The organism is Photorhabdus sp. CRCIA-P01, assembly GCF_003545805.1.
GTDB classification, from domain to species: Bacteria; Pseudomonadota; Gammaproteobacteria; order Enterobacterales; family Enterobacteriaceae; genus Photorhabdus; species Photorhabdus antumapuensis.
The window spans coordinates 1-57671 of the sequence record NZ_NMQR01000012.1 but is presented as its reverse complement, the minus strand read 5'-3'; the positions used below and the strand labels follow the sequence as shown (position 1 = coordinate 57671).

Below are 57671 nucleotides of genomic sequence, written 5' to 3'. Positions count from 1 at the left end.
CAAACATTAAATTTCGACCAACTCATATTGACCGATATTCAATGTCCTGTTTCACCCGTTAATGATCCCCGCGTTCAGTGTCTGGCGCTGGATTTAGCTCAATCAGGCGCTGCGGAAAAACTGATCGATGAAAACAGTACAGTATTATTCCATCTCGCCGCCATTGTCAGTAGTCACGCTGAAAGCGATTTTGATCTCGGCTTGCAAGTTAACTTTGATGTTACTCGCAACTTATTAAATGTTGCACGGGCTAAAAATCCAAAATTGAAATTTATTTTCACCAGTTCCTTGGCCGTATTTGGCGGAGAATTACCAGCAACCATTACAGATCAATGTGCAGTTAATCCTCAATCATCCTATGGCGCACAGAAAGCCATGTGTGAATTGATGATTAACGACTACTCCCGCAAAGGATATGTCGATGGCCGAGTACTTCGCCTACCGACAATCAGTATCCGCCCGGGTAAACCAAACAAAGCAGCATCCTCTTTTGCCAGTGGCATCATCCGTGAACCTCTGCACGGAGAAAACAGTATCTGCCCAGTTTCTCGCGATCTGGCTTTATGGCTTTCCAGCCCTGAAACCGTGATCCGCAACTTTATACATGCAGTTCAAATTCCGGCGGAAAAATTTGGTCTTTCCCGCACAGTTAATTTACCGGGTATGAGTGTCACGGTTCAGGACATGATTGATGCACTGGCAGAGGTTGCCGGGCAAAAAGCGGTGGATCTCATCCGTTTCGAACCTGACGAGAACATTAATCGTATTGTTGCCAGTTGGCCGGGTCACTTCGATATCAGCCGTGGCTTATCACTGGGTTTCCATGCTGATAATACTTTCAGTGATGCAATCCGTGCTTTTATCACCAATAACCTATCCCGAACAGGAGGCTAATTATGGAACTCTACATTCCGGTCATTGGTCTGGGGGTAGCCGTGTTTACGTTGATCTTTCTGGTGCTACGTACCCGTGTTCATGCTTTATTAGCAATGCTCATTGCAGCGGCGATCGCCGGGCTCTCTGGTGGTTTAACCGCAGCAAATACCATTGATGTCATGACTAAAGGTTTTGGCTCCACACTAGGCAGTATTGGGATTGTTATCGGTCTAGGGGTCATGATGGGACGGGTGCTGGAAGTTTCCGGGGCTGCGGAACAGATAGCCTACAGTTTTATCAAATGGTTAGGTAAAAAACGCGAAGAGTGGGCATTAGCGATCACCGGTTATATCGTCAGTATTCCGATTTTCGTCGACTCTGCCTTTGTTATCCTCTATCCACTGGCAAAAGCACTCGCTAAAAAGGGAAAACGTCATCTTCTAACGCTTGGCGTAGCACTGGCCGGCGGATTGGTAGTTACCCACCACACGGTTCCGCCAACACCGGGGCCACTGGGGGTTGCCGGTATTTTTGGTGTAGATGTTGGTGCCATGATGTTAACCGGTATGGTTCTGGCGGTACCTTGCGTTATTGGCATTGTATTTTATGCCAAATGGTTAGCCGTAAAATATCCTGAATTTCAACCCACTGATGAAGCAGAAGAAGCTCAAGATCTACAAGCCATCCACCAACGCTACCTGGAGGAGAAGGAGAACAAATCACTACCGAGCCTATTTTTCTCCCTGTTACCGATTATTGTCCCTATCGTTTTGATCTTCATTAAAGCGATTAATGGGCTGCTATTAAACAATGAAACCTTTACTGGACAAGAAGACAACTTCTATTTCCAGACATTTGATTTCCTTGGCGCACCCGTTATTGCCTTAGCCATCAGTGTATTATTAGCAGTTTATACCTTGATGCCAAAAGCCAATAAACATGAAGTGATTGACCGTCTGGAAGAAGGTTTACAGGCTGCCGGTATTATTTTATTGGTAACAGGAGCAGGCGGTGCGTTAGGAGCGGTATTGCGTGAAAGTGGTACTGGCGCCATTCTGGCGCAATATATAGCCAATCTACCACTAACACCGGTGCTGATTCCATTTATCATCGCAACACTGGTTCGTTTAATTCAAGGTTCCGGCACTGTGGCAATGATTACCGCTGCTTCTATTTCCGCACCAATTATTAGTCAAATTCCGGGGATCAACATGCTGGTTGCCGCACAGGCAGCAACGATGGGCTCGTTATTCTTCGGTTATTTTAATGACAGCCTATTCTGGGTCGTTAACCGCATGATGGGAATCAAAGATGCCAAACAACAGATGATCGTTTGGTCAATCCCAACCACTATTGCATGGGCGATTGGCTTATGTGGTGTCATTATCCTGGATTTGGTGTTATAGACACGAAATCATTAGCAAAATTATTATTTAGCCTCCTTAAAATAGGAGGCTAAATGAATATATTGATCATGCCATGACCTTTTATACCCTTCATCTTTCAAACTGCTGCTTTGTTGGCTGCTTTCACTCACCCCAGTCACATCGTTATCCATGCTCCTGGGGATTCGTTCACTTGCCGCCGCGCTGCGGCTCGAAATCTATTAGGTATATAATATATAAAATAATACAATTCATTCTGGTTCACCACATTTTCCATCATAATTATCAAGTTTAGATTTTAATGTTTCAATATTTTCATAAAAATTATTAATATCGTATTCGGTTAAATAAATATCCACACTTTCATCTCTCTTCATTCTATCTAACTTAATATTAGATACATCTTTATGTATATCAAGCATCTCTGAAATTAACGTTTTCTTTTCATTTTCAGATAATAGGTTAAACTCACGACTGAATAATTTTTTTAATTTATTAAAACTAACGGGATCTTTTCCTCTGGAATTTAACCAATCTGCTATTTTAAGGGGAGGCAATGCCCCTTCTCCCAAATCTGATTGATAAATATATCCCATTGTTTCCTGATCATTGGATGGGATATCAATTAAAAACATATGCCCAAGTCGACGATCATTAACCAATGTAATATAATTTTTTGCACCATTGAGTTGATCAACTCTTTCAGCAAATTCATTACCATCTATTTTTCCTGCCTGGGCCGTTTTTACTGGATCAACAGCATGTTCCCCCTCAGTCATTAATTTAAATATATTTTGGGCAGATAAACCGCAAACTGGCTCAATCGGATCATAAGGATTTACCCCAACGATTTCTTGATAGATTTCAATACCACCTAATTCAGAAACAATTTCATCAATCGCTTTAAATATAGCTGCCAAATCTCGATCAATGATTTTATCTTGCCAATTATCATTCCAAAGTAATTTATTCCCTTTAGGATCATTATGTAGTGCGATAATATCATTTATCAATTTTATGGCATTTATATTATTTTTTTTAAATTTTGATGTATCCTTTGATCTCGATAAGCCAGAAGAAAGACCTATTTCCAGATGATTACCGGTTTCTATATTTCCACATGCTCTATCTTTTTCGGTACGAGCTTCAATTTTTTTTGCAAAGTTGCTGATTGGCATAATATTATTACCTAAGAGTCATAAGTAAATAATATATAGATTAAAATATCACAAACAACAAGATGATTTTATATAAAACCATCAATAAAAATATCGTTATCTCTCTAACTTATCGTTTTATTATGAGTAATTAATTAGATGATGGTTTTTTCACTCCAATTAATGCATCAGAATTTTCTTTAACCACAATAATACCGATACCATTTATCTTAACAACCGCTTTATGACTGTTTACCCAGGTTGAGATAATCTCTTTTATTTTAGAAAAATAATCTAAAAAAGTAACACCAGAAACCTCAAGAATAATTTTTTCATTTTCTTGATTGTCATTATTGTTTGTAACAGAGGTGTCCAGCCTCATTACTAACTTCACTTTAGTAAGTGCAAAACGTACATCGTCCGTACCACCTAAATCAATACATAATTTTTCTAATAATGCCTGACATATTTGTGAGCTAGCCAGATTCAGTTTTTGATCCACAGAATGGAAAATCTCCATAACTGGCTCTACTGTATTTTTAATATCTTGAAGTTCTACCGGTGCAGTAATCGAATATAATAAAGAAAGACGTGGGCGATTACCAAGCGCCTGCCAAAAATTACCTAAGCTATTTAAATTTTCCTGTGGTGGAATTACCCGAGTATAGGCACCAGGGATTTTAGGTAATTGCCGGTTATTAATCAATGCATTCAAAACAGATGTCATTATTCTTGCCTCTTGATTGTCAGGCTGGCTATCCGGGCTACAGCCATCAACTGATGGTTTATTCGAATGCCAATAAGTAATTAAATAATTATAATTAATATTTACCCATCCCGGTAACAATAAATTAGTTACAGGATTATAACGCTTTGGTTCAGCAGAGCGTAATTGCAAATCTTCATGTACGTCATAAAGAAATACACTTATTGTCGGCTTCGATGGAATTGAGTATATTTCTGGTAAATCAAAACGAATATCAATGTTATTTAAATATCGAGATAAAATGTCTTTTAATGCGTTATTAACTTCGACAATAGCATTATTAGGTTCAATGATATGTTTCATATCGACTCCAAATTTGGTAAATATTTAAAAAATCAGTCTGCCACTCTTATTTAATTCGAGAATAACTGCCCGTTCTATATGTTTATTCTCAATTTTTTCACTACTATTGTCTGAGGCTAATATTGATGCCAATAAGGCAATATTTCTGATATTAGCCCCAGTCAAATCAGCCCGCTTAGCAAAACTAGGCCACTGTTTTTTACTATTACCGTGCAGAGCAGCAAATAATGCATGATAACGACTATCAAAATGGGGCAATAAACCGAGCAATAAGGCGTCACGCTCAAATTCCGTGAGCTCAAAACGCTCAACTAATAGAGACAGTGCATCAAAGGTAAAGTGTTCTCCGGTTTTCGGATAGCCAACAATATTACCCTGCTCAAATAACCAATGAGGAAAGCCCTGCGGTTGTGCCAAATATTCTTCTACCTTATCCTCCGTAAGTAAAAAACTCTCCGGTAATGAATCGTACCTTTCTCTCTTTTGATAATAATAGCGCTGCAATAGCAAATCGATACGTTCCAGATGGGGATAAATCCAGTGTAATTCAGCCACCACATAGTGGCTATTTTTAAGTAAACAGTTCATATAAACCTTTTAAGTATTTTGCCAGTCAACTTGTAAAGAAAGATTTAGCCAGGGAAATTTGATGATATTTAACGGCCACGGCCAATCGGCTAATAACAGATCAAATGGCTGATGTTGTAGTGTAATTTTGATTTCCTGTTCATCTATCCGCAATTCACCCGGTCGTTGTAAGAGTAGTTAGCGAACATCATTACGGCTCAGTTTTTTCCAGCCCGGAAGTTGAACGATAATCGCATCCAACCATCGTTCTATTATCAGATGTTCTTCTGGCTCAATAGGGATTAATTGCGTTTCTTCATCAATCATTAACCCACACAAAACTTTATTGAGTGTTTTTCTTTCCACCTGCTCCTCTTCATTCCCCCAAATAAGATAATCCAGAAAATCAACCGCTCTAAATTGAGCTTGGTGATGAATAAATTTTTTCTCCTCAAGTAGATCTAAATGGTTAAATAAAACAGGTAACATCGGCCACAGAATTAATACTCCAGCATTACTCACCTGATATGGAGAAAATAAATCCGATTCAGAATGTGGTCTGTTAATATCCCGAAGTGGACTACAATTATTGTCTTTAACGTGCAAATTATCTAGTGTCAAATTATTTGTCATAAAACGTTGTGACAGTTTATTATACTGCTCAGCAGAGAGATGTTTCTTACACAGTTTTGGAATCAATTCTATTTGCCAAATGAGCTTCAACCATTCATTTACTAAATCATTTTCAACTACAATATTTTGTCGGAATAAAGTAATAATAGGCACAATATCAAGCATACTGCTATCAAGTTCAGCCATGATATATGATATCACTTTCATATCGGGTTTAGGTATTTCCTGAGTATTATATCGCTGTATATATCCCAAGGCATTTAATACCAATTGCCAAGAGGAAGCTACCTTTCCTTGATGATGATATTTATACCCTATGGATTTCAAGATGCATCGCGACGGCAAGGGAACGAATCCCCGGGAGCATAGATAACTATGTGACCGGGGTGAGAGAGTGCAGCCAACAAAGAAGCAACTTGAAAGATAACGGGTATATCTATATTCTCCGATAATTTGCGATTAATCTCAGTTAACAAATCAGGTTGGCTGATAGTTAAAAGACGCTGCAAACCGTGTTCAGATAAACAACTTTTTGCTAATAATAATGTTAAATTGCTCTCCATTCGCATGAATTGATTAATTAAAGATTTGATATTAACATCAATACTCCTATTTTTCGCCATTATCTTTGCAGGATTTAATTTAATATCTTTTTGATATAAATACTGGATAAATTTCTCGATATCAGATAGATAATGACTATGTAATAAAGAGGGCTTGCCCGTGTTTTTAGATATTATTGAATTTTCCGTAAGAGTTTTTTCCTTATTATTTTCTTGATATTGACTCAAAGCTTTATTTAGAGCGGAATTAAGCCTAATAGGAAACAATACATTAAAGTTACGGAAATTAATTTCACCAAGATTCAGCGTTAATTTCTCCAAATAGATATCCTGACTAATCGCATATTTATTAAAGTATAAATTAAGTAATTTATTCATACTGACTTGATTAAGCAAAGAACCATGTAATATTTTTTTAGCTATCTGTTGATTATTAGCTTCAATAGTAATATTGATCCGATTTAATCTGTTTCTCTCTAAGACCATATTAATTTTCCTTTATAGTTAACTACTGCAATAGGCACGAAGATTTTATGTATACCCAACCATTAGGTACAGATCCACTACTATAAAATGGCACGATTGTTCCTGCGGGAATAATTAAATCAGCGAGTGCTGATGCAATTGCTTCGATATTAACACCTACACCACTGGAATCAACTTTAATACCATTGCTCGCTTTAACTTTTACGCCATTCTCACTCAAACTTAAACCACTTGTGCCGCTCCAGGCATTATTGCTATTTCCTCCCTCCAATTTTAAATAAAGGCCAGCATTATCAGTTACTACAATACCACCACCTTTCCAACATTTAACAGCCATACCCTCTGAATCAACGGAAATACTGCCATTATTCTTAGCCTTAACTTCTACTCCCTTTCCACTAACAGAAATACCATCACCAGCTTTAACTGAAACACCACTGCCATCAACAGTAATACCATTAGCGGCCTTGACAGATACATTATCTTTATTTACAACAATACCATTACCTTGACCAACACATATTCCATTGTCTTTATTAACCAGACCACTACCAAGGTCTACAGATAAAATATTTTTTCCAGTATTAATGGAGAAAAATCTTTACTGGCGATAGTGCCCATTTTTAAATTAAGCGTACCATTACCATCTAGTTCTAATCCTTTTCCTGGTCCATTTTGTTGCGGTGCTTGCCCGGTTGATTTTCGGCCAATATCAGCAATATCAATCAAGTGTTCATAATCAATTTGCAATAGAATGCTGCCTGCTTTAAAGCGTTTTTTTAAATCATCCGCTGAGGGACTTTCTGCTTTATTATTGGTATTTTCTGGATTAATCTCTGAATTTGACAAATCGTTCTTCTTTTCCATTTTTATCACCTTATATATTAATCTATTCTATTGCGAATATCTTAAAATTACGACCACATAATAATTAAATATAATAAATTTAATAGCACAACAAGTGTCTATTATTGTAATACAACATTAATCCTACTTTTACTTATAGATAAATTAATCTTTGGCTTTATCATTCCCTTTATTACGATTAATATCCTCCTGAATTTTCGGTACATATAGCAATTGGTTACTCTCAATAAATTCATAATGCCATCCTGTTTCAGATTCACCAATAACCTCAGCGCTCTGCTTTTCAGTAGCAATTCGCATATTTCCCGTACCCGTTAATGCAGAAGGTAGGCGTCCTAAAGTTAACATTTCTAAAATATGGTATGCTTCATCCCCTAAAGCAGCGCCATTATTTTGCCAACGCTTATAGGTGCTGGCAAAATTCCTAAAATTATCCGGTGGCAACCAATGAATAATCATGGAAACATGAGCAGGAAATTCAGCTAAAATCTCAGTTTTTACCCACGATTCCAGTTTATGAGGATCAACCTTGTTATTTTCAATTAACTGACGATTAATAACTACACTAACGACAAATGAAAAACGATCAGTATGCGCGTATTCTGCACCAGAGAAATACCAACGATAACGCCATGCATTTTCCTTTTTCGGAAAAGGTTTGGTGTCTTTATCCCGTTCAATTAATATCTTACCCTTAATCCGATCAAATTCTTTTACCGAAGCTCTCAGCATATAATCAGATGGAGAATTCACATTAGCTGATATTTTTTTGACTTGTTCATAAGGGGTAATTTTATATTTTAGCGTGATTTCGTCCCCTTCTTTGATCATAGCCGGAAAGGGGCTTTGGGGGCTGGACATGATCCAGCTTTCATCTTTGTCATCTATTTTATCTGTCTCTTCAGCATAAACTAGTTGATAATCCATATCTTCCAACCACACCGGGCTATTTTGCCAGACTAGTTTTTTGTCGGTAAATGCCTGTCGTACTCTGTCCAAATTGTATTCCAGAGCGACACTGTTACGGGTGTCAAGATAAAATGATTGTTCTGTAATTTCAGTGATCACTTGGCCGCGCAATGTGAATCCGTTCTCACCTTTAATCATTAAGTTAATCATCTGACCATGTAATAACCGCCCTGCCGCACTTTGCTGAGTAATAATTAAGTGATGGCTTTTAGCATCAGGATGATTTTTAATTTCCAGGTTATCAGGTATTTGTGCACTGTTGAATGCCTCGTCAGGTTTCACTGGCAACAACCGACGATGCTCAATTAAATAGAAAGGCAGATCAGCCAAATCAGGCGGTTCACTAAAGCATTTTCTTCCCAAACCTAACCGGGCGGCAATCCGTTTTTGCAGCGCCGATACTTTATCAATCCGAATATTATTACGATGATAGGTCAACTCTGGTTGTTGAGCCAAATAACCGCGCTGAGTGGATAGAAAATCCCGTCGATTGAGAATAAGTGGTCTAGCGGCTCGATGAGCACCAAAATAGCCTAACAGATACTCAAGAATAGCCAGCTCTTTTGCATAGTTTCGTTCATGGATGCCATCATCGTTATCAATTTGTTCATCATCAGTCAGTTTCCCAATTAAGTCAGACATTATCTCCTGATGAACATTCTGACTCACTGTATTAACTTTGAAAGGCCATTGTGCACCATATACCGCATTTCCCCGTTGTTTAAACGCCAATAGTTTTGGCAATAAGGCAAGCTCCGCGCAGCCATTAGCTAGCATCTGTTCAAAAGGCAGCAAAAATTGGTGTAACTGTACTTATTGTAAGGTATGTTTATTAGTCTGCAATCCATAGCAAGCGGGTAATTTATTGCTTAACGGGTAATAATCCAACACTTTACGATGCTTGCCCCAGTTTAATAATTTTGGTTGTGTATTAATCAGCGGTTCTGTAATGAGCTTCTTCTTTATCTCTTCGCTAGAAATTACAACTTTCACTCCACCTTTGGCGATAAGAATCAATGGACTGTCTGGTGAGGTAATCAATTTCAAGGGATCTTCACCCCATAATCTGGGATAATATCCTTTCGCAATTTGCCAAGACCAATTATCGCCCGGTAGTGGAGAAATAATTTTCTTATTATCTTTATCTAATTCCAGTCGGGTAATACCTTGAACTCCCTTGATAGCCAATAATTGGTTAACCAAATGGCTTAAACTTAACACTATGGTACCGTTGTAATCTTTGGTCGGCGGTAATTCAGGTATCCAACCGTGATGCAAATAGGGCCCATCAAAAATTTCTTCATTACTGTAACCCATTTCTTTCATTGCCTGAGTGGTATAACGTAGCGGCTTTTCCAGTACCGTTTGTTCCGCCGTCATATAAATTTGGGCAACTATGTCAGCGATATCTTTAACGTCATTATCAAGCTGAATATCAATCTTCAATGGCAAATCAACAGGCTTCCAGTAAGGTAATACCGGGATCACTTTCATGCATATCACTCCAATATTGACCAGACTGTTGTTCAATAACAGCCTTAGCCTGAGCAAGTAAGGTATCAAAGGCAATATCGTCTTTAACGACGGGAAACAGAGCATCCTGATGACTCATTTATTAACTCCTTAGTTGAGGAATGTTTATCTGGCCAGACTAAAATCAGCACTTCATTATCGTTAGCTTCGATATTTGCACCCACGACACCCGTAACTCGGTTAGCTGTTGTTATGCTTAAATTAGTGACGCGTTCTACCAAAGGGGATTGTTGGATGGTGGCTAATAAGAGGTAGTAGTCAATGTGGTTACCCATTGTCACGCCAATAGCCGGATTCTCTCCCCACGGCATATATGTTCGGCTTAATTGCTGTTGTAGCTGATGATGACCGTAGTCAGAATTGACGCCGGAGATAAAGATCACTTGATAGTCCACATTAACATCAACATAAGTAGGATTGTTGATTTCAATGGTTGCCCAAGGGCTACTTAATTGACTTAACCATTCGACCATCTCAGCCAATCGCGCCGGGTTCAATTCTGGACGTAATGCATCATCGTTATCCTTGTAACGGTTGTCCGGGATCACTATCAGTTGTTGCTTTTCCGGCGCGGGAATGGTGGTTAATTTACCGCCTGAATGGTGTCTGACATCAAATAAGCTGACAAAATTATCTTTTAATAAGGTGACCATGTTCCCCCAACTCAACACTCGGTTACGATGGGACAGCCGGACAGGAACTCGTTTCAGGAATGCTTGTTCGGTTTCTTTCGGGCGACCATTCCAAGATGCCCAAGGTTGAGCTACTTCACTGATTACAACGGATGAGTTCACCGGCTGTTTAATGCTGTTGGCTGCTAATCCATTTAGTAAGTGATCCGATTCAATGGTTTCCGCGTTAATGAGAGTAGCGGTTATAGCGTTATATAACAGTCCTTTAATTTTTGGATAATTAGGTGGTTTTTCACCAGATATCTTTGGTGCCATCTTAGCTTTTAGCCAGTATTTATCTGTTGGCATTAGAGAGGCTTGATTTGAAGCATTTTGTGGTAATAAAGTTCGCAAGGTTCCCTGATCGAACAAGTTGCGGGTTTGGTCGTGAACCCGTTGGGTTAATGACTGCCATGTATTGTCTTTATTAAGATAAAACCAGGATATGGAGAATTATTCAAAGCCGTCTAACTGCCAGTACAGAGATAAAGTTTGCCCCGGTAATACATCGGTAAAGCCTAAATAGAATGTATTATTGGCTAATAACGATATATTTGCTTGGTCCCAAGTTTGGTTGGCGGATTGAATACTGACATCATTGGGTGTTGCGCTAAAAAGCCGAATACCGTTTTCGGGTAATTTAATGTTATCTGAGTCGCTTAATATTATTGCCGATTTCCAATTACTATTATCTTTCCGATACCAACGTAGGTCGGTTAGTTTCCCTTGGTTCGCTAATAGATCAGCATCTGATGCATACTGTAACGGGTTTCCGGCGCTGTCCTGCCCGGCATCAAACAGGGTCCCTTTTGGGATAAGATATTCTGCATTATCTGTATTTAAGGTAATGCCTAAAGCAACGCTATCCGCTTGGGTGCTTTTTGGTTTCAGCCCCAATAATTCCCGGTAATAAAGATTACGGTGCCGTGCCGGAAAAGTGTTAAATAATACTTTGGTTGTTTCTAACAGTTTTAAAAAAGCCAACACAAAAGCTTGATGAGCGGGTAAATAGCCATTGGCTTTATTCGCATTTTGGTAAATATCCGCTAATTTCTCAGGAGTATTTTCCTGAATAAAGTAGAAGCTATCCCAGAATTGTTTTTTCTCTTGATTGAAAGGAATTTTTTTTGCGTATTCTTGTAGCCAATTTAAAATATCCAGCGTACTTCTTTCATTAAGTTTAAAATCTGTCTCTGGTACGATAGTGGCGAGTTTATTTTTTAATTCGGTGAGTCCCATATTATACCACCTGTGATTTGAATATATTACGGATAGCTTTGCGTTAGGTTTGTGAGGGTACATTAACACTGATGGCGGTTGTTTTATCTCGGTTATCAGCGATAAGGAAATAGCCAGCATTCAATAACGAAGGCGTCAAACTGTTATATATTTGATGTTGATAACCAGAGTCCTGTTCAGAACAGACGATCAGAGTAATTTCTAAAGCCTGCTCAATTAATTCGGGGATTAAGTCCAGAGTTTCAGTATTTCCCAAATCAGCAATTGGCAAGATATAACAAGGTCCACCGCCATTTTGAAAATAAAGTTTTAAAGTATCACTGCTTGTCGTGTAGTTAACTGCTGTCACCTCGTAAGTGTAATCAGCTTTTTTTTCTTCTTCATTTGTATCGCTATTAATCTCTCCATTTTCTTTGGTAGCTTTGTTTTCGGCTGATATATCATTTTCAACTTTCTTTGGTTTTTTAGCGGCAGGTGGAGGTGTTGATTTAATATCTATTGACGTAACACAACCCACATGAAACTGGTTAGTGAAATCCAACCAGCTACTAACTCGTGCCACTTGTGGCGTTATACTTGTTTTCCTAGGTGAGAAACGGCCAATAAAAACAGGAATTGCTGTATTCCCTTGGCTGATAGAAAGCGCCAGTGATGCATCTTCTTCAATATAGACGCCCGGATAAGTTGGTGTTATTGGCATATTACCTCCAATTATTGTGCGACGTTCTGCGTAAACTTCAAGATAATAAACTCGGCAGGACGAACCGCCGCCATACCCACTTTGACGATCATTTTGCCCTGTTTAATATCGTCATCAGTCATGGTGATACCTTTACCTATTTGAACAAAATAAGCTTGCTCGGCTTTATTTCCCGCCAATCCGCCTTGTTGCCAAAGAGAATAGAGATAATTATCAATAGCCCGACGCACAACTTCCCAAGTGGGTTGGCTATTAGGCTCAAAGACCGCAAAGCTCATGGCATTTTTAATATCTCGCTCGGCGCTGTTAAACAGGCGACGAACCGAGATATAACGCCAGTTATCACTGTCCTCAAGCGTGCGAGCTCCCCAAACCAATGTGCCGCTCTTAGGAAAATTACGGATCATATTCAGTGCTTTGCCTTGGTTATATTGTCCTTGCAGGTCATCAGTCACCGGATATTTAGGTTGTAATCCACCTTGAATAGCCACGTTAGCCGGAGCTTGCCAAACACCTCGGTTGTTATCAACACAGGCATAAATACCCGCCATCATTGCACTGGGTGGAATATCAACACTCGCTTTTCTCCCTTCATCAGCTTTTTCATTTCCCCATTCGGCGGTCAGCCAGGGATAGTAAACCGCGCCATAGGGGGTAGCGGTATAAGGTTGGAGTATTTTATCTGGATCTGGTTTTTCTATATCGGTGGTACCATCTTCTTTGGTAACTTTAGTCACTTCGGTAACATCAGCTTTTGGACCATCAAAAACGGCGAATAATCCTTTTCCTGGTTTACAAAGTGTCCCTACGGCAGTAGTGATATCTTCTCCGGCAGCAATCAGCAATGTGACATCATCTAGTTTTGGAACTTGATCTACCAGGTCTTTAGTTTTCACGAGATAGCCATATCCACCACCGTTAATAAAATAGGCTCGTAGTGAGATATCAAGCTTATCATCAGGATCAAATTGCCCACCTTTTCGTGTCAAATAGTCCAACCAACTACTAATACGGACATAATTTTCTGTGGATAAAAATTTATTAGTATTTGCAACCGCAAAAACAGGGACCGCCGTTGCACTGGAACGGACGGAGAGTGCCAATGAAGCATCTTCCTCAATATAGACACCCGGATAAGTTGTACTGATTGTCATAATATTCGCCTTTAAAAAACACTGTATTGACGTGCCAGACTATTCCTGACACCAAACAGTGTATTAATGGAATTCAACAGTAACCCGATCGGCTTTCAAACTTATTTCCTGCACCGCAACTTCATTACTGGTAGCATCAAAACTGGGTGCTGTTAGTTTTTCTGGGAAAGCATTAGCAATATTCCAGGTAATCAGCAAATTTGAACCTGTCTCATCAGTCAGGCTAATAGAAATATCTTTCTTTTCTATCTGATTAAGCGAAATAGAATTAATCCAATCGTACAATTTAGATTGCCCTTTAAATATACCGCGCTTCAAGGTAATTGTTGGTCTCTGACGCTGACCGGGCATTTGTAACCAATTACCAATTCCATCACGATATTCAATCGTGTCATAGCTAATATCTAATCCCGATACACTTTGAAAAGACATTTGCTCATCACCAACGGTCACGACAAAACGGTAAGTTGGAATGGGGTATTGAACAGCAATTTGATCGGCAGTTGTAGACATTGTTATTTCCTTAAGAGTTAAATTCATAACCGGGTTAAAACACACATCATTTTAGGTACGCTACCGCCCTTAGGTATCATGCCTAATGCCTTACGTGTGTATTCACCGTGCTTTAATATCCAAACCCTCATTCAAGGCAATGAGGCGACCTGACGACTGACTAACGTAAGTTAATACGTGATAAACATCACACCGTTGGAACTTGAAGCTATTCATTGAACAGTAATCACTCAGACACCGATAAATAAAAGTTAAAAATAAAAAATAATGATTTTAATCTCTATTTTCATTTATAATTCAATATGATAAAAAAACATCACCCAACCAATAGGGTTATTGCTTATGAACATCTATTTATCAATTTTTACAAAATTAATTTATAAGAAAAAAACAATACCTAAAAATAATTTATCTATATTTAAAAATTTTCATTTATTTCACAGATAATAGAGACAGAATTATCACAAATATAAATAAAACTAATAATTAATTATCATTAGTTTTATTTATTAATAAGAAAAATAAAAATAACCTAGATAACAAAATAAAATAAAAGATTTTAAATTATTTATTTTCTTGCATTACTTATTCATAAAATATATAAACTCTAATAGGCATAAGTGCCTAATTGAGCCCTCCTGGCTATATACCTAATAGATTTCGAGTTGCATCGCGACGGCAAGGGAGCGAATCCCCGGGAGCATAGATAACTATGTGACCGGGGTGAGTGAGTGCAGCCAACAAAGAGGCAGCTTGAAAGATAACGGGTATAAACACTAAACAGAGGCAAAGAATGCGTTATGTTGAAAATAACTAGAGATGTTTATTTAGACTGTGACTCAAACAAAATAATTCATGGTAAAAATATATTTATCATTACGGAAAAAGAGAAACGCCTGTTAGTTGCATTGTGGGAACATGCATCCCAGGGGAATACGTTAAACCGGGAACAACTGATCCCTCTGGTTTGGCCTGAACGCAAAAACGGAGTAGCAGAAACCAATTTACTGCAATTAATCTGTAAATTACGTCGCACATTACGCTATTGTGATCTAGGTGAAGCCATACACACAGTGTACCGACAAGGTTATCGTTTTATTCTGCCATTTCAAGATAACGCACAAGATAATAGTCAACCCCAAAATACCAAATTACCGATTCCCACCGATACACCTCCGAAGCCATTTTATTGGCGTTTCACCAGGATGATTGTTATGTTTATCACCGCAATCATCTGGATATCAACTCTCCTATATACAGCCCCTTTTTTGGCTAAGAAATAATGATGTTTTTATTTGCAAAACAGTTAAATCCCCGTCATTGGAGGTCCATTACATTAAACAGCATATATACCCTTCATCTTTACGGCTCATTTCAGCAAGTTATGGGCCGCTTTAATAAGAAAAGATCATGACTCATAACATTGAAATTATCTGTTTTTTCATCGGTGTAACTCCTTCGTCATTAAAGTGTGGCCTCGCAGGAAAACCACAAAACTATCTCTACACTTCATCCGATGAGCTTGAGCAATTAGGTCCTCTGCTAGAACGTCAAGATATTGCCGGTGTACAAATTGTTTATAGCTGGAAATAATTGGAAGGTGCACCGGGCATTCAAAAAATCCTATGTGGTGCAATATGTTAACTTCTGGCCATGTGAATGGGATAACGATCATCAATATATGTCTCGTTTTTTTAATTTCGCGTCGAAAAATAAGATCGGTATCGGCGGTCCCGATATCGTGCCGTATCAATCTGCTCAGATGAAAAACGCTTATCGCTTTTTCAACCGTTACAAAGGCAAACTGGATTTGGTGGCAATGGCAGTCCAAGAACCAACTCTGGCCTACACCAACCCAAAAACTAAAAAACCCTTCACTCAGGAAGAGTTTACTCATTTTGCCGAAAACCACTTGGGGGCTAACATTATTTTTTGGAGTACCACAACACCGTGGCTAAAGCAGTAAAGCAAAGGCCATGCACAATGGGTTGTGCCAAACACCAGACGAAAATGAATAATAATGTCAGGCTTGTAGTACAAGTTGCTCCAAAAGGCGAGGAACAGTCCATTTTTCCTCACCATTACCAAACATTTACTCGGAATATTCAAATAAGAATTTGAAATATAAATTTATCATTTAGGTACAGTGAAAAATCTTTATAATTATCTCCGCATAATAACAACGCGGAGCTTACCATAATCCTCTCCGCGTAGATGAACTTTAACTCATATCATTAACTGAATCGATAAAACGATTAAGAACACTTGAGTGTGATTTAGACTTATAAATATAACATTGATTTGCTGCACCAGGTTTTTCAATGGGAACAAAACTCAAAGCGTCTCCTCCTTCCAATTCATCAGGATGAGAATCTGTAATAAATATATAATCTCTGGAATAAATGAAATTCATGCAACATCCCATATTATCCATCTGACGCATATTTACTTTTCCACCACTTTGAATAACTTCTTCTTCCAAGTTTTTAATGAAACTACTTTTATAAAGTACAGGATCGCATAGCCAAGTATTACTCTTTAGCAATTGCATCACATCACCATTAGCAATATCTAATAACTCTTTTCGGCAGCAAATTCCCAATTCAGGCCCTTTTATTTTACTAATGAGGCTGAAACGGTCACTCAGTATCTTTTCTGAGCTCAAAATGAGCGTGTTGCCGTCATAATCCACTATTTCTTCAATGTTATCATAACTAAACCGGAATATATTTACCTGTGAGCTATTTCTGTCAGCTGCCTTATATAAATAAATAAGATGTTTGTTTTTCCCCCAATCGTAATAAATATTAACTATGTTACATATACTACCACTGATATGTTTTTTAGTTATTTCTTTTTCTTGTAAATAAAGATCTTTAAGATCGTTATATAATTCTAAACCATCTTTAGTCAAACTCATCCCAAATTTCTCCCTTTTGAAAAGGCGCTTCCCTAATGTTGCTTCGAAGTCTTTGATTGATTTAGCTACTGGAGGAGTTGTACGGTTCATCACTCTTGCCGCTTTACTTAAAGAACCATTTTCCACCACTGCCATGAATGCTTCTAATTTACGAGAAAAAAACATAATTCACCGTTCCTATATAACTTGTGGCTAAAATAATTTCTTTGAAATAGCCTTCACCAAATGACAGCTAAATCAAGTTTGATACTGTGAAGGCATAAATTTTGTACAAAAAAACAAATACTTCTCAAACATATACCACATAAAAAAAGCGTATGTTCAATACATAGGTGGCTCAATAAACTCTATTATTCATGTTTATCATGGTTCAAAAATTAATCTCAACCAATCAACCATTAGAAAATATAAACATTACTAACGAGCTCAATTTTCTATCAAAGATTAGGATAGGGTTCTACATTTTTCAGTAATCAATTTTTGTAACACTAGAGATAAAAACGGTCTAACCAAGGCTCTTTCTCACCACAAATTATTATATTTTTCACAGCAAATTATAATATTAGGGGATCCGTTACTATTTCGTGCTGACCATTGTCAATAGTTACTTTTTAAGATCCATCTGTTACTATTGTTCCTGTGTCTTTTTACTGGATGGCTGTAAAAGATGAAATTTATCTCTTTTAATATTAATGGACTACGTGCCCGCCCCCATCAGTTAGCTGCGATCATCGAGCAACATCAACCCGATGTTATCGGCCTACAGGAAACAAAAGTTCATGATGAAGTGTTTCCTTTAGAAGAGGTTGGGAAACTTGGCTATCATGTATTTTATTACGGCCAGAAAGCCCATTACGGCGTTGCACTGTTAACGCGCCAGGTGCCTCTTGCGGTGTATCGTGGGTTTCCAGGGGATGATGAAGATGCTCAACGCCGGGTTATCATGGCGGAAATGGAAACCCCACACGGGTCATTGACCGTTATTAATGGCTATTTCCCACAGGGAGAAAATCGTGAACATCCAGTGAAATTTCCGGCAAAAGAGAAATTTTATCAGGATCTGCAAAACTACCTGGAGCAAAACTTAACCCCTCAATCACACGTGATTATCATGGGTGATATGAATATCAGCCCGACAGATCTGGATATCGGAATTGGTGAGAACAACCAAAAACGCTGGTTAAAAGCAGGTAAATGTTCTTTTCTGCCTGAAGAGAGAGATTGGATGGATCGCCTGAAAAATTGGGGTTTGGTTGATACATTCCGGCATCTCAATCCTGAATGTAATGACCAATTTTCCTGGTTTGATTATCGATCCAAAGGGTTTGATGATAACCGAGGATTGCGGATTGATTTACTGCTTGCAAGTAAACCCTTGGCGGAGCGCTGTATCGCAACAGGTATTGATTACAAAATCCGTGAAATGGAAAAACCGTCAGATCATGCCCCAGTTTGGGCAGAATTTGAAATTTGATATTCTGTTAACACCGAATATACCTAATAGATTTCGAGTTGCAGCGCGGCGGCAAGTGAATGAATCCCCAGGAGCATAGCTAACGATGTGACTGGGGTGAGTGAAAGCAGCCAACAAAGCAGCAGCTTGAAAGATGAAGGGTATATCAATTGTTTTTTAAAATAACGCAATAATTGCTGCGCTCTATGGCGCAGCTATTTTGGTGTTTTTCGTTGCTTTCATTTTTTTCCCTTTTTTATCTTTCACTGGGAGTGGTGGTAAGTCACGAAAAGCGGTTAAATTACGGTCCTGTTTAGCCTGCCAAATTAATTGTTGCAATGTCTCCTCAAGTGGCACCATGAAATCTTGATAGCGGAACTGTTTTTCACTAATTTGCGTTAACCGAGACTCCCAATGGGCGGTCATATCCGGTAAAGCGGCCATATCAGGCAATACGTGAATCAACGCCCTACCCGCAGGTGTCGCATGAATATGACGCCCTTTTTTATAAAGAAACTCCCGTTTAAACAACAGTTCGATAATGCCAGCCCGCGTCGCTTCCGTTCCTAGCCCATCTGTTGCACGAAGAACTTTTTTCAGTTCCTTATCCTGTACAAAACGGGCAATTCCGGTCATGGCAGAAAGGATCGTCGCATCAGTAAATGGTTTCGGCGGTTGGGTTTGGCGCTCTACCACCTCTCCTCTTTCACACAATAATTCATCACCTTTAGCAACAACCGGTAATGGCGTTCCGTCATTCTCTTCATCACGCTCTTTATTTCCAAGCAACGTTCTCCAACCTGCCTCAGCAAGAAAACGGGCTTTAGCAATAAATTTTCCACCCGCAATTTCCAATTCAATAACACATTTACGGAATATGGCATCCGGGAAAAATTGCATCAAATATTGTCGGGCAATCAAACCATAAATATTAGCCTCGTTATCCGTCAAATTTATATGACTACTTCTAGCTGTAGGAATAATTGCATGGTGAGCATCAACTTTTTTATCGTCCCAACAACGATTCTTTCTATCTATTTCCAGTAACTTTTGTGGCAATAGATTTGTTGCATGAATAGATATCGCATTAAGCACTGAATGACGACCAGCAAAGTGTTCATCGGGCAAATAACGACAATCAGAACGGGGATAAGTAATTAACTTATGTGTTTCATACAATCGCTGACAAATATCCAATACTTGCTGCGCATTTAGGCCAAAACGTTTCGCGGCTTCAATTTGCAAAGAAGATAATGAAAATGGCAAAGGAGCGACTTCAGATTCCCGTTTATCCTGATAAGAGATCACATAGGCTGGTTGACCGGTTATTCTGGCAACAACATGTTCAGCCAGAAGCCGGTGGATCAATCGCCCTTCTTCATCCAAAAAATCGATACAAGATTCACTTGGTTGCCAGATAGCGATAAAACGTTCATCTTTCGGCGTCACAATATGCGCTTTCACCTCAAAAAAATCTTTGGGTACGAAATGCTCAATCTCTTCATCCCGGCGAACAACTAAACCCAAAATAGGGGTCTGAACCCGCCCGACAGATAATACCCCCTGATACCCCGCATTGCGGCCAAGCAAGGTATAAGCACGGGTCATATTAATGCCATAAAGCCAATCAGCCCTAGCTCTGGCGAGAGCTGAAACACATAGCGGAATAAAATCCCGGTTATCTCTTAACCGATCAACAGCTCTGGTCACCGCTTGCGGATTTAGATCACTTATCAAGCAACGACGAACATTTTTCCGCCTCACGGCATCCAGTTTCAAAAAATCCAGAACCTCATCCACTAACAGTTGCCCTTCCCGATCTGGGTCACCGGCATGCACTATTTCATCGGCTTTTTCCAACAACATCTGGATAATGTTGAGTTGTTTCTCAACAGAAGGTCGCGGTTTTAACTGCCATTTTTCAGGAATGATTGGAAGATCAACTAATGACCAACGAGCAAAACGACTGTCATAGGCATCAGGTTCCGCCTGTTCCAACAAGTGCCCAATACACCAGGTAACAAACTGGTTATCTCCACAAGCGATAAAGCCATCACCACGGCGATGCGGTTTTGGTAAAATATCGGCAATCGCCCTGGCTAGACTTGGTTTTTCTGCAATAAAAAGCCGCATGGATATTATTCATTAACCTCAATGAGTACTCTGCCTGACTGTTGCTCAGACAATTCACCAATCGCGGTCAGTTCGATGCCATGACATCGTGCAATCGCTTTCACTTCGTCCATGGCTTCTGGTAGAACAGCCAACAGCAGGCCACCGGATGTTTGCGGATCACATAACAGTTTGCGCTGACGTTCTGTCATTTCACCAATAAGATGACCGTAACTATCAAAGTTACGCCCAGTTCCCCCCGGAACACAACCCTTTTCAATGTAGGATTCCACTTCCGGCAGTTTAGGCACTTTTGCAAAATGGAGCGTTGCCTGAACCCCCGATCCTTGACAAATTTCACTTAAATGCCCTAAAAGACCAAACCCGGTTACATCGGTCATTGCTGTAACGCCAGCCACCTCGGCAAAATCCATCCCCAATTTATTTAAGCGGCACATGGTTTCTATCGCGACGCCCTGATGTTCAGGTAACAGCAAGCCTTTTTTCTCCGCCGTGGTCAATACACCGATTCCAAGTGGTTTTGTCAGAAATAGCTGGCTTCCCGCTTGCGCGGCACTGTTCTGTTTCACTCGGTCAATATTAACGATACCAGTTACAGCCAGACCAAAAATAGGTTCAGGTGCATCAATAGAGTGCCCTCCCGCCAGTACAATCCCAGCCTCTTTACATGCAGCCCGGCCACCTTCAATCACCTTACGGGCCATTTCCGGCGCCAATTTATCAATCGGCCATCCCAAAATAGCTATCGCCATAATAGGCTTACCGCCCATTGCATAAATATCGCTGATAGCATTTGTGGCAGCAATGCGCCCAAAATCAAATGGATCATCGACAATCGGCATGAAGAAATCTGTCGTACTGATAATGCCGGTACCATTGCCAATATCATAAACCGCAGCATCATCACGGGTTTCATTACCCACCAGTAAGTGAGGATCAAGAAATTTTTCCTGCTCACTATGCAGAATGGTTTCCAAAACTTTTGGTGAAATTTTACAACCGCACCCAGCACCGTGGCTGTATTGGGTAAGACGAACTTCTGTTGACATAATAGGCCCCGTTACAAATAGCTGACAAAATTGGTCATATCAGGCGCAGTAACCTTATTTGGCGCTTTTAGCGCAGGCGTTCCAAGGTAGAGAAAACCCACTATTTTGTCATGTTCATGACAACCCAAACCGGCACGCACGGTATGATCATCAGTCCATGAACCCGTACGCCAGATACCACCAAACCCTTGAGCCACAGCAGCCATTTGCATCGCATGTACAGCACAACCAGCCGAAACCACCTGTTCCCATTCAGGTATTTTGGAATTCTCAGCCACTTTTGCCATAACCGCGATGATTAATGGTGCACGATAAGGTGCATTTTTCGCTTTTTCTTCCGCCTCGGCACCCAGGTTACTATCAATGGCTGCTTGATGGAGTAATCGACTGAATCGCTCAATACCTTCATCCTGCATGACAGTAAAGTGCCACGGACGTAATGCGCCATGATCAGGTGCTCTCATTCCCGCCGCCAAAATATGCTGTAATGCTTCACCTTGAGGTGCCGGGGTGGTTAAACGTGATACTGAACGTCTGTTCAACAAAAGTTCTAGTGCATCCATTTTTTCTCTCCTGGGTAATGTATTTTGTTATAAGCTAGCATTTTCTGTTTATTTGTTAACAAATAAAAGCCCCAAAGCTATCTTTTCAGACAATATGCCACTATTTGAAGCTGACATTTACATGTCTGATCATTAGGATAGCTTCACTTGATCCTAGTTTTGGAGATGATATGCGTATTTTATGGAAGTTGATCGCAAGATTATTTAAATGGAGTTGGCGACTATTAAATTTTATTCGGGAAGTCATTTCAAACTTGATTTTTATCATGCTAATTCTGGTTGTGGTTGGCGGTTTTCTGATTTACCAACAGCCAAACAAAACGGCGGATAGTTATCAAGGAGCATTATATGTCAATCTCACCGGTATCATTGTGGATCAGGTCTCCAGCCGTACTCCATTGACTCAATTAGGCCGTGAGTTGTTTGGTACATCCAGCAATCAATTCCAGGAAAACTCCCTGTTTGATATTGTTGATAGCATTCGCCAAGCAAAAACCGATAACAAAATCACCGGGCTAGTGCTGAAACTTGATGATTTCATCGGCACCGACCAGCCCTCCATGCAGTATATCGGTAAGGCAATTAATGAGTTTAAAACTTCCGGTAAACCGGTTTATGCTATCAGTGATAGTTATAATCAGTCGCAATATTATCTGGCTACCTTTGCCGATAAAATCTATCTATCACCACAAGGAACGGTTGGCCTTTATGGCTATTCAACCAATAATTTGTATTATAAATCCCTGCTGGATTCACTGAAAGTCACCACGCATATTTTCCGCGTCGGCACATATAAATCAGCCGTTGAACCGGTTATGCGTGATGATATGTCCCCCGCTGCCCGCGAGGCTGATAGCCGTTGGGTCAACGGGCTGTGGCACAACTACCTCAATACTGTCGCTACCAACCGCAAGCTCTCTGTTCATCAAGTATTCCCTGGCGCTGATGAGATGATTGCTAACTTACGTGTTGTTGGCGGAGACAATGCGCAATATGCACTTAAATACAAACTGGTCGATTATGTGGCGCCGCGCAATGTCATTGAAAGTGACATGACAAAAACCTTTGGTTGGGACGAGAAAAACCGTCACTTCAATGCTATCAGCATTTATGATTATGCCCCGCAATTGGTGGAAGGCAGGTTATCATCCAAAGGCAATATCGCCGTTATTGTCGCACAAGGTGCAATCGTCGATGGGCAACAGACTCAAGGCATGGTTGGCGGTGACACAACCGCCGCTCAGATTCGTCAAGCTCGTCTGGATGATAATATCAAAGCCGTTATTCTGCGGGTAAACAGCCCTGGTGGCAGTGTGAGTGCTTCTGATGTTATCCGCACTGAACTGGCTGCGCTACGTGCAACGAATAAACCCGTGGTGGTTTCCATGGGGGGAATGGCGGCATCCGGTGGCTACTGGATCGCTACCCCGGCTAATTACATCATCGCAAACCAAAGTACGTTGACGGGTTCCATCGGTATCTTCGGTGTCATCACCACTTATGAAAACAGTCTGGAACATATTGGTATCCACACTGATGGCGTCTCCACGACACCACTCGCGGGCATTTCTGTTACTAAAGGACTCAGTAAAGAGTTCTCGGCACTGATGCAGCTTAATATTGAGAATGGCTATAACAACTTTATTGACCTTGTTGCTGCTTCACGCCATAAAACACGTGAAGAAATCGATGAAATTGCTCAGGGGCATGTGTGGATTGGTAACGATGCGAAAACCAATGGATTGGTCGACCAATTAGGGGATTTTGATGATGCGGTCACCAAAGCGGCTGAATTGGCAAAATTGGATAACCCAGCGCTTGACTGGATGCAACCTGAAATGTCATTCAGTGAGTTGCTGATGAGCCAGTTGACAACAACCGCGCAAGCTATCGTACCGGAAGCGGTTCAAGCCTGGCTCCCCGCGCCATTGGTGCAAGTAGCTCAGGAAGTAAAACAACAGAGTGAGTTCTATCGCCATCTGAATGATCCACAAAATCGTTATGCATTCTGTTTAAATTGCGGAGATATTCGCTAAACAACCGATAACAATCCATGATGCTAGTAATAGCTCGATTAATTTAGCCTGACAGATTGCCCTGTCAGGCTTTTTTTATTTTGTAATACTCCTATACCCTATGGATTTCAAGATGTATCGCGACGGCAAGGGAGCGAATCCCCGGGAGCATAGCGAACTATGTGACCGGGGTGAGCGAATGCAGCCAACAAAGAGGCAACTTGAAAGATAACGGGTATATAATCCTGCTGATCTTTTTATGAGGTACAATCATGCAGAAGAAATCTATTTATGTCGTCTATACTGGCGGAACCATTGGGATGCAACACTCATCTCAGGGATACATTCCCGTTTCCGGGCATTTACAACACCAACTAACAAAGATGCCCGAATTCCATCGACCGGAAATGCCGACATTCACCATCCGAGAACATCAACCATTGATCGATTCTTCTGATATGACCCCAGAAGACTGGCAATTTATCGCTGATGATATCCGAGAAAACTACCATGATTATGATGGGTTCGTGATCCTGCATGGTACGGATACAATGGCATTCACGGCATCCGCCCTCTCCTTTATGTTTGAGAATCTAGGTAAGCCAGTCATTGTCACTGGGTCACAAATCCCGCTGGAAGCACTGCGCTCCGATGGGCAGACAAACTTGTTGAATGCGCTTTATCTTGCCGCTAATTACCCCGTTAACGAGGTCAGCCTGTTTTTCAATAATAAACTGTTTCGTGGGAACCGGACCGTCAAAGCCCATGCCGACGGTTTCGATGCTTTTGCCTCACCAAACTGTTCTCCATTAATGGAGGCCGGTATTAACATCAAAACCTTCAATGCATGTTCTGCTCCTACCAATCACGGTGAGTTTATTACTCATCGGATTACCCCTCAGCCCATTGGCGTAATCACCATTTATCCCGGCCTTTCCAGTCAGGTTGTGAATAATATTTTAATGCAACCGGTTAAGGCTCTCATCCTGCGCTCGTATGGCGTCGGAAACGCGCCTCAACACCCTGAATTATTGAAAGAGCTAAGACAGGCAACAGAAAGAGGGATCGTGGTTGTTAATTTGACGCAATGCATTTCTGGCCGAGTAAATATGGAAGGTTATGCAACGGGCCATGCTCTGGCCGAAGCGGGGGTGATAAGCGGCTACGATATGACTTTTGAAGCAACTTTAACCAAGTTGCACTATTTACTCAGTCAACCCTATAGCAATGAAAAAATTCGTTATTTAATGCAACAAAATTTACGTGGTGAATTAAGTTATATTGATAAATAATCAAGGAAAGAGATGAAAACAGCCCTATTACTTATTGATCTACAGAACGACTTCTGTACCGGCGGCGCTTTAGCCGTAGAAGAGAGTGAACAAGTCATTGTTGCGGCAAATCAAGCAATTGCTATTTGTCTGAAACACAATATCAGCACTATTGCCAGCCAAGACTGGCATCCTGCTGAACATATGAGCTTCGCCGTAAATTCCGGCCAGAAGATCGGTGATATCGGTCTATTAAACGGTATTCCACAAGTATGGTGGCCGGTACACTGCGTTCAAAGTCAGCCTGGCGCTGATTTCCATCCACAGCTAAACAAGCAGGCAATTCTCGAAATTTTCCACAAAGGTGAAAATCCACAGATCGACAGCTACAGTGCGTTCTTCGACAACGGCCATCAGAATAAAACCCGGCTTGATGACTGGTTGCAAGCACAGCAAATTCAACGTCTGTTTATTATTGGTATCGCCACTGACTATTGTGTGAAATTTACCGCGCTGGATGCGCTGGCATTAGGTTATGAAACCTGGATCATTACTGACGGTTGTCGAGGGGTTAACCTTAGTCCAAATGATAGCCAATCAGCATTCAAAGAGCTAAAAGAGCAAGGCGCTATATTGATAGAACTTGATCAACTCGAAGAAGCTCTCCTCTGATTATTATCAATCCAAGGCCAGGCTGAGTTTTACACACTCAGCCTTTTCATCACCTATTCGCCAAAGATTATGGTTTGAATGTTGCCACCATTTCAGATTGAAAGATCGCTTTCAGTTCTTGTTTACTCTTCATCACCAACTGACCATCAGTACCAATCGTCATATGTTGCGGATCATGATTATGCCTTGATTGCCATAGCATAATCATTTGCAAACTATACTCTTTCTGCTCTGCCGTTAGAGGTACACCATCCTGCCATTTACCCAGTTCTACTGCCTGAACCAGGCGTTGATATATTTCTGGTGTCATTACAGATAACAGATCATCCAGTTCCATTGATATTTCCTCATTATTTTCCAGAATTAGCTGAAACGATTTTTAGCGTAAACTAAGATTATGCCCGCAATAATAAAAACAATTAACCTGCTGTTTTTTCGCCTGTATTTTCATCAGTAAAGCTTAATGCAGCCGAGTTGATACAAAAACGCTCTCCTGTTGGTTGCGGGCCATCAGGGAACACATGCCCCAAATGAGCGTTACAATGACCGCAACGAACCTCAATACGATGCATATTGTGACTATCATCATCAAGATACTGCACTGCATCATGAGTGGCAGGCTGGTAAAAACTCGGCCAGCCACAACCAGAATCAAATTTAGTGTCGGACATAAATAACGGCTGCTCGCAGCACAAACAATGATACACGCCACTTTTCTTATTCTGTAGCAATTTCCCTGAGAATGGCGGCTCTGTCCCGGCATTCTGGGTTACATGATGCTGAATATCAGTAAGTTCTTTATAAAGGGAAATTTCAGGGTTCTTAGCCATAACGACCACCTTAATAATAAGACTCATGTTCTCAATAAAATTGATTAATAATAACAAAAAATTAACATTACATCAGTGGAATTTATTTTAAGCGGTTAACTGAATCTGTTTATCCTGCTATTTGTGATGTGACTCGCATATCTAACCAATTAACTTTCAATATCTGTCTGCACCTTGATAATGGTGGGCGGCTCGATGGCCAGTACCCTATAGCAAGCGTCTAAATGATGAACTCAAAGCTAATGTTTTTCGGCTATTGACACGATTCCGCTTGACGGCTGGCAAGGTTTTGGTAACTTTAGTAATAATTTTTAATTCACTAAAAAATAGCTGGTGGAACACTATGACTATCAAAGTAGGTATCAACGGTTTTGGTCGTATTGGCCGTATTGTTTTCCGTGCTGCACAAGAACGTTCAGACATCGAAATCGTTGCAATCAACGATTTGCTCGACGCCGAATACATGGCTTACATGCTGAAATACGATTCAACTCACGGTCGCTTCAACGGCACTGTTGAAGTAAAAGACGGCCACCTGATTGTTAACGGCAAAGTTATCCGCGTTACAGCAGAAAGAGATCCAGCTAATCTAAAATGGAACGAAGTAGGTGTTGATGTTGTTGCAGAAGCAACAGGTATCTTCCTGACTGACGAAACTGCACGTAAGCACATTGCCGCTGGTGCGAAAAAAGTTGTTCTGACCGGCCCGTCCAAAGATGACACGCCTATGTTTGTTATGGGGGTTAATCACCAAACTTATGCAGGCCAGGAGATCGTCTCCAATGCTTCCTGTACCACTAACTGTCTGGCACCGCTGGCTAAAGTTATCAATGATAAATTCGGCATTGTTGAAGGGCTGATGACCACTGTTCACGCAACAACGGCAACTCAGAAAACCGTTGACGGTCCTTCCGCGAAAGATTGGCGTGGTGGTCGTGGCGCTGCTCAGAATATTATCCCATCATCTACCGGCGCAGCTAAAGCTGTTGGTAAAGTTATCCCTGAACTCAATGGTAAGCTGACTGGCATGGCTTTCCGCGTTCCTACTCCTAACGTATCGGTTGTTGACCTGACTGTACGTCTGGAAAAATCAGCCACTTATCAACAAATCTGTGATGCAATCAAAGACGCGGCGGAAGGTGAACTGAAAGGCGTTCTGGGTTACACCGAAGATGACGTCGTATCTAACGATTTCAATGGCGAAAAACTGACTTCTGTGTTTGACGCAAAAGCAGGTATCGCTCTGAACGACAACTTTGTGAAACTGGTTTCCTGGTATGACAACGAAACGGGTTACTCTAACAAAGTTCTGGATCTGATTGCTCATATTTCCAAATAACCGAGTCATTACCTTGTCTGAAAAGAGCTGCCTTCCCCGGCAGCTCTTTTGTTTCAATCTGTGTACAACATGCGTTATTCTTGGGCGATTGCCATTATCCCAGCTTTGGTTTTACAAGGTTATACGCATGAACGATAAAATTTTTACGTTGCCGATTGCCGAACAGATTTCTCCTGCTATTAGTCAACGAAATATAGATGGCTTTCCACTGATAGTCGTCTCTCATCCTAAAGTTCGTGGTGCCATCAGCCTGCAAGGGGCGCATCTCATCGTCTGGCAACCCAGTGGTGAAGAGCCGGGGTTATGGCTAAGCAAGAAAACCGCATTTGGAGCAGGTACCGCTATCCGCGGTGGTATACCTATTTGTTGGCCTTGGTTTGGTTCCGCCGGAGCACCAAGTCACGGCTTTGCCAGAATTCTGCCCTGGGAATTTAGCGCACATAATGAACATGAAAATGGCGTCATATTAACTTTCACGCTGAAAGACAATGAATATACCCATAAATTGTGGCCTTATGATTTTACCTTGATTGCCCGTTTCAAACTGTGTGAAACCTGTGAAGTGGAGCTGGAAACCTATGGTGATTATCAAGCAACTTGTGCCCTGCACACTTATCTGAATATAGGCGATATTAATCAGGTTTCAATTAGCGGTTTAGGTAAACATTTTATTGATACGGTTGCTGACAAAGAGCAACACACCACGGTAGAGCATCTTATGTTCAATGGCCGCACTGATCGCATTTATACCCGTTATCTTTCAAGTTGCCTCTTTGTTGGCTGCACTCACTCACCCCGGTCACATAGTTCGCTATGCTCCCGGGGATTCGCTCCCTTGCCGTCGCGATGCATCTTGAAATCCATAAGGTATATACCGAGCCGGAAAATTTTAATTTGATAAGGGATAAATCGCTGAAACGGACTATTGAAATTCACCATTACCATCACAGTGATGTTGTATGCTGGAATCCAGGTGTTCAATCGTCAAACAGTATGAAAGATATGGACAATGAAGATTATAAAAATATGGTTTGTGTAGAAACAGCTCGCATCAATAAGCCACTAATCTCTAAAGATGACAGTCCAGCCCATATTTCGGTTTTAATCCGTTGCCGGAAAGACTACCCGTAAATATCTCACTCATTCACATTAAAAAGACTGAATACTATCCCATGAATTCAGTCTCTATCCAATATTATTGCCATGAGTAATTAAAAACTATATGTAACACCTGTCCAAACAATACTTGAATATGACTTATTAACCATCGGACTATCTTTAATTTCACTCGGTAAACGCTCAACACGCCCCATCATAAATACAGCCCATTCCTGGTTAAATTTATAATTAGCAGATAATTCCAGATAGGGAGTCCAACTATCATCTGGCGTGTGTTTTTCTAATCCGCTACGGCGAGATTCACTATCTTTAATGCCATATTCATAACGATTTTGTTTTTTACTATTCCAAACCACACCTAATCCTGGTTGTAATGACCAATCATCACTTTTAAATTCATATAAATAAGCCAGGTCAATCGTTATGCCTTTACTTTTACTCAACGTATCCGCAGCAAAAGAGCTACGCAACGTTCCCCAATCTTCAATATGACGATAACTAAGACCGCCCATCATGGTATCATGGCGACGATCCAGCTTTTTCATCTGCTTATCTTCATTATCTTTTGGGCGGAAATTTTGCGGATAGTAATAAACATCTAAAGATAGCTGATCTTTTGGTTCATTCCACAAATAATACCCAGCGGCTAAAGTATGAAAATAGAAATTGTCACTTTCATAATTAACCATTGGAACAAACAACACTTTATCTTTATTCTTTACCCCTTTATAAGGTGATGCCTCAGCCAAAACAGAGGCACCAATTGACCACTGCCCCGCATAAGCTAAAGATGAAGAAAGACAAAGAGTGACGACTGTGGCTAAAATTTTAGCTTTGTTGATCATGATTAACTATTTCCTTTAAAACAATTATGCGATTAGCTATATCAAGTGTAAAAGATCGTTTCCCTCATTTCCAAGTAATAATGTCCTATGTTTCTCAAAGAGCACAATATGTTTATACCCTTTATCTTTCAAGCTGCTGCTTTGTTGGCTGCTTTCACTCACCCCAGTCACATCGTTATCTATGCTCCTAGGGATTCGTTCACTTGCCGCCACGCTGCAACTCGAAATCTATTAGGTATAGTGCCCACCCAATTTTTCTGACGAAAATAAACAAATTATAGAAAACAAAGATATATTAATTTAGCGAAAACGGTAACTTACTTCCTGCAATAATACCAGAAACTCACTACTATTTAACACGCTATCGGGTATTTAACGGCATTCTGGTATTTAACGACATTATAGATACCGGGACCCGATCCGCCAATGCGCACAATAATTCATAGCCAATTGTTCCAGAGCTCTCCGCCACATCATCCACCGGCAAATTTTGCCCCCATAATTCAACAGGAGCGCCAATTTGGGCCTGAGGACACGGCGTTAAATCCACCGACAACATGTCCATTGATACTGTACCTAATACTTGGGTCCTGACGCCATCGACCATAATCGGTGTTCCCGTCATTGCACGACGGGGATAACCATCGGCATAGCCACAGGCGACGGTACCGACTCGCATAGGGCCTGACGCTGTATATTTACTGCCATAACCAATTTTGTCTCCTGCCTTGAGATTCTGAATAGCAATAATCTCACTTTGCAGACTCATCACTGCTTTCAACCCAATATCGGCAATATCTTTCCATTTTCCACTCGGTGAGGCACCATAAAGCACAATACCGGGACGTACCCAATCTCTATGAGTTTGTGGATACCACAAAGAAGCGGCTGAATTAGCCAGACATTGAGAAATATCCAATCCCTGACTGACCGAATTAATAACGTTAAGTTGTTCAGTAACGCCGATCTCCTTATTATCCGCATTCGCAAAATGTGACATTAACGTTATTTGCCCAATTTGCCGGATACCTCTTGCTAATGATAAAACCGCGCTATATTGATCCACGGGAAATCCCAATCGATTCATACCGCTATTGAGTTTGAGATAAATATCGATGGGTTTACTCAAATTGGCCGCTTCTATTGCTTCAAGTTGCCAATGGCTATGCACTACCGTTGTCAACTGATATTCATCAATTATTGGCAAATCTTCGGGTTTGAAAAACCCTTCCAATAACAAGATTGATCCCTGCCACCCCTGCTCCCGCAATAAAATCGCTTCATGAAAATCAAGTAAAGCAAATCCATCAGCCTGATCGAGATACCGCCATATACAATGCAGACCATGCCCATAAGCATTTGCTTTAACAACAGCCCAGATTTTACTATTACCGACCTTATTACGAATAATCGCCAGATTATTTCCCAATGCATCAAGATGGATCGTTGCCGAAATCGGACGTGGCATATTCTATTAGCCTCTCAGTTCAATGTGTAATTGATGGCTAAATGGCACCAATGTTGTTTTCAATATTGTATTAAAACCATTAACATAACGAAATACTGATAAATCATCGGATGCAATGGCGGGCTTTTTACCTGAAATAATATCAGCCAGTAACTGACTGGAACCACATGCCATTGTCCATCCCAATGTCCCATGCCCTGTATTTAAGTAGAGATTGTGATATTCAGTCGGGCCAACAATTGGGGTACCATCTGGCGTCATCGGACGTAATCCTGTCCAAAAACGAGCCTGAGTAATATCGCCCCCACCGGGATAAAGGTCTTGCACCACCATTTTCAATGTTTCATAACGAGCTTTAAGCAGATCCAAATTGAAACCGACAACTTCGGCCATTCCACCCACGCGAATACGGTTATCAAACCGGGTAATCGCAATTTTGTATGTTTCATCCAATGCAGTAGATACCGGAGCCCGTTCCGCATCGACAATAGGCATGGTTAATGAATAACCTTTCAGTGGATATACTGGAATTTTGACAACACCTTTCAGCAATTCAGTGGAATAAGCGCCCATTGCAACAACATAGTTGTCTGCTGTCATAACGCCATCTTCACACTGGACGCCGGTAATCCGATGCCCTTCGACCAATAACTGTTTGACCTGTTTATTAAACAAAAACGTTACACCTGCCGCTTCTGCCATTTTTACCAACTCTTTAGTAAAAAGCTGACAATCACCCGTCTCGTCGTTCGGTAATTGCAATCCCCCAGTTAGTTTGTGAGCGACATGTGCCAAGGCTGGCTCTACCGTCGCTAGTTTATCTGCCGTTAATAAATTGTAAGGAACACCTTCCTGCTCAAGAATGGCTATGTCATTCATCGCATTATCAAACTGCTTATTGGTGCGGAATAACTGAAGCGTGCCCCCTTGACGCCCTTCATATTGAATACCCGTATCTGCCCTCAACTGTTTGATACAGTCACGACTGTACTCTGCCAGCCGTACCATCCGACTCTTATTTATCGCATAGTGACTTGCATCACAATTACGCAACATCTGCCACATCCAGCGTAACTGAAACAGCGATCCATCCGGACGAATAGCCAACGGAGCATGACGTTGAAACATCCACTTAATCGCTTTCAATGGAATACCCGGCGCTCCCCACGGGGTCGCGTATCCCGGCGAGATCTGCCCGGCATTAGCCGCACTGGTTTCCTCAGCAGCACTTCCCTGGCGATCAATGACAGTGACTTCATGACCTTGCTGTACCAAATACCAGGCACTGGTTACACCAATAACACCACTACCTAAAATAAGGATTTTCATCATGCCCCCGGATGATTTAAAATTTTAGGCAAGCATAATATGCTGTTTATAAAAAACCAATATAGAACAATCATCGGTCACGTCAATAATCTACATTTATGATTTAGGTCACAATTATATTACATTTATGCAACAGGCTTATTTGTGATTCATACCTAACCAAATTATAAAAATTAATATCAAAATCATAAAATTAAGATAATAATTACGATATGAATCGCCTGCTAATTATTTCATATCAAGTCATTATTTTGAGTTTTTCGGTGAAAAAAACGAATCAATTAAACAACCACAAGATACCAATAACCACCAATTAATCGGAATAAAAATTCAAATAAAAACCCAAAAGTCAGAATAATATTCTAAAATAGAGAAATTAACGATTGGCTTGAGATTAGATGAGAAAAAACAAAGCTCCCGGTACAGAACATTCCGCACCGGGACAACTCAAAATAATTTTGATTTGAAACTAATAGATCGGATAAGGTCTGGAATTAAGTAAAAACACTAACGAGATATCAGCGACACACTTCAGACAAATCACTTGGCATCGTACTTTGCATACTGTGCCAAATAACACCGCTCTCTTTACCATAATTACGTACACATTCCATGATGTTATCGTAGGATTTATCACGACATAATATCACCAGTTGCTGATAAAAATTCAGCGCCAATTTACGCGCCTCAGGATTAGAGAAGTAATAACGCCCTATACGGGTATATAGCCCTTTCAACCCATTGATAATAAGGCCGTAAATTGGATTACCCGAAGCAAAAGCCAAGCCACGGAAAATATCATAATCTAGCGTACTAAATGATTCTGAGTTATCTTCCACATGCTCTTTTTCCGCCAGTACTTCCAATGATTTACTCGGATTATGCTTAAAAGCGGTGCGAATGAATATCGCCGCAATATTCGTTCTTACCGCCAGTAGGTTATCAATCAATTCAGGAACGCGATCGTGATCAAGACGGGCCAGAGTCTCTAAAATATTAAGACCCGATGTTTCCCAAAAGTTATTCACTTTTGTTGGTTTGCCATGCTGAATAGTTAACCATCCATCACGAGCCAAACGCTGCAATACTTCACGCAGGGTAGTCCTTGTCACACCAATTAACTCAGATAATTCACGTTCTGCCGGAAGAATGGAGCCTGGAGGAAAACGACCGTTCCATATACTCTCAATAATATACTCTTCCGCAAAACCTGCGGGACTTTGAGCCTTAATGACCATATTTTTATTATTCCAACGTGACTTTTTCAACTAATAATAGATGAAATTATATCAGAATACGCAACTTCAATATAGCTATGTAGTCTAGAAAGCGTAAAGGCGGTCATGAAAAAAAGCGTACTAATGCTTAATTATGTCTCATTTCCCTTAAAATATTCTGTATTAAAGCGTACTATTGTTTAAAGAACGCGATCTTACGAATTTAGAGGAACTTTAATTGCAATGGAAACCAGTATCCTAAAAACAGCGGTAAAAAACTTTCTCGGCAACTCGCCAGATTGGTATAAGCTAGCTATCATCATCTTTCTCATCATCAACCCATTGATATTCTTCTTTATTAACCCATTTGTCGCCAGCTGGCTGCTTGTTATCGAATTTATCTTTACTTTAGCAATGGCACTTAAATGTTACCCGTTACAACCAGGTGGCCTGTTGGCAATTGAAGCGGTCATCATCGGCATGACCTCACCTCAACAAGTCGGTCATGAAATTGCTAATAACTTGGAAGTTGTACTGTTGCTGATATTTATGGTCGCAGGAATTTACTTTATGAAGCAATTACTATTATTTGCCTTCACTAAACTCCTGCTCTCCATAAAATCCAAGCGTATGCTTGCCTTGGCATTCTGCCTGGCCAGCGCATTCCTGTCAGCATTTCTTGATGCCCTGACAGTTATCGCGGTAGTTATTAGTGTTTCCCTTGGTTTCTATTCTATCTACAACAACTTCATTACTGATCAGCATGATGTACTTAACTCTAAACATGACAATCACATTGATACAGCAAAAAAGAAACAAACTCTTGAACAGTTTCGTGCTTTTTTGCGCAGCCTGATGATGCATGCAGGTTTAGGTACTGCACTCGGTGGTGTGATGACAATGGTAGGAGAACCACAAAATCTGATTATCGCCAAAAACGTTAATTGGGATTTTGTCACCTTCTTTATTCGCATGGCTCCAATTACCCTGCCTGTCTTTATCTGCGGGCTGCTAGTCTGTTTTCTGGTCGAACACTTTAAACTGTTCGGTTATGGTGCAGAATTGCCAGAACGCGTCCGACAGGTATTGGAAGATTATGATAAAAAAACCAGCGCAAAACGAACCCGTAAAGAAAAAGTGCAGCTTCTTGCTCAAGTGCTGATAGGGATATGGCTCATTATTGCGTTGGCGTTTCATCTGGCGGATGTTGGTCTGATTGGCCTTTCAGTCATCATTCTAACCACGTCGTTCTGTGGTATTACCGAAGAACATGCACTGGGTAAGGCATTTGAAGAGGCACTACCATTCACGGCATTACTGACAGTTTTCTTTTCTATCGTTGCAGTCATCGTTGACCAGCAACTGTTTACGCCATTTATTCAGTTCGTATTACAGGTTTCTGAAACTTCTCAACTTTCGCTGTTCTATCTGTTCAATGGCTTACTCTCATCAGTATCAGATAACGTGTTTGTCGGTACGGTTTATATCAATGAAGCGAGAGCCGCCATGCAGGAGGGGCTAATTTCACATAAACAATTTGAATATCTGGCTGTTGCGATTAATACCGGCACTAACCTGCCTTCCGTTGCAACACCTAACGGACAAGCCGCATTTCTGTTCCTGTTGACCTCGGCATTATCGCCATTGATTCGTTTATCTTATGGCCGCATGGTGATAATGGCATTACCTTATACCATTGTCATGACTCTGGTCGGTTTGCTGTGTGTGGAATTTCTGCTAATTCCAGTCACTGACATGATGGTTCATTGGGGCTTAATTGCTTTGCCATAACCGGCAATAATTCGTTTTATAGCATTAACCAACCCATGCCGTATTGAGCAATGATCATGCTCAATACGGTTTTATTTTTCCCCAAAAAAGCCAGATTCACCTTAATTGACTTTTTTTGTTACCTGTAAATCGGCAAAATAGACGCTCAATTGTTTATCTTAATCTGCATGGAAAAACGGAAATGATGCGATTTTTAAACCACTGTTCTCAAGGACGAAGCGCATGGCTGTTAATGACCTTGACCGCCCTAATACTAGAAGGCACGGCATTATATTTTCAACATGTGATGAAATTACAACCCTGCGTGATGTGTATTTATGAACGGGTTGCGCTGTTTGGTATATTAGGTGCCGGGGTATTGGGTGCGATCGCACCAAAAACGCCGTTACGCTGGCTGGCTATTATTTTGTGGATCTACAGTGCCTGGAACGGCCTGCAACTCGCATGGGAACATACTATGATGCAGTTACACCCTTCTCCATTTAATACCTGTGACTTCTTCGTAAACTTCCCTTCATGGTTGGCGTTAAATCAATGGCTTCCTTCTGTATTTGAAGCTACAGGTGATTGTTCAGTAAGACAGTGGCAATTCCTGACATTAGAGATGCCACAATGGCTAGTCGGTATTTTTGCTGCTTACCTAGTTGCTGCGGTATTAGTATTAATCAGCCAATTTTTTATCCGTAAATAATTACCCATTCAGACAGCGAAAAATGATTGTCTGATGAATCAAATATACTCGCGGAATCATGCCAAAGAGTACCGAATAACCCTACGGCATGTTCCTGCTCATATCATCAATGAGTTGCTTGATTTCTATCTCAAATTGATGCACAAGAACCTTGCAACAATGCCCTTTCATCACAACGTTTACCATTTGCCAACTGGCAAACAGGTACTTGCGCGCCGTTTAATTGTATTGCTAATGCAGGCATACCACCTGCATCAGAACAAATTACCCTGGCATTATCTCTAAGAGCAACTTCCGGTTGAAAGTATTGTATCGCCTGATATTGAATAGATATTTTCCCTGCCTGGCTACTACAACCCGCTAATACAGCAATACTAAAGAGTGCTCCTAATAAGACTGTCTGGAATCCTTTCTTATGACTGACGTTTAACATATTTCTTCTCCAGAAAACGATTCCGGGAAAACAGGAGCACCATTAATTGTTAATTAATGTGCACTACTGTTAGAAAGCAGGTTTATGACCATTACACCCGCAACAATAAGAGCCATACCTAAAATAGCCGCCCAATCCAGTTTCTGCTGATATAAAAATATCGCGGCAATAGAAACCAACACAATACCCAAGCCAGACCATATGGCGTAAGCAATTCCCAATGGCACCACTTTGACCACCTGAGATAACCCCCAGAAAGCGATGCCGTATCCAACAATGACCAGTATAGAAGGGAATAATTTACTAAACCCATCAGAGGCTTTTAATGAAGCCGTTGCTATAACCTCAGCAACAATTGCCATTGCTAAATATACAAATCCATTCATATCTTTACTCTCTATAGTAGGAAAAACAAATCGACTAACATTAATAGACAAAACTGGCTGAATCTATCACAAATGTTTTAAGGTGTAACGTAACAAAATTGATATATTTCGTTCCTTAAATCCAATTCAGACCTTATTTACCACCTGTTCAAGAAGTACCGCACAGGCAGGAAAATCGTTGGAGAGATTTTACAGGGAATATGGAAAAGTGCTAATGATAGGTTACAGCTTTGAGATTTAGATCAGCATCATTCGCACGATAACCTTTAGGATTTCTAAGAAAACATAGCACTGTAGAATTAAAAACTTGTACATTTATAAGCTAAAAATAATCTTATCATTTGATTAAGCAATGATGGTTGCGAAACTATAAGGAAGTTACGTTGCCTAACGTTGAACTAACATGTTAAAAACCACTACGAGAACAAATAGAGTATATGAAAATAAACATTCAACCCGGTTTCTGTATCGTACAACAACCTAAGGGATTAAGCTTTCAAGCAAGTCGGTTATTAAATCAGCGTAACATCAATTGAATTATTGAATAAAAATATATTTCATTACCATTAATATTTGAAAGAATTCTTCTTCATATCAATGGCAATGTACCTATTTGAAAAACACATTTATATTCCAACCAAAACATAGGCGTATAAAATTTATTCATCAATAAACCATCTCATACCAAATGCAATATCCTGATGTTCCCGCCATATGATGTCGACAAGTAATATTAGCATACTGAACTGAAACAACCTCCTCCGGCTGACCATTATTATCATTAATAACATGCGGATAATTAACATTTAAATTGCAAATTCTTGCTCCAGTGAGCAAGATGGAATAAAAAAGTTCTTGTGAACCTATTGGAGAGGTCCGATAAATATCAAATGTTAGTTCCAGTTTTTCACGGTTAGCAGCCGCTATCATTAACAATGGGGAAGATTTATCTAATAATTTAATGAAGTTTACCGGCTGATAATTAACATGCTGAGCAACAGTCAGACCATGATTGAATTACAGCACCGTAATTCGATTTTCATCTCCATTCTGATACCGGTTACCAATAGAATCCAGAGTATGGGCGCTCTTCACCTTCGACAACAGAAAAAGCTATCAATTGATTAGCATTAACAGGTAAAAACGAGCGGAACCTATCACAAACTCTTTTAAGGTGTCAGGTAATAAAAATGGTATACTCCACCCCCTAAATCCCATTTAAACATTATCTACGAGTGTCCGTGGTGGATCAGAAACAACAATATAACCTGAACAAATTACAAAAGCGTTTACGCCGTGATGTCGGTCAAGCAATCGCTGATTTCAATATGATTGAGGAAGGTGATCGCATTATGGTCTGCCTTTCTGGTGGTAAAGATAGTTATACTCTGCTGTCTATCCTGCAAAATCTGCAAAAAAGCGCTCCGGTTAATTTTTCACTTGTTGCAGTTAATCTGGATCAGAAACAACCCGGTTTTCCTGAGCATATCCTTCCCGCTTATCTGGATGAACTGGGTGTCGAATATAAAATTGTCGAAGAAAATACTTATGGCATAGTGAAAGAGAAAATACCCGAAGGTAAAACAACGTGCTCACTCTGTTCCCGTCTACGCCGTGGCATCTTATATCGTACAGCCACTGAGTTGGGTGCAACGAAAATTGCATTAGGCCATCACCGTGATGATATTTTGCAGACTTTATTTCTCAACATGTTTTACGGTGGCAAACTAAAAGGTATGCCACCAAAGTTGATGAGTGATGATGGTAAACATATTGTCATTCGCCCGCTTGCCTATTGCCGTGAGAAAGATATTGAGCGCTATGCAACCGCCAAAGCATTCCCGATCATTCCTTGTAATCTCTGTGGTTCACAACCCAACCTGCAACGCCAGGTTATTAAGGATATGTTACGGGAATGGGATAAGCGTTATCCGGGCAGAATTGAAACCATGTTTCGGGCGGTACAAAATGTCGTTCCATCTCATCTCAGCGATTTTAATTTATTCGATTTTAAACATATCACTCACGGCAGCGAAGTTATTGATGGTGGTGATCTCGCCTTTGACCGCGAAGAATTACCCATACAACCCGTTGTTGATATAGAAGATCAGTCCGATTATCAATCGGAACGGTTGGATATTGTTGAAGTAAAATAGTTATTCTTACTGCCTGCAACAATTACGCCCATTGGGGTAGGCATTTAATCATACCGCTCTGGATATATTTCAGAGCGTTAATTTCTTCTTCTTTTTCGTCTTGATTTTTATTTAGTTTCCTACAACGACAATGAAAAATAAAAAAAGCCGACATTATAAATTAATATCGGCACAAGAATGGGCAATTATTCTGTATAAAGACTTATGTGAGAAAAACTACAATTACGGAGAACAACGTTCATCGCTTAACGTTGTTTTCACCTGCGAGAGTTATCATGCCTCAATGACGACTGGTGAATATTGATATATCTCAAATTAAGAATCAGTTTTAGTAACATTTCCCCGCAGTTGTGTTTCTTATTTAATTTTCATAACCATTTACTTTGTTTTAACCACCACGCAACAAGCAAAACCAACCCGAATAACAATAAACAAAAGAGAGCAAAACCTAAATAATATTCATTGCCAGGAATACCACCAAGGTTGACACCAAATAACCCAGTCAGGAAGGTTGTCGGCAAAAAAATCATAGCAAGTAATGACATAGTATAAGTACGGCGGTTCATCGCATCCGCCATTATGGATGTCATTTCATCTGAAATAACTGCCGTGCGAGCAATGCAACCATCCAAATCATCCAATTCTCTTCCCAAGCGGTCAGATATTTCCTGCATTCGGTGACGATCTTCATCACTCATCCAGAGTAATCTTTCACTCGCAAGACGGGCAAATACATCTCGTTGAGGCGCCATATAACGACGCAGAATAATCAATTGTTTACGCAATAAAGCTAACCCACCCCGTTCTGGTATCCGTTGCTCCAGAATCATATTCTCAAGCTCAATAAGGTTGTCATGAAGATCTTCAATAAAATTACCCACTTCATCAGTTATCGCATCAACCATTTCAACCAACCAGTGCCCGGTCGTTTTCGCACCTATGCCATTTTGTAAATCATGCAATACCTGCTCAAGTGAATGCACTTTACGATGACGACTGGAAATAACAATTTCAGCATTAATATAAATACGGAACGTGACTAGTTGATCGGGACGTTCACTTTTATTGCTATTAATTGTTCGCAGCGTGATCATCGTCCCACCGCCAGTGCGGATTATTTTCGGCCTAACACTCTCTCCAGCCAGCCCCTTTTTGACAGTTTCTGGCAACAAATCAGTGTCCATTATCCAGCGATAACTCTTCGGATTATGGTAATCCAAATGTTGCCAAAAAGGTTGAGTTGGTGTGGCGAATCCATTCATATCAATCGCTGTCATGCCGCCTTGACCATCAAACTGACAAGCATAGACTGCATCAGCCTCTTTCAGTGATGAGCCATAAATGGTTTCCACATCCAACTCCTTATCCTCAGTGCTTAATTATGTACATAGTATGACTATATGCCACGTCTTCAGGATTGGTGATCGGGTATCCTTTTAGCCAAGGCTTTATCAACCTGCCGTTAGTGTATTGATAAATCGGTGCAATAGGCGCCTGTTCAGCAATCATTTGCTCCGCTTTATTATAGTCATCATTCCTTAACGCATTATCTGTTCGCAAGCTAGCGGATTGTAGCAATTTGTCATAATTCGCCTGATGGAATTTAGCAATATTGCCACTATGCGTTGAAGTTAACAGGCTTAAAAATGTAGAAGGTTCGTTATAATCACCAACCCAAGATGCACGAATAACATCAAAATTGCCCGTGTTACGGCTATCAATATAAGTTTTCCATTCCTGATTCATCAGATTCACTTGCACACCCAGTTTCTTCTTCCACATAGAAGCAATAGCGATAGCAATTTTCTGGTGGTTCTCGGAATTATTATAGAGCAGAGAAAGTTTCAGTGGATTGTTCGGCCCGTAACCAGCCGCTTGTAACAAAACTTTGGCTTGTTGGTCCAATTCTGCTTGTGTATGTTGTTCCATTTCACTGATCATCGGCTGGAAACTGGCGGTCACATCCGGCGTAAAATGCCAGGCAGGTTTCTCGCCTGTCCCCAAGACTTTTTCCGCAATGACTTTACGGTCAATTGCCATGGAAAGCGCTTTACGCACTCTGGCATCATTAGTCGGTGCACGCTGTGTGTTAAAAGCGTAATAATAGGTCCCCAACTGATCCGGCGTATAGACTTGCCCAGGTAAATCATGCTGCAATTTTTTATACCTATTTTTCGGGAAGGATTCGGTAATATCCAAATCATCCGCCAGATAGCGTTTAGTGGCGTGTGATTCCTGATTAATTGGTACGAATGTGACTTTGGTCAGCACCGTTTTTTTATGCTCCCAGTAATAAGGGTTTGGTGTCAGGACGATTTTTTCATTAACAATTCGATCATGTAATTCGAAAGCGCCATTCCCCACCAAATTGCCAACTTTTATCCACTCTTTCCCATATTTTTCTACTATCTTCTTATTGACCGGATAGAGACTGAAATTCGCCGTCAGGTTAGGAAAATAAGGCACAGGCCGGTTTAGCGTCACCTTTAGTGTGTGTTTATCAATGGCCTCAACACCCAATTTTGCAGGAATTAATTTACCATCAATAATTCCCTGAGCATTTTCAATACCCGCTAGTGCGGCAAACCAAGCAAAAGATGACGTATTAGCCGGCGTGACCAACCGCTGCCAACTATACACAAAATCTGTCGCGGTAACGGGCTCGCCATTTGACCAACGGGCATCGGAACGCAACGTAAAAAACCAAGTTTTGTTGTCTGCTGTTTTCCACGCTACCGCGACACCAGGAATGGCGTTGCCATACGCATCCTGATTCACCAGCCCTTCAAACAGATCACGCTGAACTTGCGCCTCTGTCAGACCGACGGCATTAATCGGGTCTAAGGATGCCGGTTCGTCTTTTAGATGACGCACCAGTTCCTGTTTGTCATTAAGTTGAGTGCCAGGAGGAACTTCCGCGGCAAAAGCAGAAACGGTGATAAGAGAACTATTGATAAGTAGTGCACAAGAAATCAGATTGAAATAGCGCATAAGGTAATAGTCTGCCCTGTTATAAAATAGATATCCCATTATTAAATTATAAACCATTGCCAAAATGACACAATCAGACAATTTTACTCTCACAAGCACTATTTTTGATGGGCAAGAGCCGGATATTCTTCTACACTGGGCAATCGTGGTTCATTTATCAGAGGAAGAAAACTATGACACAAACAGTAAAATTTCAAGGCAATGATATCGCCGTAAGCGGCCAGTTCCCAACATCAGGGGAAAAAGCGAAAGATTTTACTCTGACAGCCAAAGATCTCTCCGATATCTCTCTTAGCCACTATGCCGGAAAAAATAAGGTGCTGAATATTTTCCCAAGTATCGATACCGGTGTTTGTGCAGCATCAGTACGTAAATTTAATCAGGTCGCGAATGATTTGGAAAATACCGTCGTACTGTGCATTTCTGCCGATCTGCCTTTTGCTCAGTCCCGTTTCTGTGGCGCGGAAGGGTTATCAAATGTCGTCACGCTGTCTACCCTGCGTGGCGGTACTTTCAGTGAAGATTATGGCGTTGCCATCAGCGACAGTCCTCTGAGTGGTCTCACAGCCCGTGCAGTCATTGTGCTTGATGAAAGCGATAACGTGATTTATAGCCAACTGGTTGATGAAATCACTAATGAGCCAGATTACGATAGCGCACTGGCCGTACTGAAATAAATCCCGTGATTTATATAGTGCCCACTTCCGGTGGGCATTGTTTTATTCGTCATCATCCGGTTCATATTCAGTAGCATGCTTCCTGCTACTCAGACCATATTCTCTCAATTTATTGGCAATTGCCGTATGCGATACCCCAAGACGTTTAGCCAGTTTACGCGTGCTGGGATAGTGCCGATAAAGACGCGTTAACACCGAACGTTCAAAACGTTTACTGATTTCATCCAGAGAACCATTGAACACATCCTCACTAAAAGAAACCTCTGTTTCAAACTCTGGTAGTTGTATATCCCGCGGCGTCAGCTCCATATTTTCGAGCTGAGTCAGCGCCCGATAGATGGAATTTTGTAACTGCCTTACGTTACCGGGCCAACTGTAACTCGTCAGAAAGTGGGAAAGTTCAGGGGACAATTTCGGTTTCAGTACTCCCTGTTCTTCAGAAAAACGCTCAATAAAATACTCCACCAGCGGCATAATATCTGCTTTGCGATCACGCAACGGCGGGAGTGTAATCGCCAACACATTCAGGCGATAATAGAGATCTTCGCGAAATTCCCCTCGCTGCACCAATTCAACCAGATTTTTTTGTGTAGCACAGATAACCCTGACATTCACTTTGACTTCGTTTTCTTCCCCTACTCGGCGAAAAGTACCGTCATTCAGAAAACGCAGCAGCTTAATTTGCATCTGTGGCGACATTTCACCAATTTCATCCAGTAAAACAGTGCCACCATTAGCCTGCTCGAAGAAACCTTTCTTTCCTTCAATTGCATTAGGATAAGCGCCGGCAGCATAGCCAAACAGTTCACTTTCTACTACATCATCCGGCATCGATGCGCAGTTCAACCCCAAAAAAGGCTGTTTTCCGCGTAAGCTGTGTAAATGACAGGCTTTTGCCAGAATATCCTTGCCAGTTCCTGTCTCGCCAATCAGCAACAGTGGCGCATCCAGCATCGCCATTTTACGGGCCTGCTCAATAATCTGAGTCATTTTTGGACTAACAGCGATAATCGTCTTAAACTCACTACCATCATTGACAGCCAGTTTTTTCAGTTGATTCCCTATTCGAGCCGCGGATTTGAGCATAATCACTGTGCCAACACACTGCATTTTCTGCTTTTCATCAATCAGTTGAATGGGAGTAATATCCATCAGGTAGTCCAGACCTTTGAGAGTTATCCTTTCCACACGTTGCTGGACATTTTTATTTTCAAACCAGCGCGAAAAGTTATAACCGCTGATAAACTGCCCGATAGGTTTTTGATAAGTTTGTTCCTCACTAACACCAAACAGCTTAAACACCGCAGAGTTAGCAAGCTCAATATTTCCTTTCAGATCAACTGAAAAAACAGGCTCAGGCAAGGATTCCAACAGTGCACACATCGCTTTGTGTTCTCTTTCAGAAGGCATGAAAGAGACGGTACGAACATCAATAACACCATTAATACGGCGAATTTCCGCCATCAATTTACGAAATACATTGAAATCAACTGGTGAAAAATTAAGGTAAATCCGGCCGATTTGGGATATTTCTATCCCTTTTAAATCAATATTCTCTAACACCAGTAGATCGAGCAATTCACGGGTCAGCCCAATTCGATCATGGCAAATAACTTCTAAGCGCATCTGTTTTGACCTTATTTACACGAATACATATAATTTTTTAAAATACTACTCTCTACGATTATTCATATGAAGCATTCTGTCAGTAAAAATTGACCAGACTCCGATTTTTTAATGTCGTAAATAACACAGCATTTGAAACTTTCACTAAAATAAACAAATTTTAAGATTGATTATAAAACAGATTAATAAAATAACGTAAAATATTGTCGTTATCTGGATATTTTGTGCGTTCAGATAGAATTAAAACATATATCATTTAATTAACTATATTCTTAGCGTTATTTGGCAGGATATTCTTAAGTTGAGTGATTAGCTGACGACGGAAATCTCCTAATTTAGGTTTGTCACCTTCTATCCAAGGTAATGGCCGGCATAATTCCATCGCTTTGATACCCAGTCGGGCGGTCAGTAAACCGACACCGATCCCTTGAGCGGCTCTGGCAGAAAGACGCGCGGCGATATCCTGCGATAACCAATCCATACCCACTTCCCGCACCACTTCCGAAGCACCAGAAAAAACAATATTCAGTAGAACAAGGCGGAAGAGCCGAATACGACTAAAATATCCCAGTTCAATACCATATAGAGCGGCAATACGATTAATTAGCCGGATATTACGCCAGGCAATAAATGCCATATCGACAATGGCCAACGGGCTGACTGCTATCATTAATGCTGATTCCGCAGCACAGCGGCTGATTTCAGCCCTGACTTGAGAGTCCAAAACAGGTTGAACCCATTTACTGTACAACACCACCACTTCACGATCGTTATGTGTATCATGTAAAGCGGCCCGCCAGCGCTGTAACGCCGGGTGATGCTGTTCGATACCCGCCTGACTTGCCAACTTCTCACAAAATTCCCGCCCTTTACCCACACCATGATGTTGCAATAACGCTCTCGCAGTATCGCGCTCCTCAGACCGCATTCTCAGCCGATAAAGACGACGCCATTCACTGACAAGAGAACCTATACCCGCAAAGACAATCATGCCCCCTGCCGCCGCTACACTTAACGCGCTCCAATCTTGTTGCCGCCATGATTGATAAATCCACTGTACAAGCTGAGCAACAACACTCACGCCCAATAAAATCAGAGCGCCATATACCATTTTACGCCAGCAACCATGCTTGGGTTTCAGTGCTGCGTTAACTATCCCTTCCACCTGACCTTCGCGCTCTTCCGTCTCAAGCTCCGACGATACAGGATAGAAATTCGCCATGTCTTTTTCATCGAAAATCTGAGCGGGTTTTAAAACCGGCTCTTGTGGCCCCGGTAAAGGCTCTTCAAAGTCAATTCTTGGCTTCAAGGGCTCCGTCATTTCACTTTATCTCCCACTAAAAATTCCAGCACGGTATCCAACCGGATATGAGGCAACGATGTATCAACATTTACCGGACAAGGGCTAAACTCCTCGAAAGAGAAACCCTGTTTTTGCCAGAAATTATCCTCAGGTAAACGCCGTGGCACCTCTCCGGGAAAAAATGTCAGTGATTTACCATCTGTAAGCCGATATCCTTTCAACGCCGGAATCCTTTCACCATTATGTTCAATCATGCCACTTTCTGTCGCCCGTACCGATGCCAGGCCAACACAATCCATGCTGATACCTTCAAAAGCCGCATTTTGTCTGGCTTCCTGAACCAATTGCTGGAGTAAAGAAACCAAATTAGCATGCTGATCTGCGGTAACATGATCTGCCTTACTAGCCGCAAACATTAATTTATCAATGCAAGGGGAAAACAGGCGGCGGAAGAGCGTTCGTTTACCATAATGAAAACTCTGCATTAATTGTGTCAACGCCAAACGCATATCATCAAATGCTTGTGGTCCACTGTTCAATGGCTGTAAACAATCGATCAATACAATCTGCCGATCAAAACGTAGAAAATGCGCTTTATAAAACCCTTTCACAACCGACTGGCAGTAATATTCAAAGCGCTGACGCAACATACCGATATTCGTGTGTTGATCTGCCTGAGCAAATTGTGACTCTGTAGTATTGTTGATATCCGGCCACGGGAAAAATTGTAAAACCGGAGCACCCATCATGTCACCGGGCAGAACAAATCTCCCCGGTTGAATAAAATGCAACCCTTGCTCTTTGCATTTAACCAAATATTCCGTATAAGCCTGAGCAATAGCAGCCAATAGATTCTCATCCGCGGGTGCCAGTGGATCGCACTGTTTGCAAAGTTCCAACCAAGGTTTTGCCCATTCAGCCCTTTGTCCCCGCAATAAGCCATTCATCTGATGTGACCATGCTAAATAACTTTGTGCCAACATCGGTAGATCTAACAGCCATTCGCCGGGATAATCCACAATTTCCAGATATAACGTGGCAGTTTCTTTAAAATGACGCAGCAGAGAATTCTCAGAACGGTAACGAAGCGCCAGCCGGATTTCACTGACACCCCGTGTCGGTGTCGGCCAGACAGGTGGTGTGCTGTAAAGTGCGGTCAACCCTTCATCATAAGTAAAACGAGGAACGCCTAAATCGCGTTGAGGAACCCGTTTTACCCCCAACAAACGACCATCACGCACAGCAGAAAATAACGGCAACCGGGCACCGCTATGGAGGTTAAGTAGCTGATTAACCAAAGAGGTGATAAACGCTGTTTTACCACTACGACTTAATCCTGTTACAGCTAACCGCAAATGGCGATCTATCCCACGATTAACCAGCGCAGTTAATTCATTTTGCAGCCGTTTCATGTCTCTCCTATGATAAATATTACGATCAGGCAATACCAGTTACATCATTTAACTTTTCCTGCAACTCGTGCTTGCAGGGTTTCACGCTGACATTGCATCTCTTGTTTTGCCAACTTATGAGAAACCCAAACCGTGTTAGGGTCATCGGCTTCATTCAGACCTTGTTTCACTTGTTCCCGGAACCAATTATCGTGTTCCGCCGCTTCATGACTTCGTTTCAACGCTAATTACCCCACAACTAGCCCAAGGCATTCCTAAATTATTATCAAAGCTGCCTGAAACGACTGCGAACGCTGAACGTTTCCGAGGTGACATAACGCTCCATTTGGCGCAGACGAATCTCTCCCGATTTCAATTGATAATCAATTTCATTCAGCAAGTTTTGGGCTGAAAAATAGCCCTCTTGGGTATAACCCGTGGGCGCCGGATCAAGGATGAAAACCAGTACAATATAGGCAACAACCACAAAACCAAACAGGCCAAAGAAGAGTGACAATACCGCGATAACACGAATCAAACGTACTGGCACATCAAAATAATAGGCCAACCCGGCGCAAACACCTTTAATCTTGCCCTTCTCAGGTATCCGGTACAGTTTCCGGCGGTTACCATTCGACATTATGATTGCCTCCAGTTAGGATGTTCTGCATCCAGAATATCTTCCAATGTTTTAATTCGTGCCTGCATATGTTGTACACGCTCTGCCAGATGCTGAATTTCATGCTGATCCAACTGACTTTGGTTTGAATTCCGGCTGTTATAATGCAACCACAACCAGATGGGTAATACAAAAAGTACGAAGATAGTCAGTGGAATGCCAAGAAATATAGAACCCATCACTTTTCCTTAATGGTTAGTTGAGTGCAGCAACATTTAATGTTGTTCTTTATTAGCATTTATTTTAGCCTTCATTGCCGCTAACTGCGCACTGATTTCATCGTCTGCTTTTAATTCAGCAAACTGTTGATCCAGAGATTTTTGTTTTCCCATGCCCACGGCTTCTGCTTCCGCTTCCATATGATCGATACGGCGTTCAAATTGTTCGAAGCGAGCCATTGCCTGATCAATTTTACCGCTGTCAAGTTGATGACGAACCTGCCGGGAAGAGGCTGCCGCCTGATGACGCAGAGCCAACGCCTGTTGTCTTGCTCGAGTTTCGCTAAGTTTGTTTTCAAGCTCAACAATCTCCCCTTTCATACGCTCAAGTGTCTCTTCCAATACGGTTAATTCATGTTTCAATGTATCCACTAAAGCAGCCACTTTCTGTTTTTCAAGCAGAGCTGCCCGCGCTAAATCGTCTCTCTCTTTATTCAACGCCAGTTCCGCTTTTTCCTGCCAATCGTGCATCTGTTGTTCACCTGAGGTAATGCGGCGAGATAACTGCTTTTTCTCCGCCAGGGCACGAGCAGAAGTTGAACGAATTTCAACTAAAGTATCTTCCATTTCCTGAATCATCAGGCGAATCATTTTCTGCGGATCTTCCGCTTTATCCAGTAATGAAGAGATATTGGCATTCACGATATCAGCAAAACGAGAGAAAATACCCATAGTAAATTATCCTCTTTGGTTAAGATTGGTTGGTACTATTGATGTCACTGCTATTTCCTATCCCATACTCATATCAAAAGTCGTGCCAACTTTTTATTTACTCTACTTTTATGAAATATAAAGAAATTTTTTTATTTGACTTTTTACCACAACGTAATAAAGTGGCTAAAATAACCAATTGTTGGTGAAAATGACTATGAATGACACCACGGAAAATCTATTAGGTGAAGCAAACAGCTTTATTGAAATCCTGGAGCAGGTATCCGCGCTGGCAAAATTAAACAAACCCGTTATCGTTATTGGGGAACGCGGAACCGGCAAAGAACTGATTGCCCGCCGTTTGCATTATTTATCCCCCCGCTGGCAAGGACCATTTATCTCCCTAAACTGCGCGGCTTTGAATGAAAATTTATTGGATTCAGAGTTATTTGGTCATGAGGCTGGCGCATTTACTGGCGCACAAAAAAGACATCAAGGAAGATTTGAACGTGCCGATGGGGGTACGCTATTTCTTGATGAACTGGCAACCGCACCAATGCAAGTTCAGGAAAAGCTATTGCGCGTCATTGAATATGGGCACCTCGAACGCGTTGGCGGCAGTCAACCATTACAAGTCGATGCTCGACTGATATGCGCGACCAATGATAATCTGCCCGCAATGGCAGCTAAAGGGCAATTCCGCGCTGATTTGCTCGATAGATTGGCTTTCGATGTGGTTAAAATCCCACCATTGCGGCAACGGCAGCAAGATATCATGTTGCTAGCACAACATTTTGCTATTCAGATGTGCCGCGAACTTGATTTACCACTATTTCCCGGTTTCACTGACCAGGCAAAAAAGCAGTTACAGAATTACACTTGGCCCGGTAATATCCGTGAACTGAAAAATGCCGTGGAACGATCGGTTTATCGTCACGGCGAAAATTCTGCTCAACTTGATAATATTATTATTAACCCATTCGCCTCCACACTGCATTTTATAGCCAATGTTGATGATAGTAATGATTTATCTTCACGACTTCTGCCTTCACTGCCTGTTAATTTGAAACAGTGGCAACATGACAGCGAACGACAATTAATAGAGTTATCATTAAAAGAGAGCAGGTTTAACCAAAGAAAAGCAGCAGAGAAACTACGGCTGACCTATTATCAATTACGAGGTTTAATGAAGAAACATGATATCAACGTCGGCGATAAGTGAGCCGGATTACAGATAAAAAAAAGCCAGCACCCGAGCTGGCTAAAAAACACTGGAAGCAATGTGAGCAATGTCGTGCCTTTCCTGGGACATAACATCTGTTCCCGGTAAGTGCGATACAGATGATAATGGTTATCAATACGTTTTGTAAAGCACTTTGTTGAGAATTTTTCTCATTACCATCCCCGCAGCGTTTTTTTGGGCTCAAGCGCGAATTGAGATACAATGTGTCAATTCTAATTAATAACAGATGCCTTATATGCGCAGTTTGATTTATTGGATCATATTATCCCTTTCAGTCCCGGCTATTGCAGAAACAATAGCTACGCCTGAAAAAAAAACCCACGTTCCGGCTGACATTCAGCAACAAGGGTTTATTTATTGCGTTAACGGTAACCTGAATACCTTTAATCCCCAACTGGCTAGCAGCGGCTTAACTGTCGATACACTGGCAGCACAACTCTATGAGCGTTTACTGGATGTTGACCCTTACACTTACCGTTTGCTCCCTGAATTAGCCTCCCATTGGGAGGTACTGGATAATGGCGCTACCTACCGTTTTTATTTGCGCCATAATGTCTCATTTCAATCAACAGACTGGTTTACTCCGACCCGCAACATGAATGCTGATGATGTCATCTTCAGCTTTAAACGTCTGTTTGATAAGCAACACTATTATCACGACGTCAATGGCGGGCATTACCCCTATTTTGACAGCCTCCAACTGGCCGATTCTATTCAAAGTATCCGTAAACTTAATGAATATACGGTGGAGTTTCGCTTGAAAGAACCAGATGCTTCTTTTCTTTGGCATTTGGCAACCCACTATGCCCCAATACTTTCACAAGAATATGGGCAACAATTGCATCAAATGAACCGCCATGAACAAATTGACTGGAAACCTGTCGGCACAGGCCCGTTTATGTTGGAAGATCATCGGACCAGACAATTTATCCGGCTAGTTCGCCATGATCAATACTGGAAAGGCAAACCACAAATGCGCCAGATAGTTATTGACGTCGGTGCCGGCGGTACCGGCAGGATGTCCAAACTCTTAACCGGTGAATGTGATGTATTAGCGTATCCCGCTGCCAGTCAGCTTACAGTTTTACGAGATGATCCCCGCCTGCGTCTGACTTTACGCCCAGGAATGAATATCGCTTATCTGGCTTTCAATACCAGCAAGCCACCACTTGATAAGCTACAGGTTCGGCAAGCCATTGCCTACGCTATTAATAACCAACGGCTGATGCAATCCATCTATTATGGTACGGCGGAGACAGCCTCATCAATTTTACCTCGAGCGTCATGGGCTTATGATAATCAAACTGAAATTACGGAATACAACCCAAAAAAATCCCGTAAGATGCTCAATGATCTCGGATTAAATGGCTTGCAATTGAGCTTATGGGTACCTTCCGCCTCTCAATCATATAATCCAAGTCCACTCAAAATGGCAGAGCTGATTCAGGCCGATTTAGCACAAGTTGGTATTACCATGAGTATCAAGCCTGTTGAAGGCCGCTTTCAGGAAACCAAACTGATGGATAAATCTCACGATATGACCTTATCAGGCTGGTCAACCGACAGTAATGACCCAGACAGTTTTTTCCGTCCACTGTTAAGCTGCGCGGCTATCGCTTCACAGACAAATTTCAGCCATTGGTGTGATCCAACATTTGATAAAATTTTGCGGGAAGCTTTGATTAACCAACAATTATTATCCCGAATTAAGTATTATCATATGGCTCAACAAACCCTTGAGCAGCAATTACCTATATTACCATTAGCCTATTCTCTGCATTTACAGGCTTACCGTCATGATATTAAAGGGCTAGTACTCAGTCCATTTGGTAATGCCTCTTTCGCTGGCGTTTATCGGGAAAAAGAGACTAACCGAATGACTCAGAAGGATGGCAAATGATTATTTACACTCTCCGTCGTCTGTTATTGCTGATTATTACCCTGTTTTTCCTGTCACTGATAAGCTTTAGCCTCAGTTACTTTACCCCCAATGCTCCACTCAGCGGGGCATCCCTATTTGACGCTTATATATTCTACTTCAACAGCTTATTACTATGGGATTTTGGCGTATCCAGCATTAATGGTGAACTTATCAGCGAACAACTACGGGAAGTGTTCCCCGCCACAATGGAGCTCTGTATTCTGGCTTTCTCTGCCGCCTTGCTAATCGGCATCCCACTCGGGATTATTGCGGGAGTATGGCGTAACAAACCAGCGGATACTGTTATCATCTCCATTGCTTTAGTCGGATTTTCCATCCCAATTTTTTGGCTAGCATTATTACTCACCCTATTTTTCTCCCTTTATCTCGGCTGGCTACCCGTCTCCGGGCGCTTTAATCTGCTATATCAGATTGAACCTGTTACAGGTTTCTCATTAATTGATGCCTGGTTATCAAAATCACCCTATCGTAATGAGATGATCATCAGTGCCCTGCAACACTTGCTGCTACCCGTTATTACACTCGCCGTTGCACCGACAACCGAAGTTATCCGGTTGATGAGAAACAGCACGGAAGAAGTTTTTGGTGAAAACTACATCAAAGCCGCCGCAACCCGTGGTTTATCAAGGCTGACAATTATCCGTCGTCATGTATTACACAATGCGTTGCCCCCTATCATTCCGAAACTGGGATTACAATTTTCCACCATGCTGACACTGGCAATGATGACGGAACTGGTATTTAACTGGCCGGGACTTGGTCATTGGTTGGTCAGTGCCATTCGTCAGCAAGATTATTCCGCCATTTCCGCCAGTGTTATGGTAATTGGCACACTGGTGATTTCCGTTAATGTTCTGTCCGATATTATTGGCGCGATGACTAACCCTCTGAAGCATAAGGAATGGTATGCCCTTAGATAATTTTTATCGTGAAAAGAAAATGCCGTCACCGATAAAGGTCATCTGGCGCTTTTTTTATTCTGACATGTTGGCAATGATGGGGTTTTATGGGGTGCTGATTCTGATCGCCCTAAGTCTGTTTGGTAGTTATCTGGCCCCCTATAAGCTCGATCAACAATTTCTTGGTCATCAGTTACTACCACCTTCATGGTCATATCACGGTAATATCGCATTTTTTCTAGGTACCGACGATCTTGGGCGCGACATTCTCAGCCGATTACTAATAGGGACGGCCTCTACATTTGGTTCAGCGCTGTTAGTCACTTTAGCAGCCGCTTTATGTGGTCTGATTATCGGCTGTCTGGCAGGCATGACACGAGGACTGAAATCCGCGGTGCTCAATCATATTCTCGATACATTACTCTCTATCCCATCACTATTGCTGGCAATTATTGTCGTCGCCTTTGTCGGCGCCAGTTTGCAACATGCAATAATCGCTATTTGGTTGGCGCTATTGCCACGTATCGTTCGCACCGTTTACAGCGCGGTTCACGATGAGCTAGATAAAGAATATGTGATTGCCGCCCGCCTGGATGGTGCCTCTAATTACCATATTCTATGGTACGCCGTATTACCAAACATTACCGCCGCCTTGATCAATGAGCTAACTCGTGCCCTTTCTATCGCCATACTTGATATCGCTTCACTTGGTTTTCTTGATCTTGGCGCCCAACTTCCCTCACCCGAATGGGGAGCCATGTTGGGCGATTCACTGGAGCTAATCTATGTTGCGCCCTGGACCGTTATGTTGCCCGGCGCGGCAATCATGTTCTGTGTCTTGTTAGTCAATTTATTAGGTGATGGATTACACCGAGCAATTAATTCCGGGGTGGAATAATGCCATTACTCGATATTCGCAATCTCACTATTGAATTTATGACTGCCAAAGGGCCAGTTAAAGCGGTTGATCGCGTCAGTATGTCACTGATAGAAGGTGAAATACGCGGTCTGGTGGGTGAATCCGGTTCAGGTAAAAGCCTGATTGCCAAAGCAATAAGCGGAGTCACTAAAGATAATCTCAAAGTGACGGCTGACCGTTTTCGCTTCGATGATATTGACCTGCTCCGTCTGACTCCACGTCAGCGCCGCAAAGTGATCGGCCACAATATCTCAATGATTTTTCAGGAGCCACAATCCTGTCTTGATCCTTCTGAAAATATTGGTCAGCAACTCATTCAAGCCATCCCTAGCTGGACTTACAAAGGCCGTTGGTGGCAACGTTTCAAATGGCGAAAACGCCGGGCTATTGAATTACTCCACCGTGTGGGAATTAAAGATCATAAAGACATTATGAGTAGCTTCCCTTGCGAATTAACGGAGGGAGAGTGCCAAAAGGTCATGATTGCTATCGCGTTGGCTAACCAACCACGTCTGTTGATTGCAGATGAACCAACCAATGCGATGGAACCAACCACGCAAGCTCAGATTTTCCGTCTGCTAGCTCGATTAAATCAGAACAACCACACCACCATTTTACTGATAAGTCATGACTTGCAAGTTATGAGCAAACTGGTGGATCGCATTAATGTTCTCTATTGTGGCCAAACGGTCGAAAGCGCCGTTCCCGATGAATTACTGATAACACCACACCATCCCTACACACAAGCGTTAAGCCGCGCTATCCCTGATTTTGGTCGCTCGTTGCCCCATAAAAGCAGGTTAAACACCTTATCAGGCGCTATTCCATCCCTTGAACATCTGCCAATCGGCTGCCGTTTAGGTCCGCGTTGCCCTTATGCGCAAAAAACGTGTATTGAAACACCACGGTTGCGGGTGATTAAAAATCACGCTTTTGCCTGCCATTTTCCACTGAATCTGGAGGAACAGTAATTGGTGAATACTCTGCTGGAAGTTAGGAATTTGGCTAAAACTTTTCGCTATCGAACCGGTTTTTTTCATCGTCAATATCTTGATGCGGTAAAACCCGTTAGCTTTACCTTAAAAGCTAAACAGACACTGGCGATTATTGGTGAAAACGGTTCTGGCAAATCAACACTGGCAAAAATGCTGTCAGGTGTCATCGAGCCAACTGCCGGTGAAATCATGATCGAGGGACATAAACTCACTTACGGTGATTACAGTTATCGCAGCCAACGTATTCGCATGATATTTCAGGACCCAAGTACGTCGCTAAATCCTCGTCAGCGTATTGGACAAATTCTTGATATTCCTCTTCTGCTTAATACCGAACTCAATACAGCGGAGCGGGAAAAACGGATCAACCAGACATTGCGACAAGTTGGCCTGTTACCGGACCATGCCAATTATTATCCACATATGTTAGCCTCAGGCCAGAAACAGCGAGTAGCACTGGCGCGCGCATTGATATTACAACCTCAGATTATTATTGCTGATGAGGCATTAGCATCACTCGATATGTCTATGCGATCTCAAATCATCAATCTGATGTTGGAATTACAGGAGAAACAAGGTATTTCTTACCTCTATGTCACCCAGCATCTTGGCATGATGAAACATATCAGCGATCAGGTGCTGGTCATGCATCAAGGGGAAGTTGTTGAGCGGGGAAATACAGCAGAAGTGTTGGCTTCTCCTTTGCATGATATGACCCGCCGTCTGATCGCTAGCCATTTTGGTGAAGCACTCACCGCTGATGCCTGGCGGCAGGATATTCCTTAACATATAGAAAACGATAATCACTGCTCGGAGCAGAATGCAAAATACAGCATATTTCTCTCTAGCGTGATAGAATTACTGGGTTTATTAACAATAAAACGTCATATTGATATTGTCTCTGTGAGTAATTTTAATCCATGAATATCATTATCGGCGTTATTACACAAGGATACTGTTATGGGTTTTATGACCGGCAAGCGCATTCTGATCACTGGCGTCGCCAGTAAACTTTCCATCGCTTATGGTGTTGCAAAAGCTATGCATGACCAGGGAGCGGAGCTGGCTTTCACTTATCAAAATGACAAGTTGAAACCTCGTGTTGAAGAATTTGCCGCTTCCCTAAACTCTACTATCGTTCTGCCTTGCGATGTAGCTGAAGACGCAAGCATCGAAGCCCTGTTCACCGAACTGAGTAAAGTTTGGCCAAAATTCGATGGTTTTGTTCACTCCATTGGCTTTGCACCTGCTGATCAACTGGATGGTAACTATGTCAGTTCCGTTACCCGCGAAGGTTTTAGAATCGCGCACGATATCAGTTCTTACAGCTTTGTTGCCATGGCAAAAACTTGCCGTGAAATGCTGAACCCAAATTCTGCTTTACTGACTCTCACCTACCTGGGAGCAGAGCGCTCAATCCCTAACTATAATGTCATGGGGCTGGCAAAGGCATCTCTGGAAGCTAATGTTCGTTATATGGCTAACGCTATGGGTGCTGAAGGTGTTCGTGTTAACGGTATCTCTGCCGGACCTATCCGCACTTTGGCAGCGTCTGGCATCAAAGATTTCCGTAAGATGCTGGCTCACTGTGAAGCCGTTAACCCAATTCGCCGCACCGTAACAACTGAAGATGTTGGTAACGCTGCGGCATTCTTGTGCTCGGATCTGTCCGGCGGTATTACCGGTGAAATCCTGCATGTTGACGGTGGTTTCAGCATTGCCGCAATGAATGAACTGGAATTGAAATAATCTGATTAATAATCAGTAATTTTCAACTCAATAAGGCCAAGGCCCGAAAAGTCAGTTTTTCGGGCCTTTTATTATCAATAAAATAATAAATTAATTAAACCATTAAACCATTAAACCATTAAACCATTAAACCATTAAACCATTAAACCATTAAACCATTAAACCATTAAACCATTAAACCATTAATAATAGGTAAAAATTAATTTTAAATCAAAATATAAAAAACTATTGGAGAGAATTATTAAATCTTTGTAATTAAAGAGTTAAATGATATTATCTTATAATTGCTTTACCGAAATAAAAAATATTATCTCGTTTCCTTGCAC

General features: G+C 41.4%; 52 protein-coding genes and 7 pseudogenes (1 of these 59 running past the window's edge). 23 read left to right on the top strand and 36 right to left on the bottom strand.

Translation table 11 applies throughout. From position 1 onward, the window contains the following. A protein-coding gene (gene denD / locus D3222_RS09695; protein WP_118985970.1) for a D-erythronate dehydrogenase crosses the window boundary here: on the top strand, positions 1–894 show its 3' portion. Its footprint begins 72 nt before the window's first position; only the last 894 of its 966 coding nucleotides appear in the window; the start codon falls outside the window, past its left edge; it ends in the stop codon at positions 892–894. A gap of 2 nt (positions 895–896) precedes the next feature. Then, positions 897–2282: a GntP family permease gene (locus tag D3222_RS09690; protein WP_118985969.1), complete on the top strand. Its 1386-nt coding sequence runs from the start codon at positions 897–899 to the stop codon at positions 2280–2282. Positions 2283–2512: 230 nt separating this feature from the next. Here D3222_RS09690 and D3222_RS09685 read toward each other — a convergent pair whose 3' ends face one another. The 14 genes and pseudogenes from D3222_RS09685 to D3222_RS09630 form a co-directional block, all read right to left on the bottom strand. Then, a complete protein-coding gene (locus D3222_RS09685) occupies positions 2513–3439 on the bottom strand; it encodes a cycle-inhibiting factor (protein WP_118985968.1) in 927 nt (308 codons plus the stop codon). 130 nt (positions 3440–3569) lie between these two features. Continuing rightward, positions 3570–4487, bottom strand: coding sequence for a DUF4255 domain-containing protein (locus tag D3222_RS09680; RefSeq protein ID WP_118985967.1), 918 nt, complete (start codon positions 4485–4487; stop codon positions 3570–3572). A gap of 162 nt (positions 4488–4649) precedes the next feature. Then, a pseudogene (locus tag D3222_RS09675) lies at positions 4650–5075 on the bottom strand (ATP-binding protein); the annotation flags it as partial. A gap of 9 nt (positions 5076–5084) precedes the next feature. After that, positions 5085–5687, bottom strand: a pseudogene (locus D3222_RS09670) (contractile injection system tape measure protein). A gap of 323 nt (positions 5688–6010) precedes the next feature. Continuing rightward, complete coding sequence (locus tag D3222_RS09665; protein ID WP_198672778.1) at positions 6011–6736, bottom strand: contractile injection system tape measure protein; 726 nt, start codon at positions 6734–6736, stop codon at positions 6011–6013. A gap of 22 nt (positions 6737–6758) precedes the next feature. Continuing rightward, complete coding sequence (locus D3222_RS09660) at positions 6759–7073, bottom strand: hypothetical protein (protein WP_118985966.1); 315 nt, start codon at positions 7071–7073, stop codon at positions 6759–6761. A gap of 221 nt (positions 7074–7294) precedes the next feature. Continuing rightward, entirely contained in the window at positions 7295–7603 is a 309-nt protein-coding gene (locus D3222_RS09655; RefSeq protein WP_118985965.1) for a hypothetical protein, read from the bottom strand. A 144-nt stretch (positions 7604–7747) separates the two neighbouring features. Then, entirely contained in the window at positions 7748–9316 is a 1569-nt protein-coding gene (locus D3222_RS26675) for a hypothetical protein (RefSeq protein WP_369973510.1), read from the bottom strand. Between the two features lie 69 nt (positions 9317–9385). Further along, positions 9386–10066 (bottom strand): hypothetical protein, encoded by a 681-nt coding sequence (locus D3222_RS26670; RefSeq protein ID WP_369973509.1) that lies wholly within the window; start codon positions 10064–10066, stop codon positions 9386–9388. Continuing rightward, a complete protein-coding gene (locus tag D3222_RS26665) occupies positions 10026–10184 on the bottom strand; it encodes a hypothetical protein (protein WP_369973508.1) in 159 nt (52 codons plus the stop codon). Before D3222_RS26665 ends, D3222_RS26670 begins: the two co-directional genes overlap by 41 nt. Continuing rightward, positions 10150–12015 (bottom strand): annotated as a pseudogene (locus D3222_RS09645) (hypothetical protein). Before D3222_RS09645 ends, D3222_RS26665 begins: the two are co-directional and overlap by 35 nt. Positions 12016–12061: 46 nt before the next feature. Further along, positions 12062–12715 (bottom strand): annotated as a pseudogene (locus D3222_RS09640) (phage tail sheath family protein); the annotation flags it as partial. An 11-nt stretch (positions 12716–12726) separates the two neighbouring features. After that, a complete protein-coding gene (locus D3222_RS09635; protein ID WP_118985964.1) occupies positions 12727–13869 on the bottom strand; it encodes a phage tail sheath family protein in 1143 nt (380 codons plus the stop codon). A gap of 63 nt (positions 13870–13932) precedes the next feature. Then, entirely contained in the window at positions 13933–14382 is a 450-nt protein-coding gene (locus tag D3222_RS09630) for a phage tail protein (protein ID WP_036805577.1), read from the bottom strand. Between the two features lie 800 nt (positions 14383–15182). Between D3222_RS09630 and D3222_RS09625 the strand changes: the two genes are divergently transcribed. From D3222_RS09625 to D3222_RS25450, 3 genes and pseudogenes are all read left to right on the top strand, one after another. Continuing rightward, on the top strand, positions 15183–15665 hold the full coding sequence (locus D3222_RS09625) for a winged helix-turn-helix domain-containing protein (protein ID WP_118985963.1): 483 nt from the start codon (positions 15183–15185) through the stop codon (positions 15663–15665). Between the two features lie 127 nt (positions 15666–15792). Beyond that, complete coding sequence (locus D3222_RS25455) at positions 15793–15975, top strand: hypothetical protein (protein WP_198672777.1); 183 nt, start codon at positions 15793–15795, stop codon at positions 15973–15975. A gap of 13 nt (positions 15976–15988) precedes the next feature. After that, positions 15989–16348: pseudogene (locus tag D3222_RS25450) on the top strand (hypothetical protein); the annotation flags it as partial. A 255-nt stretch (positions 16349–16603) separates the two neighbouring features. Here D3222_RS25450 and D3222_RS09615 read toward each other — a convergent pair. Then, complete coding sequence (locus D3222_RS09615) at positions 16604–17467, bottom strand: helix-turn-helix domain-containing protein (RefSeq protein WP_118985962.1); 864 nt, start codon at positions 17465–17467, stop codon at positions 16604–16606. A 502-nt stretch (positions 17468–17969) separates the two neighbouring features. On the opposite strand from D3222_RS09615, the gene xthA reads away from it, so the two are divergent. Next, positions 17970–18776, top strand: a complete 807-nt coding sequence (gene xthA / locus D3222_RS09610) for an exodeoxyribonuclease III (RefSeq protein ID WP_118985961.1) — start codon at positions 17970–17972, stop codon at positions 18774–18776. Between the two features lie 183 nt (positions 18777–18959). On the opposite strand, the gene D3222_RS09600 is transcribed toward xthA, so the two are convergent. From D3222_RS09600 to D3222_RS09590, 3 genes are read right to left on the bottom strand one after another with little or no spacing between them, the layout of a single operon-like run. Then, entirely contained in the window at positions 18960–20888 is a 1929-nt protein-coding gene (locus tag D3222_RS09600; protein ID WP_118985959.1) for a DNA topoisomerase III, read from the bottom strand. A gap of 5 nt (positions 20889–20893) precedes the next feature. Further along, entirely contained in the window at positions 20894–21937 is a 1044-nt protein-coding gene (selD, locus tag D3222_RS09595; RefSeq protein WP_369973507.1) for a selenide, water dikinase SelD, read from the bottom strand. A gap of 11 nt (positions 21938–21948) precedes the next feature. After that, positions 21949–22500 carry an NAD(P)H nitroreductase gene (locus tag D3222_RS09590; RefSeq protein ID WP_118985957.1) on the bottom strand — a complete coding sequence of 184 codons (552 nt, stop codon included), beginning with the start codon at positions 22498–22500 and terminating at the stop codon, positions 21949–21951. 170 nt (positions 22501–22670) lie between these two features. Between D3222_RS09590 and sppA the strand changes: the two genes are divergently transcribed. The 3 genes from sppA (at position 22671) to pncA (ending at position 26458) form a co-directional block, all read left to right on the top strand. After that, entirely contained in the window at positions 22671–24536 is a 1866-nt protein-coding gene (gene sppA / locus D3222_RS09585) for a signal peptide peptidase SppA (RefSeq protein WP_118985956.1), read from the top strand. A gap of 251 nt (positions 24537–24787) precedes the next feature. Beyond that, positions 24788–25807 (top strand): asparaginase, encoded by a 1020-nt coding sequence (gene ansA, locus D3222_RS09580; RefSeq protein ID WP_118985955.1) that lies wholly within the window; start codon positions 24788–24790, stop codon positions 25805–25807. A 12-nt stretch (positions 25808–25819) separates the two neighbouring features. After that, entirely contained in the window at positions 25820–26458 is a 639-nt protein-coding gene (gene pncA / locus D3222_RS09575) for a bifunctional nicotinamidase/pyrazinamidase (protein ID WP_118985954.1), read from the top strand. 67 nt (positions 26459–26525) lie between these two features. On the opposite strand, the gene D3222_RS09570 is transcribed toward pncA, so the two are convergent. Together D3222_RS09570 and msrB are read right to left on the bottom strand one after the other, a co-directional pair. Then, complete coding sequence (locus tag D3222_RS09570; protein WP_118985953.1) at positions 26526–26795, bottom strand: YeaC family protein; 270 nt, start codon at positions 26793–26795, stop codon at positions 26526–26528. 82 nt (positions 26796–26877) lie between these two features. Further along, positions 26878–27288, bottom strand: a complete 411-nt coding sequence (gene msrB / locus D3222_RS09565) for a peptide-methionine (R)-S-oxide reductase MsrB (RefSeq protein WP_118985952.1) — start codon at positions 27286–27288, stop codon at positions 26878–26880. Positions 27289–27631: 343 nt separating this feature from the next. Between msrB and gapA the strand changes: the two genes are divergently transcribed. From gapA to D3222_RS09550, 3 genes and pseudogenes are all read left to right on the top strand, one after another. Continuing rightward, positions 27632–28627, top strand: coding sequence for a glyceraldehyde-3-phosphate dehydrogenase (gene gapA, locus D3222_RS09560; RefSeq protein ID WP_118985951.1), 996 nt, complete (start codon positions 27632–27634; stop codon positions 28625–28627). A gap of 127 nt (positions 28628–28754) precedes the next feature. Continuing rightward, positions 28755–29381 (top strand): annotated as a pseudogene (locus D3222_RS09555) (D-hexose-6-phosphate mutarotase); the annotation flags it as partial. Positions 29382–29494: 113 nt separating this feature from the next. Next, positions 29495–29758 (top strand): annotated as a pseudogene (locus D3222_RS09550) (aldose epimerase family protein); the annotation flags it as partial. A gap of 80 nt (positions 29759–29838) precedes the next feature. On the opposite strand, the gene D3222_RS09545 reads toward D3222_RS09550, so the two are convergent. From D3222_RS09545 to fadR, 4 genes are all read right to left on the bottom strand, one after another. Beyond that, on the bottom strand, positions 29839–30591 hold the full coding sequence (locus tag D3222_RS09545; RefSeq protein ID WP_118985948.1) for a MipA/OmpV family protein: 753 nt from the start codon (positions 30589–30591) through the stop codon (positions 29839–29841). Positions 30592–30952: 361 nt separating this feature from the next. Further along, on the bottom strand, positions 30953–32059 hold the full coding sequence (dadX, locus tag D3222_RS09540) for a catabolic alanine racemase DadX (protein WP_118985947.1): 1107 nt from the start codon (positions 32057–32059) through the stop codon (positions 30953–30955). A 6-nt stretch (positions 32060–32065) separates the two neighbouring features. After that, positions 32066–33388 carry a D-amino acid dehydrogenase gene (locus D3222_RS09535; protein WP_118985946.1) on the bottom strand — a complete coding sequence of 441 codons (1323 nt, stop codon included), beginning with the start codon at positions 33386–33388 and terminating at the stop codon, positions 32066–32068. Positions 33389–33906: 518 nt separating this feature from the next. Continuing rightward, positions 33907–34626 (bottom strand): fatty acid metabolism transcriptional regulator FadR, encoded by a 720-nt coding sequence (gene fadR, locus D3222_RS09530; protein WP_118985945.1) that lies wholly within the window; start codon positions 34624–34626, stop codon positions 33907–33909. A 222-nt stretch (positions 34627–34848) separates the two neighbouring features. On the opposite strand from fadR, the gene nhaB reads away from it, so the two are divergent. Beyond that, a complete protein-coding gene (nhaB, locus tag D3222_RS09525; protein WP_118985944.1) occupies positions 34849–36396 on the top strand; it encodes a sodium/proton antiporter NhaB in 1548 nt (515 codons plus the stop codon). A gap of 181 nt (positions 36397–36577) precedes the next feature. After that, positions 36578–37087: a disulfide bond formation protein DsbB gene (gene dsbB, locus D3222_RS09520; protein WP_118985943.1), complete on the top strand. Its 510-nt coding sequence runs from the start codon at positions 36578–36580 to the stop codon at positions 37085–37087. Between the two features lie 130 nt (positions 37088–37217). On the opposite strand, the gene D3222_RS09515 is transcribed toward dsbB, so the two are convergent. The 3 genes from D3222_RS09515 to tssD all read right to left on the bottom strand — a co-directional run bounded on the left by D3222_RS09515 (position 37218) and on the right by tssD (position 38911). After that, positions 37218–37520: a putative hemolysin gene (locus D3222_RS09515; protein ID WP_118985942.1), complete on the bottom strand. Its 303-nt coding sequence runs from the start codon at positions 37518–37520 to the stop codon at positions 37218–37220. Positions 37521–37573: 53 nt separating this feature from the next. Then, the gene (locus tag D3222_RS09510; protein WP_011146789.1) at positions 37574–37906 is read right to left on the bottom strand and encodes a DMT family transporter; all 333 of its coding nucleotides are present in this window, start codon (positions 37904–37906) and stop codon (positions 37574–37576) included. Positions 37907–38572: 666 nt separating this feature from the next. Then, complete coding sequence (gene tssD, locus D3222_RS09505) at positions 38573–38911, bottom strand: type VI secretion system tube protein TssD (protein WP_255417024.1); 339 nt, start codon at positions 38909–38911, stop codon at positions 38573–38575. A 230-nt stretch (positions 38912–39141) separates the two neighbouring features. Between tssD and ttcA the strand changes: the two genes are divergently transcribed. Beyond that, positions 39142–40062 (top strand): tRNA 2-thiocytidine(32) synthetase TtcA, encoded by a 921-nt coding sequence (gene ttcA / locus D3222_RS09500; RefSeq protein ID WP_369973506.1) that lies wholly within the window; start codon positions 39142–39144, stop codon positions 40060–40062. 368 nt (positions 40063–40430) lie between these two features. On the opposite strand, the gene zntB is transcribed toward ttcA, so the two are convergent. Both zntB and D3222_RS09490 read right to left on the bottom strand, forming a co-directional pair. After that, positions 40431–41414 carry a zinc transporter ZntB gene (gene zntB, locus D3222_RS09495; RefSeq protein ID WP_118985940.1) on the bottom strand — a complete coding sequence of 328 codons (984 nt, stop codon included), beginning with the start codon at positions 41412–41414 and terminating at the stop codon, positions 40431–40433. A gap of 16 nt (positions 41415–41430) precedes the next feature. Continuing rightward, positions 41431–43053 (bottom strand): peptide ABC transporter substrate-binding protein, encoded by a 1623-nt coding sequence (locus D3222_RS09490; RefSeq protein ID WP_118985939.1) that lies wholly within the window; start codon positions 43051–43053, stop codon positions 41431–41433. 173 nt (positions 43054–43226) lie between these two features. Here D3222_RS09490 and tpx point away from each other — a divergent pair, with 173 nt between their 5' ends. Next, entirely contained in the window at positions 43227–43730 is a 504-nt protein-coding gene (tpx, locus tag D3222_RS09485) for a thiol peroxidase (RefSeq protein WP_118985938.1), read from the top strand. Positions 43731–43772: 42 nt separating this feature from the next. On the opposite strand, the gene tyrR is transcribed toward tpx, so the two are convergent. The 7 genes from tyrR to pspA form a co-directional block, all read right to left on the bottom strand. Continuing rightward, a complete protein-coding gene (gene tyrR, locus D3222_RS09480) occupies positions 43773–45356 on the bottom strand; it encodes a transcriptional regulator TyrR (protein WP_118985937.1) in 1584 nt (527 codons plus the stop codon). Between the two features lie 256 nt (positions 45357–45612). Continuing rightward, on the bottom strand, positions 45613–46677 hold the full coding sequence (locus tag D3222_RS09475; RefSeq protein ID WP_118985936.1) for a YcjF family protein: 1065 nt from the start codon (positions 46675–46677) through the stop codon (positions 45613–45615). Next, entirely contained in the window at positions 46674–48071 is a 1398-nt protein-coding gene (locus D3222_RS09470) for a YcjX family protein (protein WP_118985935.1), read from the bottom strand. Before D3222_RS09470 ends, D3222_RS09475 begins: the two co-directional genes overlap by 4 nt. A gap of 44 nt (positions 48072–48115) precedes the next feature. Next, positions 48116–48292, bottom strand: coding sequence for a hypothetical protein (locus D3222_RS09465; protein ID WP_198672776.1), 177 nt, complete (start codon positions 48290–48292; stop codon positions 48116–48118). Positions 48293–48336: 44 nt separating this feature from the next. Next, positions 48337–48690, bottom strand: coding sequence for an envelope stress response membrane protein PspC (gene pspC, locus D3222_RS09460; protein WP_118985934.1), 354 nt, complete (start codon positions 48688–48690; stop codon positions 48337–48339). Further along, entirely contained in the window at positions 48690–48908 is a 219-nt protein-coding gene (gene pspB / locus D3222_RS09455; protein WP_118985933.1) for an envelope stress response membrane protein PspB, read from the bottom strand. The genes pspC and pspB overlap by 1 nt, the downstream gene beginning before the upstream one ends. A 36-nt stretch (positions 48909–48944) precedes the next feature. Beyond that, positions 48945–49619, bottom strand: a complete 675-nt coding sequence (gene pspA / locus D3222_RS09450) for a phage shock protein PspA (protein WP_118985932.1) — start codon at positions 49617–49619, stop codon at positions 48945–48947. Positions 49620–49815: 196 nt separating this feature from the next. Here pspA and pspF point away from each other — a divergent pair, with 196 nt between their 5' ends. The 7 genes from pspF to fabI all read left to right on the top strand — a co-directional run bounded on the left by pspF (position 49816) and on the right by fabI (position 57345). Next, complete coding sequence (gene pspF, locus D3222_RS09445; protein ID WP_118985931.1) at positions 49816–50820, top strand: phage shock protein operon transcriptional activator; 1005 nt, start codon at positions 49816–49818, stop codon at positions 50818–50820. Positions 50821–51076: 256 nt separating this feature from the next. Then, positions 51077–52741: an ABC transporter substrate-binding protein SapA gene (gene sapA, locus D3222_RS09440; protein ID WP_118985930.1), complete on the top strand. Its 1665-nt coding sequence runs from the start codon at positions 51077–51079 to the stop codon at positions 52739–52741. Then, positions 52738–53703 (top strand): putrescine export ABC transporter permease SapB, encoded by a 966-nt coding sequence (gene sapB / locus D3222_RS09435; RefSeq protein ID WP_118985929.1) that lies wholly within the window; start codon positions 52738–52740, stop codon positions 53701–53703. Before sapA ends, sapB begins: the two co-directional genes overlap by 4 nt. Continuing rightward, complete coding sequence (gene sapC / locus D3222_RS09430; RefSeq protein WP_118985928.1) at positions 53690–54580, top strand: putrescine export ABC transporter permease SapC; 891 nt, start codon at positions 53690–53692, stop codon at positions 54578–54580. The genes sapB and sapC overlap by 14 nt, the downstream gene beginning before the upstream one ends. Then, on the top strand, positions 54580–55572 hold the full coding sequence (gene sapD / locus D3222_RS09425; protein WP_118985927.1) for a putrescine export ABC transporter ATP-binding protein SapD: 993 nt from the start codon (positions 54580–54582) through the stop codon (positions 55570–55572). The genes sapC and sapD overlap by 1 nt, the downstream gene beginning before the upstream one ends. Next, the gene (sapF, locus tag D3222_RS09420) at positions 55573–56382 is read left to right on the top strand and encodes a putrescine export ABC transporter ATP-binding protein SapF (protein ID WP_118985926.1); all 810 of its coding nucleotides are present in this window, start codon (positions 55573–55575) and stop codon (positions 56380–56382) included. 174 nt (positions 56383–56556) lie between these two features. Continuing rightward, complete coding sequence (gene fabI, locus D3222_RS09415; protein WP_118985925.1) at positions 56557–57345, top strand: enoyl-ACP reductase FabI; 789 nt, start codon at positions 56557–56559, stop codon at positions 57343–57345. Positions 57346–57671 lie beyond the last annotated feature (326 nt).

Excerpts from the sequence above, each read along its gene's own strand:
- D3222_RS09690 (WP_118985969.1), top strand. The coding sequence starts at position 897 with ATGGAACTCTACATTCCGGTCATTGGTCTGGGGGTAGCCGTGTTTACG.
- msrB (WP_118985952.1), bottom strand. The coding sequence starts at position 27,288 with ATGGCTAAGAACCCTGAAATTTCCCTTTATAAAGAACTTACTGATATT.
- pspB (WP_118985933.1), bottom strand. The coding sequence starts at position 48,908 with ATGGGTTCTATATTTCTTGGCATTCCACTGACTATCTTCGTACTTTTT.
- D3222_RS09625 (WP_118985963.1), top strand. The coding sequence starts at position 15,183 with ATGTTGAAAATAACTAGAGATGTTTATTTAGACTGTGACTCAAACAAA.
- tpx (WP_118985938.1), top strand. The coding sequence starts at position 43,227 with ATGACACAAACAGTAAAATTTCAAGGCAATGATATCGCCGTAAGCGGC.
- D3222_RS09680 (WP_118985967.1), bottom strand. The coding sequence starts at position 4,487 with ATGAAACATATCATTGAACCTAATAATGCTATTGTCGAAGTTAATAAC.
- fadR (WP_118985945.1), bottom strand. The coding sequence starts at position 34,626 with ATGGTCATTAAGGCTCAAAGTCCCGCAGGTTTTGCGGAAGAGTATATT.
- D3222_RS09615 (WP_118985962.1), bottom strand. The coding sequence starts at position 17,467 with ATGTTTTTTTCTCGTAAATTAGAAGCATTCATGGCAGTGGTGGAAAAT.
- D3222_RS09490 (WP_118985939.1), bottom strand. The coding sequence starts at position 43,053 with ATGCGCTATTTCAATCTGATTTCTTGTGCACTACTTATCAATAGTTCT.
- fabI (WP_118985925.1), top strand. The coding sequence starts at position 56,557 with ATGGGTTTTATGACCGGCAAGCGCATTCTGATCACTGGCGTCGCCAGT.
- D3222_RS09475 (WP_118985936.1), bottom strand. The coding sequence starts at position 46,677 with ATGACGGAGCCCTTGAAGCCAAGAATTGACTTTGAAGAGCCTTTACCG.
- sapD (WP_118985927.1), top strand. The coding sequence starts at position 54,580 with ATGCCATTACTCGATATTCGCAATCTCACTATTGAATTTATGACTGCC.
- D3222_RS09660 (WP_118985966.1), bottom strand. The coding sequence starts at position 7,073 with ATGGCTGTTAAATGTTGGAAAGGTGGTGGTATTGTAGTAACTGATAAT.
- D3222_RS09470 (WP_118985935.1), bottom strand. The coding sequence starts at position 48,071 with ATGAAACGGCTGCAAAATGAATTAACTGCGCTGGTTAATCGTGGGATA.
- sppA (WP_118985956.1), top strand. The coding sequence starts at position 22,671 with ATGCGTATTTTATGGAAGTTGATCGCAAGATTATTTAAATGGAGTTGG.
- D3222_RS09510 (WP_011146789.1), bottom strand. The coding sequence starts at position 37,906 with ATGAATGGATTTGTATATTTAGCAATGGCAATTGTTGCTGAGGTTATA.
- pspC (WP_118985934.1), bottom strand. The coding sequence starts at position 48,690 with ATGTCGAATGGTAACCGCCGGAAACTGTACCGGATACCTGAGAAGGGC.
- selD (WP_369973507.1), bottom strand. The coding sequence starts at position 21,937 with ATGTCAACAGAAGTTCGTCTTACCCAATACAGCCACGGTGCTGGGTGC.
- D3222_RS25455 (WP_198672777.1), top strand. The coding sequence starts at position 15,793 with ATGACTCATAACATTGAAATTATCTGTTTTTTCATCGGTGTAACTCCT.
- pncA (WP_118985954.1), top strand. The coding sequence starts at position 25,820 with ATGAAAACAGCCCTATTACTTATTGATCTACAGAACGACTTCTGTACC.
- sapC (WP_118985928.1), top strand. The coding sequence starts at position 53,690 with ATGCCCTTAGATAATTTTTATCGTGAAAAGAAAATGCCGTCACCGATA.
- D3222_RS09630 (WP_036805577.1), bottom strand. The coding sequence starts at position 14,382 with ATGTCTACAACTGCCGATCAAATTGCTGTTCAATACCCCATTCCAACT.
- D3222_RS09685 (WP_118985968.1), bottom strand. The coding sequence starts at position 3,439 with ATGCCAATCAGCAACTTTGCAAAAAAAATTGAAGCTCGTACCGAAAAA.
- dadX (WP_118985947.1), bottom strand. The coding sequence starts at position 32,059 with ATGCCACGTCCGATTTCGGCAACGATCCATCTTGATGCATTGGGAAAT.
- dsbB (WP_118985943.1), top strand. The coding sequence starts at position 36,578 with ATGATGCGATTTTTAAACCACTGTTCTCAAGGACGAAGCGCATGGCTG.
- D3222_RS26665 (WP_369973508.1), bottom strand. The coding sequence starts at position 10,184 with ATGAGTCATCAGGATGCTCTGTTTCCCGTCGTTAAAGACGATATTGCC.
- xthA (WP_118985961.1), top strand. The coding sequence starts at position 17,970 with ATGAAATTTATCTCTTTTAATATTAATGGACTACGTGCCCGCCCCCAT.
- sapB (WP_118985929.1), top strand. The coding sequence starts at position 52,738 with ATGATTATTTACACTCTCCGTCGTCTGTTATTGCTGATTATTACCCTG.
- ansA (WP_118985955.1), top strand. The coding sequence starts at position 24,788 with ATGCAGAAGAAATCTATTTATGTCGTCTATACTGGCGGAACCATTGGG.
- tyrR (WP_118985937.1), bottom strand. The coding sequence starts at position 45,356 with ATGCGCTTAGAAGTTATTTGCCATGATCGAATTGGGCTGACCCGTGAA.
- sapA (WP_118985930.1), top strand. The coding sequence starts at position 51,077 with ATGCGCAGTTTGATTTATTGGATCATATTATCCCTTTCAGTCCCGGCT.
- pspA (WP_118985932.1), bottom strand. The coding sequence starts at position 49,619 with ATGGGTATTTTCTCTCGTTTTGCTGATATCGTGAATGCCAATATCTCT.
- gapA (WP_118985951.1), top strand. The coding sequence starts at position 27,632 with ATGACTATCAAAGTAGGTATCAACGGTTTTGGTCGTATTGGCCGTATT.
- D3222_RS09590 (WP_118985957.1), bottom strand. The coding sequence starts at position 22,500 with ATGGATGCACTAGAACTTTTGTTGAACAGACGTTCAGTATCACGTTTA.
- D3222_RS09665 (WP_198672778.1), bottom strand. The coding sequence starts at position 6,736 with ATGGTCTTAGAGAGAAACAGATTAAATCGGATCAATATTACTATTGAA.
- D3222_RS09655 (WP_118985965.1), bottom strand. The coding sequence starts at position 7,603 with ATGGAAAAGAAGAACGATTTGTCAAATTCAGAGATTAATCCAGAAAAT.
- D3222_RS09535 (WP_118985946.1), bottom strand. The coding sequence starts at position 33,388 with ATGAAAATCCTTATTTTAGGTAGTGGTGTTATTGGTGTAACCAGTGCC.
- D3222_RS09600 (WP_118985959.1), bottom strand. The coding sequence starts at position 20,888 with ATGCGGCTTTTTATTGCAGAAAAACCAAGTCTAGCCAGGGCGATTGCC.
- pspF (WP_118985931.1), top strand. The coding sequence starts at position 49,816 with ATGAATGACACCACGGAAAATCTATTAGGTGAAGCAAACAGCTTTATT.
- D3222_RS09545 (WP_118985948.1), bottom strand. The coding sequence starts at position 30,591 with ATGATCAACAAAGCTAAAATTTTAGCCACAGTCGTCACTCTTTGTCTT.
- D3222_RS09570 (WP_118985953.1), bottom strand. The coding sequence starts at position 26,795 with ATGGAACTGGATGATCTGTTATCTGTAATGACACCAGAAATATATCAA.
- D3222_RS09515 (WP_118985942.1), bottom strand. The coding sequence starts at position 37,520 with ATGTTAAACGTCAGTCATAAGAAAGGATTCCAGACAGTCTTATTAGGA.
- D3222_RS09635 (WP_118985964.1), bottom strand. The coding sequence starts at position 13,869 with ATGACAATCAGTACAACTTATCCGGGTGTCTATATTGAGGAAGATGCT.
- nhaB (WP_118985944.1), top strand. The coding sequence starts at position 34,849 with ATGGAAACCAGTATCCTAAAAACAGCGGTAAAAAACTTTCTCGGCAAC.
- D3222_RS26670 (WP_369973509.1), bottom strand. The coding sequence starts at position 10,066 with ATGAAAGTGATCCCGGTATTACCTTACTGGAAGCCTGTTGATTTGCCA.